Origin of the sequence: Larkinella arboricola (assembly GCF_003259745.1) — a bacterium.
Lineage (GTDB): Bacteria > Bacteroidota > Bacteroidia > Cytophagales > Spirosomataceae > Larkinella > Larkinella arboricola.
The window spans coordinates 1,499,459-1,557,129 of record NZ_QLMC01000001.1 but is presented as its reverse complement, the minus strand read 5'-3'; the positions used below and the strand labels follow the sequence as shown (position 1 = coordinate 1,557,129).

Below are 57,671 nucleotides of genomic sequence, written 5' to 3'. Positions count from 1 at the left end.
GGATACACCGCGGTAAACGTTCCGGTAAAAACCGTTGGTGTAATCGACGCCATCCGGACCTTTGCCCTGCCCCAGCCAGACCTGCTTCGTATTCGGAGTACCGTCGGCCAGTACGCCCTCGAACACTTTCGTATCATTGCGGTTTTCGGTGTATTTGGCAATACCAAAGGCGGCAAAGAAGTTGTCCATCTGGTTGTACCGATCCTGACCCACGCGGGCATCGAACAGGGCCGAAAGCGTAAAATCACCGTAGCGCACGGTATTGTTCAGACCGCCAATCCAGTCGGGTTGTGAATTGCCCAGCAGCTTCTGGGCCGTACTGATCACCGGGAAACCGTTGGCCCCGATCACGATGGGCCGGTCGCGGTCCAGAATAGCCGGATTTTCGTCGTCGGGATTCTCATAATACCGTTTGTACGCCCGACCGTAGAGGTTTCCGTAGGCATAACCCGGCACCAGTTTCATGGTAACCGATGAGCTGGAGTAACCAAACTGCGAGGCATAGTTAATTTCCGTCAGTCCTTCGCGCAGGCTCAGGATTTTGTTGCGGTTGGCCGAGAAATTCAGGTTCACATCCCAATTGAGTTTACCGCTCCGGATGGGCGTGGCCCGCAAGACCAGTTCAATTCCCTTGTTACGCATCGACCCTGAGTTGATGGCGGCTTTTACATACCCCGTCGAGGACGTTACGTCCACCTGAATAATCTGGTCTTTGCTAACCGAGTGGTAGTACGTAAAATCCAGTCCCAGCCGGTTGTTCAGGAAGCTCATTTCCAGACCGCCTTCGAACGTATCGGTAAACTCCGGACGCAGGTTTGGATCGCCCAGCAGCGCACCCCGGGTAAAACCGGTTGAACCCGAGGGCAGGTTCGTATAGGCCGAGTAGCCCGTGATGGTTGAATACGGAGCGGCATCTTTCCCGATCTGCGCGTAGGAAGCCCGCAGTTTCCCCATCGAGATAAACGACGGCATTTTCAGTTGCTGCGAGAAGACGTACCCTAAACTCACCGACGGGTAAAAGAACGAGTTGTTGGGGGCCATCAGCGAGGAAGTAATGTCGTTCCGTCCTGTCAGTGTCAGAAACAGAAAGTCTTTGTAATCCAGCGTCAGTTCACCAAAAACCCCCATGAGCCGGTAATCCTCTCCCGATTGCGAGGGGATAATGGTTCTGGCATTCCGCAGGTCAAAATAATTATAAACCGTCAGCTCATTTCCTTCCGCACCAAAGCTCCGGATCTGGCGGTCGTACAGATCGTGTCCGACACGAAGCGTAGCGTTCAGGTTCTCGCCAAACTTGGTGTTGGCGCTGGCCGCAAACGTCGAGGTGATGGCCCGGAAATTGGTATGATACTGGTAAATAAAACCCAGTCCGTTGTCTTCAAAAACCCGTTCGTTTGCAATGCCAGTTGGGCCGGGTGCTGTCCGTTTCCGATCGTCCGAATAGGTATCCAGACCCACGCGGTAGTTGAACGTCAGCCATTTCAACGGCGTATAGGTAAAGTTTAGTCCGCCGACCAGCCGGTTCACGTTGTCGCGCAGTTTGTTGGTCATGGCCCCGTAAAGTGGGTTATCGTTACCGTAGGATTTGTAAGACCCGTCCGGATTGAGGTAATCCCGAACGTCGTAGCGCGGTGACCAGTAGCTCAGACCCTCGTTGTAACGGTCGGCGTTGTAGCGATCCCCGCCCGAATTGATAAAGTTCAGGTTGGCGTTGGTCGAAAATTTCTCGCTGAACTTAACATTGGTGTTCAAACGTACCGACAGTTTGTTGAAATTCGTAAACGGAATCACCCCTTCGTGCCGCAGATGCCCGATGGACGACAGGAAGTTAACCTTATCCGTTCCGCCCGAAAAAGACAGGTTATTCTGGTATTGCTTTCCGGTTTGGTACGCGTCTTTAAAGTGGTTGTAGAGTTTCTGCGGGTGCGTCGGATCAATTTTGATGGCCTCCTCTACCGTTGGCCCCCAGGAAGGAAAAAAGTCCTGCGGGTTATAAACCCCCGAATACCCGATGGTATACTTATCCTGAACCTCCGGAAACTTGTTTACATTCTCGACGCCGAACGAGCTGGTAAAATTCCCGCGTAAGGCACCGGTTTTGCCCGATTTGGTCGTAATAACCACAACCCCGTTGGCGCCCCGCAACCCGTATAAAGCCGTAGCGGCCCCACCCTTCAGGATGTTAATGGTTTCGATGTCATCTGGATTGATGTCGGCGGCCCGGTTCGACATACCGCGGAGTTCGGCCCCGGAATTGGACGTTCCCGTGGACGTGCTGTTGTCAAACAACACCCCATCGACCACAAACAGCGGCTGATTATCGCGGGTCGCATCAATGGAGTTAATCCCCCGAATCAGAATCCGCGCCCCCTGACCCGGTGCCCCGCCCGTACTGGTAATGGTCACCCCGGCCACTTTCCCCTGCAACGCATTGACGAGGTTCGGTTGCCGGTTTTGCACCAGTTCTTCCGAATTGACATTCTGCGCGGCATACCCCAGGGCTTTTTTGTCGCGGCTAATGCCCAATGCCGTCACGACCACTTCATTCAGCATTTTGTTGTCCTGCTTCATGGTCACATTAATGCTCCGCCGGTTTTCGACCCGAATTTCCTGTGTCTCAAAACCGATGTAGCTGAACACCATGACGGCCGTTTCGCCATTTACCCGGATGCTATACCGCCCGTCGGCATCCGTCAGTGTTCCGATGGTAGTTCCTTTCACCGAGACGTTAACCCCCGGCAGGGCAGAATCTTCGCCCTCTGAAGTAATCCGGCCACTGACTTCAATCTGCTGCGCCATCACCAGTGACGAACAAAGAAGCAAAGCCACTGCAACATAAAAACGTACTAGTTCCTTCATATTCTCCCAGCTCAGTAGGTTTTAAAATGGATGAAAACAATTCCGTGGCAAGTTTAGCATTTATCCAAAATTTTGCAATTTTTGCCAATCAACAAATATTATTCGGCTATTCGCGGTACTCTGCATGGATTTTTCTAAACAAAAGAAAGGAACTACGGCCATTTGGGCCGGTGAAACCGATTCCTTCTACCAGGGTGCCACCACCGCCCCCATCGTCAATAGCGTCGCCTTTTCCTACCACGATCTGGATGAATGGTATGACGTTGCCACCGGAAAATCGAGTGGGCACATCTACAGCCGGAATACCAACCCGACGGTACACGTCCTGGAAGAAAAAATACGCATTCTGGAAAGTGCCGAAGCGGCTACTTCGTTTGCAACGGGTATGGGCGCCATCAGCAACACCCTGTTTTCGCTCCTCGGACCCGGCAAACGCGTGGTATCGATCAAGGACACGTACGGCGGCACCAGTCGGCTTTTTCTCGACTTCCTGCCCGCCTACCAGATCAGTGTAACGCTCTGCGAAACCGGCAACCACGAAGCGATGGAAGCCGAAATTGCCAAAGGCTGCGACCTGGTTTATCTGGAAACGCCCACCAATCCGACCCTGAAAGTGGTCGATCTGAAACGGTTAGCCGAAGCCGCCAAAAAAGCCGGTGCGATTGTGGTGGTCGATAATACGTTTGCCACGCCCATCAACCAGAATCCGCTAAAGCTGGGTGCTGATCTGGTGCTGCACAGCGCAACAAAATTCCTCTGCGGCCACTCCGACGCAATGGGCGGAGTGTTATGCGGCAAAAAAGAACTGGTCGAAAAAGTATTCCGATTCCGCGAAATCAACGGCGCGAGTTTGCAGGCCGAACCCGCCTACCTGATTGCCCGGGGCATGAAAACGCTGGAACTCCGGATTGAACGCCAAAACGCGTCAGCCCTGAAAATTGCCCGGCATCTGAAGGCGCACCCCAGCGTTGCGGATGTATTTTATCCCGGTCTCGAAAGCCATCCCGGCCACGAAATTGCCGCAGCGCAGATGAGCGGTTTTGGGGGTGTATTAAGCTTCTCGCTGAAAGGCAGTTACGACACCGTGAAAACGTTTCTGACCAGCCTGAAATTCGTTCATCTGGCCGCCAGCCTGGGGTCGGTCAGCACGCTGGCCGGACCACCGCGTACCACAAGCCACGTGGAGCTTACGGAAGCCCAGCGCGCTCAGCTCGGGATTCCAGAAAGCCTGATCCGGTATTCGGTCGGTATTGAAAATGTGGAAGACCTGATGGCCGATCTGGACCAGGCGCTGGCAGCGGTTGAAGCGGCTCATCCGGTTGAGAAAACCGTATAACATTCTTGTAACCCCACCACTGGTAACCATGAAAAAACCTGTACACCTTGCCGTCAACCTGCTGGTTCTCTGGACAGTACTCTTATTCAGTACGACTGCTTTTAGCCAGTCAAAAAAAAGTAAAAGCCAACCCGTCCAGACTCCGACGCAGCCGGTTTTAAACATCGCTGAACAGCGGCTGAATCAGGAACTGGAGCGCATTGCCAAACTCGCCAAAGGTAAAGTCGGCCTTTGCGCGGTTCACCTTGAATCTGGCCAGCGAATCAGCCTGAATGTGCAGGAGAAGTTTCCGATGGCCAGCACCGTGAAAGTCGCCATTGCCGTTGAACTGTTTAATAAAATTGAAAAAGGTGAACTCTCGCTGCGAACAATGGTTGAGCTGAAACCGTCGGACCTGCACCCGGGCAGCGGCACGCTCGAAACCTTGTTTGCCAAACCGGGCGTTCATCTTTCGGTGGAAAACCTGCTCGAACTGATGATGGTTATCAGCGACAACTCGGCCACAGACATCTTGCTGAATCTGGTGGGTGGCGTCGAACCGGTTCGGGCACGGCTGAAAACCCTGGGCATTGAAGGCATGTCGGTCGACCGCACGATTGTCCAGTTGATCGCGGATTTACAGGGCGTTACCTTGCCACCCGTCGAGCAGTGGACCGTCGGATTTTATGATAAACTGAGCGAAACGACAACTCCGGAATCCCGCCGGGCTGCGGCTCTGAAACTCGAACAGGACCCCCGCGACACCTCAACACCCGAAGCCATGGTGAATTTGCTGACCCAGATTTATCAGGCGAAAGCCCTCAAACCCGAAAACCGCGATTTGCTGCTGGCCGTGATGGAACGCTGTCGGGGCGGTTTGGCGCGCATTAAGGGTTTCCTGCCGCCCGAAACCGTAGTCGCTCACAAAACGGGCTCACTGAATTCCAGCGCTACCGACGACGTGGGCATCATTACGCTACCGGGCGACGCGGGGCACATCGCCATTGCGGTTTTTATCACATCTTCAGCCCAGCCGCTGGCCGAGCGGGAGCAAACCATTGCCCACCTGAGCCGCACGGTATACGACTATTTTCTTTTTCAGCCACCGGTAATGGCTCCCGCAGGGCGTTGAGTTCGCGCTAGTCCCCGGACTGTATCCGATATACCGGGGTACACCCACCTAACCTACTGACTTAAAATCGATGAAGCACCTACTTCTCACTTTTCTTTGTCTGAGCATCTTGCCCTCGTTCGCGCAGAAAAAACTGACGGCCAGACAACTACAGGAATTTGACGCATACGTGGAGAAAGTTCGGAAAGAATGGGAAGTACCCGGCCTGGCCATTACAGTGGTTAAGGATAATCAGGTAATTTTCAAGAAAGGCTACGGTGTGCGGGAATTGGGGACAACAAATGCCGTCGATACGCAGACGCAGTTTGCCTGTGCCTCCACGACCAAAGCCATGACCGCTGCATTGATGGGGATGCTGGTCGATGAAGGCAGGCTGTCGTGGGATGATCCGGTGTATAAGTACCTGCCCGAACTGCAACTTTACGACCCGGCGGCCACCCGCGACATTCGCGTTCGTGACCTGCTCACCCACAACACGGGCGTTGGCGGCACGGATTTCTTTACCGGCGCCATGACCATTCCGGCCAATGAAATGTTTCGGCGGATGGTATACGTCAAACCGAGTTATCCGATCCGGGGCGGCTTTGTTTACCAGAACATCATGTACTCGGCGGCTGGCCGGATCATCGAACGGCTTTATGGCAAACCGTGGTCGACAATGATGCAGGAACGGATTTTCAATCCGCTGGGCATGACCCAGACCGCCCCCAAACGCGGCCTCAGCAAAAGCACCAACATGACCAAACCGCACGTGGCCATCAACGACACCATCCGGGTGATCGACTACGGCGCGGACAGCGAAATCGGGTCGGCAGGCGCAGTCTGGTCGTGCGTCGATGACATGAGTAAGTGGGTGATTTGTATGCTCGACAGCGGCAAATACAACGGCGGGCGTTTGCTGAAACCGGCTACCTGGGCGGAAATTTTCAAACCGCAGACGATGGTTCCCCTCGACGAATACGCCACCATGCAAATCCTGAAACCCAACTGGCTCACCTACGGTCTGGGCTGGTATCAGCACGATTACCGGGGACACAAAATCAATTTCCACACGGGTAGTCTGACGGGGCTGACGGCCATTACGGGGCAGTTGCCCGACGAAAAACTGGGCGTGTATGTTTTCTGTAATTACAACTACGCCGAAGTGCGGCACGCGCTGCTCTACAAAACGTTCGATTTCTTTGCCCTGGGTGGCAACCGCGACTGGAACACCGAGATCAAAACGCTGTATGCCGGAATCCGGGAAGCCGGAAAAAAGGCCACGCAGGAATTCCAGAAAAACCGTGTTGCGGACACGTCTCCCACTCTCCCGCTGAAGGACTATACCGGGAAGTACACTAGTCCGCTGTACGGAAAAGCCGAGGTTACGGTTACGGACAACCGGCTGATTTTCAACATCAACGACAACGCGATGAATGCAACGCTAGGCCACTGGCATTATGACACCTTTTACGGCCCGTTCAAAAAAGCCTGGGCCGGGAAGGCGCTGGCCCGGTTCATCCTTGACTCTTCAGGTAAGGTCGATACGCTCGTTTTCAGCGGTATGAATTTCAAAAAAGAATAAACCTTCCCGGTTTTCCAGCGTTACGAATAGAGTACCAATTCTCAACGAAATCATGGAAAATCAGCAAAAATTGAAGGGAAAGAAAGTGGCGATTCTGCTGACCGACGGCTTTGAGCAAGTCGAAATGACGGAACCCCGCAAGGCTCTCCAGGAAGCCGGCGCGGAAACGCACGTAATTGCACCCAAAGAAGGAACCGTACGCGCCTGGGATATGACCGACTGGGGCCAATCGTTTCCGGTTGATGTGATTCTGGATGACGCCGACGCCTATAGTTACGACGCCCTGCTGCTGCCCGGTGGTGTGCTCAACCCCGATAAGCTGCGAATGGAAAAGAAAGCCGTCGAGTTTGTCAGGCATTTCTTTGAAGAACATAAACCCGTTGCCGCCATTTGCCATGCCCCGATCATGTTGATTGAAGCCGGTGTGGTACAGGGCCGTACGCTGACCTCCTATCCGTCCATTCAAACCGACCTCCGGAATGCCGGAGCCAATTGGGTTGATCAGGAAGTGGTGACGGATCAGGGTCTGGTGACCAGCCGGAAACCGGACGACATTCCGGCGTTCAACCGCAAGATGATTGAAGAAATTCGGGAAGGGGTTCATCAGGGACAACACGCGTAACGTCCACACAAGATTCTAAGAAAGCCCGGCCCGGTTACTCCGACCGGGCTTTTTTTTACGGCTCTGATTCGGTTTCTTTCGAGCATGAACAGTCAGTTAATCGATGCCGACAAACAACTGGTGACGGTATTCAGCCATTATTACAGCGTGCAGCTAACGCGGGAAGAACAGCCGGTAACGCTGCACCTGATGCCCAACTACGAAATGCTGCTGGCGTTCAATTTCGGGCCGGGCATTCCGATTTCGCTGGGTGATGCGGATTACATCATCGGCCAGACCGCCGTGCTGGGTCCGCTGCAAAAACGGATGACGTACGAGCTTCCGGCGGGCGCGGATTTGATCGTCGTCAACTTCACGCTCGACGGTTTTTACCGGTTGCTGGGCGTTTCGATGCAGCAACTCAGGGCCGGTGACCTGCACGACCCGGACGTACTGCTCAACAACACCTGCTTTCGTGACCTGTGGGAACGCCTGGCCCACACGCCCCAACTGACCGACCGAATCGACTTGCTCAACGACTATATACTGACCTTCATAGCGCCTTTTGATGCCGTTTCCGAATCGCTGATGGAGAGTCTTCCCTATTTCCGGGACGCAGCCGTCGATCCGGTCAAGGCGCTGGCCCAAACGCAACAGGTTTCGCCCCGCAGTATTCAACTTCGGTTTCAGACCCACCTGGGTTATTCAGCCAAGGAGCTGACCCGGTTTATCCGGTTTCGAAAGGTCCTGGGTTTTCTGACGCAGCATTATCCACCGACGCCGGACTGGCTCGATCTGGTGTTGCGGTTTGGCTACCACGATCACAGCCACCTGATTAAAGATTTCAACTATTACCTGGGCATGACACCCCGCCGGTTTCTCAAGCAACTGGTCCAGGGAAGCATCTGCATCAGCCAAGCCGGGAGGTTTTATTGATCCAGATAATGAGTGAGTCGGTCAGGCCGTGGTGGTCCTGTTTATAGAATGTTAGTTTTAGGCTCACATGACAATTCCGCAATTTATTATCTTTCCGGTTTAATAATCCAATAATTGAATATTACCCTCTACAAATCAACCACTTACTCATTGCCGTTTAACAACGATGAAACAAACGCTACAACCTTTTTGTCTAGTAATTCTTTTTTTGCTGATTAATTTCTCCTGCATGCAGGATCACCTTCCAGCCACGCCATCCTTCCGGCCTATCGACGCTTTAATCGGCAGCCAGGGTGATCGCACAAATTCTGTTTATACTTTTCTGGGGTATCAGGAAGGTCCTCTGGACCCGCTTGCTCTTTCTGCAATCACCCCCTCTACTCAGTTTGGAATGACGGTCCGTAATCCGTCTCCAACGCAAAACTCCTGGGTTCTGGATGGTGGTCTGATTGGAGCAGGTTATTTCGTTTCCGTTATGGTAGACGACCCCTTATATAACTCCATCACTGACTGGAAAGCATTTAACAGGGTCAGTGGTCATACGACCCGGTTTGGTGGAAATGGCTCCGGTCTTACCCAGCCTGATGAAATTAAATTTGTGAAGTATATTTTAGGCGCAAAATCATTCCGGCTGGATCAGGTTGGCGATACAACCTACCTGCGAATCCAGGCCGTGGCCGACGGAGAGACAACCCCGGTGGTTATGGTTTTCAAATTAGCGTAATCCGCTAAGTACAACAAGACCCAAAGCCGGTGGTGACCTAACGGCTTTGGGTCTTTCTTTCTTCTAGTGTCTTCGTCTAAATTCTTATTCGCCCCGCAAGCTATGGACCGGGTTGATCAGGGCGGCTTTGATGGACTGGAAACTGATTGTCAGCAGGGCCACGGCAATGGCCAGAACACCCGCCAGGGCAAACATCCACCAGCTAACGGCAATTTTATACTCAAACGCCTGCAGCCATTTGTCCATCGCGTACCAGGCAACGGGCGACGCCAGCACAAGGGCAATCAGCACCAGCTTGACAAACTCTTTGGACAGCAGCCCGACAATGCTGCCCACCGAAGCGCCCAGCACCTTACGAACCCCGATCTCCTTGGTGCGTTGTTCAGCCGTAAAGGTAGCCAGACCGAGCAAACCCAGACAGGCGACAAAGATGGTCAGGCCGGAGAAAATACGGAGAATCTGGCCAATCCGCTGTTCCGACTCGTACGTTTTCATAAACCGCTCATCCAGAAAGGAATATGAAAACGGCTGATCGGCTCCGAAATCGGACCACCGCTTTTTAATGGAAGCCAGCAGGCCGGAAACCTCCCGGGTTTTTACTTTCACGATCATCGTGCCCGGGGCCTTTGCCAATACCATCACCAGGGGCGTAATCCGCTCGTGCAGCGACCGGAAATGAAAATCTTTCACAACGCCGACCACCTGATAAGTCGCCTTGGTCCCTTCCCTGTCAGGCCGTGTAATGGTACGACCGATTGCATTTGCCTTCCAGCCAAACGCTTTAGCGGCTGCCTCGTTGAGGATCACCCCGGTTGAATCGGTTCCGAACGATTTGGAGAAATTCCGCCCGGCCACCACTTCCATCCCCAGTGTCGGAATGTAGTTGTAATCGACATCGTAGCGCAGCGTCTTCACCAGTTGGGTCGAATGGTTGTCGGGGTAAACAAAAAAGTTGTTGTTGTTGCTCGGCCCGGCGGGTAAATAACCGGAATGGCTGACGTTCACCACGCGCGGGTCCTGCAAAAGCAAATCCCGGAAAATCTCTTCTTTCGGGCCCAGCGCCCAGGTGTTCGACAACACCAGCACCTGATCTTTGTCGTACCCCAGCTTTTTATTCTGAATATAATCCAGTTGCCGGTAAACCACCGTCGTTCCGACCATCAGCAGAATGGCAATAAAAAATTGGAAAACCACCAGACCACTGCGCAGGCTAATGGTACTTTTACCGAAAGTAAATCGCCCTTTCAGGACCGCAACGGGTTTGAACGACGCCAGAAAAAAGGCCGGATAACTCCCCGCCAATACACCTACAAAAACACCAAACAGCAGCAGACCCGGCAACAGCCAGGGCGCATCGACAAAGCTAAATGTCAGTGTTTTGCCGGATAAGCTGTTGAAAAGCGGTAAGGCGGCATAAACCAGTGCCAGGGCCACGCCCAACGCGATAGCCGTCAGCAGCAGCGACTCAATCAGAAATTGAAAGGTCAGTTCCAGCCGCAGTGAACCCATTACTTTCCGGATGCCCACCTCTTTGGCCCGCTTGGAAGCCCCGGCCGTTGAAAGATTCATAAAGTTGATGCTGGCAATCAGCAACACAAACAGGGCCACGGCACTGAACAGATAAACGTATTGGATATTACCGGCTGGCTCCAGGTCGTACGGCGAATCCGAGTGAAGGTGAATAGCCGTCAGCGGTTGCAGAAACAGCCCGATGTCGTTGCCCTTCTGGCGGAACTGCGCGTATTTCATCCCAAAAGCCGTCTCGATCTGCGGCCCCATGTACTTCTCGACCACCTGCGGCAGCTTCGCTTCCAGTTGCCTGTAATCGTAGCCTTTCGGCAACACCAGGTACGTAAAAAATTCGGACGTCATCCAGGAGGGTGATTTGGACTCGGCCAAACTCGCCATTGAGGTAAACACATCGAAATGGAAATGCGAATTTGCGGGAATCTCGTCCATCACGCCCGTAACGGTCAAGGGGACATTGCTGCCTTTCACCTGAACGGTTTTCCCCAGCGCATTGTCACGCCCGAACATCTTCAGGGCGGTTGGTTTGGTCAGCACAACGGTATTGGGCCGGCTCAACGCGGTTTTTGGGTTACCCTGCAACAGCGGAAAGCTAAAGACCTGAAAGAAATTGGAATCGGCAAACGCCATGCTTTCTTCGTTAAACAGGTTGTCGCCGATCAGAAACTGGGGCATACCGCCATGACGCAACCGCGTGGCTTCCTGCACTTCGGGGTAATCGGCCTGGAGCGTCCGGGCCACGGGCGGCATCACGTGCGCTTCGTTCATTTTTCCGCCCTGCACCGTTCCCCGAAAAACAACACGAACAATGCGGTCCGATTTTGCGTGAAAGCGGTCGAAACTCAGTTCATCCAGCACAAACAAGCTGATCAGCAGGCAGGTTGCCAGACCGATGGCCAGACCGACGATGTTGATGGCCGAAAACACACGGTTTCGCACCAGATTCCGCCAGGCTATTTTAACGTAATTACGAATCATATTAGGAATGGAGCTGGGGTCAGAACAACAGCTAATCTGGTCGGTCAAATCTGGTGCCAGTTCGAAGAATAACGCATTGCTGAGCCAGAGAGCGGCTTTTTTGTTTCGTCTGCCCCAGAAACTGTCCCTTTACGGACAATGGAACGTCCCCAATCGGACAAGAATTTCCGACGAAAATTAACCCCCAATCGTCGACATGGATTCGGTCACCGGGCCGCGTTGGTGTTCGGCTTCAAAGCCATTTTTGGGCCGGTGAGCAAAAGCTTTCAGAAAAGCAGCCGTTAATTCAGCATCATCTGCACCGGAACGAAGCAACGCCCGCACATCGAGCACGCCGTTGTCGTACAGACAGGTTTTGAGCGTTCCCTGCGCGGTCAGACGAATGCGGTTGCAGGTGCCGCAGAAGGTCCGCGTAAAAGCCGCAATGATGCCGATGGTTCCCTGATAACCCGGAACCTGATAGGTCGTTGACGTAGAAAAAGGCGAATCGGGCTGGCGTTTCAGGTCCGGATACAGCGTTTGTAATTCCTGCAAAATCCGCCGATGATTCCAGTTCAACACCGGATAATGACTCCCTTCACCGTTGAACGGCATTTCTTCGATAAACCGGACATCGACGGGATGATGGCGGGTGAGTTCGGCCAGCAGCGGAATGTCTTCGGTATTTTTGCCTTCCATTACGACGGCATTCAGCTTCACCGGCACATCGTGCGCCAGCAAGGCATCCAGCGTTCCGCGAACGGCGGGTAATTCATCACGCCGGGTAATCAGCCGGAACCGTTCGCGGTCGAGGGTGTCGATGCTCAGGTTGACCGAGCCAATGCCCATCCGGACGAGTTCCGGAATGAGCGGTTGAGTCAGCACACCGTTGGTCGTAATGTGCAGTTCGTCAACCCCTTCAGTGGCTTTCAGCCGCCAGAGAAAGTCCATCAGGCCATTGCGCACAAACGGTTCTCCGCCCGTAATCCGGATTTTCGACACGCCCAGCCGCGCCAGCACGCGCACCAGCCGCTCCATCTCCTCGTACGTCAGCAACTGGTGTTTGGGCAGGTACCTGATCCCCTCCTCCGGCATGCAGTAAAAACACCGCAGGTTGCAGCGGTCGGTCACGGCCAGACGGAGGTAGGTAATGGGGCGGTTGTGGTTATCGAAAATCATTACAGGCAAATTACAAAAAAGAAGGCAAAAAAAATTCCTCTCTTGCTGTAACCTTCCCAACTTCCGAAAGTTTCCGCAACCCGATTCGACAAACCCCGTAAACGGACCGGATTAAACCACCCGAAACCGGTCGGGCGGCCGCAAGCCCTACACCGTCGGCGATCAGAAACAGGAACGGCAACCATTACATCCGGAAAGCAGAATAAGCCGCCGTTTATAACCATTCCGAACCCGCGCTAGTTGTCTTGAAAACCATTGGCGACCGCCCAAACCGGTGGTTGCTTCTTTTTTAAGCATGGATAAAGTATATACGGCGAAAGCCACCGCAACCGGAGGCCGCAGCGGCCACGTTAAATCACACGATGGAGCCCTGGACGCCGACGTCCGCGTACCGAAAGAAATGGGCGGCCCCAGCGGCACCTACCTCAACCCCGAAACCCTGTTTGCAGCGGGTTACGCGGCCTGTTTCGACAGTGCCCTGAGCCTGATTATCCGCACGCAGAAAGTTGAAGCGGGCACCACCAGCGTAACGGCCCAGGTCAGCATTGGTAAAAACGACGCGGGCGGATTCGGTCTGGCGGTGGCGCTGGACGTGCAGATTCCCGGTGTGGAACGGTCCAAAGCGGAGGAACTGGTGCAGAAAGCGCACGAGGTTTGCCCCTACTCCAACGCCACCCGTGGCAACATTGAGGTTACGTTGAACATCATCGACTGACCCATCCGTCTGGTTATGAAAAAAGCCGCCAGTGAAATGCTGACGGCTTTTTAACTTCTATACGGTTTAATTTCTTACCGACGGGAAGCAAGTTCCACCGCCGGAGAAAGCAACATGACCTCCTGCTGACGGTGTTCAATGACTTCCTCAGAAGGAGCCAGCGCACCATCCACTAAGCCACCGACAACGGCCACCGCGATGGCAATGACCAGGGCGGGCCAGAAGCCGGCAATCGTGAAACTGCCCATCATCTTGTCGATGAGTTTCAGCAGGATAGCCGTGACCACAATCCGAACGATTCCGGTCAGCAGGAAGAAGGTTACCAGATTGAGCGGGAATCGGATAAGCCAGCCCACCAGAAAGTTAAGGACCGCCAGAATAACCGCAATTAATAAAGCCGTGCCGAAACTTTTAACGTCAACCTGGGGCATCAAATACGCCAGACCGAAGATGACGGCGGCATCCAGTAGTAAGTGCAAAATGAGGTTCATAAACAAGAGCGAATGGTGGAATAATACCCTCTAAACACTTTCGCTGGCCGCTTGTTCAAGCCTTAAACGTTTTCTGCTCTGATATGAAAAAGCCGTTCTGGTCAGTTCCTGCCCTGTTTCTGTTCGTTAATTCCTTTTGCAGTATGGTTTTGGGCCAGCAAACGGCTCCGGTTACGGAACCCTCCAAAGGGGTGTATCAATACCGGAAAGCCTCTTACGACGGGATTGGCAAAACGTACATGGGACGGGAAATCTCGCAGGTCATGGGGCATCTGGGAGCCGCCTGGCTCAACCGCCCGGAGCGCGAACAGGAAGAACGCACCGACCTGCTGCTGGAAGCCATCAACCTGAAACCGACGGACGTGGTGGCCGATGTAGGCGCGGGAACCGGGTATTTTACCTTTCTGATGGCCCCGAAAGTTCCGAAGGGCAAAGTCCTGGCGGTGGATATTGAGCCAGAAATGATTAACGACCTGAATCAAACCAGAAAGAAAACCGGCCTAACAAACGTCCAAGCCGTTCTGGGCACCATTACCGATCCGAAACTGCCCGCCAACGGTGTTGATCTGGCCATCCTGATTGACGCCTACCACGAGTTTTCGCACCCGCGCGAAATGATGACCAACATTGTTCGGGCGCTCAGACCGGGCGGGCGGGTGGTGCTGGTTGAATACCGGGCCGAGGACCCGAACGTGCCCATCAAACCGCACCATAAAATGAGCATTGCCCAGGCGACGAAGGAAATGAAAGCCGTCGGGTTGTCGCTGAAAAGTGTGTATAATAAACTTCCCCAGCAGCACGTCATGATTTTCCAGAAGTAGAAATTACCGAATCAAATGATCGTATCTCTCTTCTTCCAGGTCTAGCTGCGCTTCTATTTTCCGGACCACGTCCTCATCAAAATCCTCCTGTCTCCGCAACCGTTCCAGCTCCTGCCGTTTGGCCGCGCTCAGGCCCACCCGCGCTTCGTGGTAACGCGCCATAGTGGGTCCGTCCCGGTCGGCAGCAATGACCTGGTTCAGTTTCAGTTCACTTTCCAGACGGTTTTTCAGACTCGTCAGCAACACGTTATCGTCCACCTGTCCGTCAAACCGTCGGCGAAGTTCCCGCAGGGCGACTTCCTGCAACTGGCGGTGGATGATTGCTTCCTGCTGTTCTTCGGGCATCCGTGGAAAGAGTTCTTTAGGGTGTAACCACCGAATCACCATAGGCAGGGTAAGCCCCTGAAACACCAGCGTCACCAGAATGACCACAAACGTGATGAACAGAATCAGCGACCGGTGCGGAAAGAGTTCGCCACCGGGCAGATTGAGCGGTATCGATAAGGCAGCCGCCAGCGAAACCACGCCCCGCATACCCGCCCAGCCCACCACCAGCGGCCCCCGCCACCCGGCATTCCGGACAGCGACGGTAATGAACCGACCGGCGATCCGGGTCCAGCCGGCTGCCATCAGCGCAAATACCATCCGGACCACAATAAGCACCCCCGAAATGATCAGACCGTAAAAAATGGCGTCGGGCACGGAGTAGCCATCCAGTTCCTGCACCACAACGGACAGTTCCAGGCCGATCAGCACAAACACCAGCCCGTTGATGATAAAAATAACCGTTGCCCACATCGACAGCCCCTGTACCCGTTCGGTATGATTGAGGATGCGATGGCTGTGATTGGACAGAAACAACCCTCCGGCCATCACGGCAATGACGCCCGAATAATGAAAATGTTCCGCCGTCATGTACATGATGTACGGGCCAAGAAACGTCAGCAGAATGGTGATGCGCGGTTGCATCGGAATCCAGCGGTGAATGGCGTAGAAAATACCGGCCACTGCCAGCCCAATCAGCCCGCCCATGATAGTAACCAGCACAAAATCAACCGCTACCTCCTGCCAGACAAATACGCCCGACGTGATGGTTGACAGGGCAAACCGGAACACAATCAGGCTCGACGCGTCATTAATCAGGCTTTCTCCCTCCAGAATATTGAGGGTACTTTTGGGTGCGTCCACATCTTTAAGCACCGAACTGGCCGCTACCGCATCCGGGGGCGACACAATACCGCCCAGCAAAAAGCCCACCGCCAGCGTAAAACCGGGGATGAACGCGACCGAAGCGTAGGCGACGGCGGTGGCCGTCAGAATCACCAGCCCAAACGCCATCACCAGCACGATGCGTCGCCAGCGCCAGAGTTCACGCCAGGACATAAACCAGGCGGCTTCGTAGAGCAACGGCGGCAGAAAAACCAGAAAAATAAGTTCAGGCTCGATGCTGATAGGCGGCACGCCCGGAATCAGGCTGACCAGCAGACCGCCAAGGACCAGAAAAATAGGCGTCGGAATGCGCAGCCGTTGGGCCAGCGTAGCCAGCAACGCCATTCCCAGCAGCAGGGTCAGCCCCAGCAAAACTATCTCACGCATGCGTAGTCGGGTACAGGTTGAAAAAAAATACGGTATTGAAAACAATTTGCCCCCGGGCGCGTTTTATCTTCAGTAAGTCGCTGATAACCGGGGCTACTGTGAAAGGTAGCCGATTTGTAAAAATAACCGTTTATTGAGCGATAAAAAAAGCCAGGTGACTCGCGTCGTCTGGCTTTCTTTTTTTGGGTTTATCCCTCAATTATTTCCCGGACCCGGTCCCGGCGGTCGACCCCCACCGGGGAAGCGGCCTCCTCCACCCTGGCGCCAGTTCTGTCCATCGGGCCGGTCGTTGCCGCGCGAAGGAGATGCCGACGCTTTAAACTGACGCAGGTTGTAGGTAAACGTCAGCATAAAATACCGTTGCAGCACCTGCGCCCGGCTATTTTCGACGTACGTATCGGTCTGCGTGACGTTCAGGCTGTTGTTCTGTTTCAGAATATCAAAAACCGACACCTTCAATTCGCCCCGCCGGTCTTTCAGGAATTTCTTGCCCAAGGCGGCATTCCAGAGGGTATATTGCTGATTGATACTGCCGTTAAAACCGGTGTATTTCTGATTGGAAATGTCGGATTGCAACACCAGCCCCGGCCCAAAAATCCAGTTCAGACGCCCGCTCAGGGCCTGAAAATAATACCGGTTGTTGTTCTCGGGCTGAAGCGAATATTTTACATCGTTGAAATTACCCGAATACGAGAACGAGAAATCCAGATTCTGGCTGATGTTGCTGCTCAGATTCACGCCCTGCGACCAGGTGGTGGTGTTGGCATTGTTAATCAGCCCATTGATCAGACTCGGCGAACTGCTGTAATTGTTACCGGCATTGATGCTAATGTTACTCTTAATAAACTTAAGGGGGGTGCTATAAGTCACGAACGAACGCAGGCTCCACAAACCGCTCAGGTTGACCGGACGCGTCAACTGTACGCCCTGCCCCAACGTCGTGCCATCGGGCAACGTCGCCGTTCCGTTGCTGATCAGCGTCGAATTTCCGATGTAATTGTTGGTGGAACTGACGTTAACAAACACAAACAAGCTACGGCCTTTTACCGGTTTGGTTAGCTGGTAGCGGGCCGAAACGTTGTGGCTGTACGACTGCTTCAGGTCCGGATTACCCAGCGTCAGGAACAACGGATTCGAGTTATCGAGAACGTTCTGAAGCTGCGTTACGCCCGGCGCCTGGGTGTTGGTGCGGTAAAACATCCGAATCCGGCTGTCGGTCGAGAGTTTGATGTCGAGCATGGCCGACGGCAGCAGGTTGTTGAAATGCGCCCGCACGTCGTTGTCCAGCGGAAAGAGCTGATCGCTGATGAGATCGGCCCGCTGAAAGTTCATGTTCACGTTCAGGCCCATTTTCGGCGACCGGTAATTGTAACCAACCCCGGCCTGGTTCGTCAGGTAATCGTTCTGAAAGGTGTTCGACAGCAGCGAATCCAATTGATCGTAACGCTGCGTGAGGGGGTTATACCGGTTGGTCCGCTTGTTGGCGTCGCTGTAGCGGTAGGTCGTTGTGTAGTTAATCTGTAATTGACTCAGTTTGCTTAACGGTTCCGTAAAAGCCGCATTGAGCGAATACTGGTAACTTGGCGTATTGTTCGTCGTTAATTGGTCGAGACGCAAATCCGGCTTGGTTCCCGTAAAATATTCGTTTAACGACAACTGGTCGCGTTCGCTGTTCTGCGTACCGATCTGGGTTCCGAAGTTCAGCGAAAGCGACCGACCGCGTTTGGCAAACCGGTGCCGGAACAGGATGTTGTTGCTGAAATTAAACGCCCGCACCCGGTTCATGTAATCGGTATTGGTCCGGTTTAGCAACAGGCTGTCGGGCGGCAAAATGGGATTGAAGTTGTTCCCCAGCGACGGATTGTCGGAGGTACTATCGGCGGCCAGATAGGTAACGCCCTGCACCCGGCTCGACGAGTTGTTGTTCTGCCAGCGCAGCCGGGGCGTAATCAGCAGCGAGTTGTTGGAATTGATCGTGTATTCGAGCCGAAAATCCAGCCGGTGGTTGAAATTCTCACTTCGCGAAATGCTGTTTTCAAAGTAATTCTGGCTGGCATTCTCGGCCAGCGTATACCGCCGGAATACCGTCTGGGCGTTGTTGTTGGTGCTGTTGTTGAAAAAATAGCTGCCCCGGAACGTGAGGTGTTTGCCCCAGTCGTCGGAGAAGTTCAGACCAATGGAGTTGGTTTTGTTGATCCCGCTCTGCTGTCCCACCAGGAAGTTGTCAGCCCCTCCGCCACCGCCAAAATTGCCACCACCGCCCCCTCCGCGGCCACCACCTCCTCCTCCACGGCCACCGCCACCGCGTCCTCCTCCACCGAAACCACCACCTCCCCCACCGCTGGCAACGCCGGTCAGATCCTGGGCGGAGAAGTTTTGCTGATTGATGTTGTTGCTCAGCCCGACGATAGAAAGCCGCCGGGCGCCGTTAAACAGGTTGACATTACCACCCGCCGAGTAGGTATCGTTGGTTCCGTAACCACCGAAAACGCGGCCAAAAACACCGTTCTGGCGGTCGCCCCGCGTCACGATATTGATGGTTTTGGAGGTGTTGCCGTCGTTAAAACCGGTAAACTGGGCCTGATCGCTCATGCGGTCGAATATCTCAATTTTATCGACTACTTCGGCGGGCAGGTTCCGGAGGGCAATATTGGGGTCGTCACCGAAGAAGATTTTTCCGTCGACCAGCACCTGCTGCACATCCTCACCCTGGGCTTTTACGGTCCCGTTTTCGACGGTGATGCCCGGCATTTTCTTGATCAGGTCCTCCGTTGTGGCATCGCGCGTTACCTTAAACGCTTCGGCATTCAACTGAAGTGTGTCACCTTTCTGCTGCGCGGGCGGAATCTGGCCCTTAATCACAACCTCCTTCAGTGTTTTGGCATCCTCGACCAGCGTGATGGCACCCAGATCCTGCACATCCTGCGTAAGGGTTATCACCTTGTCGTAATCCTGAAAACCCAGGTAGGTGGCTTTCACGCGGTATGCCTGCGGGCTGAGATTCAGAAACGTAAAGGCTCCACTCGTATCCGTCACCATGTATTGCTTCTGCGTCGTATCCTGCTGCGAGGTCAGGATAACCGGCACACCGACCAGCACGTTCTGGTTGGAATCGACAAATTTACCGGTCAACTGGCTGGTTTGGGCAAACAGGCTCGTGGCCGAAACCAGCCATACACTAAAAAGCAGAGACACCCGAGACCGATACCGGCGCGCGTGTGCAAAGAAAAATCGAAGTAACAATCCTGCATTCATTTGTTCAATGGATGAAAATGGGCGGATTCTATTGACACCGTCCGCCAGTGAAACGGTCTGGGCTGCACTGGCGGATCGGCGAACGGGCGAGATGGTTGATGAAGCGTCATCCTAACACGAGGATTACACCCAATACGGTTTACCGGGCTTATTTGTTTGAATTGTTACCCCCCGGTCCTCCCCGGCGGCCCCGCATGGCCCGTTCTTCTTTGAAGGTACCTTTGGAATCGAAAACGACAATCCTGCGCGTGGTGTCTGCGGCAACAACCAGCATGTAGTTATCTTCCTTATCCTTCATAATCCGGCGAACCGTCAGGCCGGGATATTTATCCTTCACGTAAGTCATCACTGGTGCGGGCAGGGCGCTTTCTTCCACCTGCGTCATTCCCTGCATCCGTCCCCGACCACCGCCCGGTCCATTCTGGGCGTTGCTTTCAAAAACCGTCAATCCCGCCAGCATCAGGGCTACACACATTACTTTTTTCATGGAGTTCACTTGTTTAGTTGTTTTCTTTAGATGTCAATTCGGCGGAAACCCTGCGGCTGCCGACGAAAAAAAGTGATTATTTTTCGGAACGGTCCCGCTGGCTCGAATCAGGCCGGTGTCGGCCCGGCCAGCCGGTTCGGCCAAATGAGCCAAAACCGGGTCGTTCGGCCAGCACCTGTTTGAGTTTGTTCCGTTGCTCGGGCGTACACAGGGCGCTCACCTGCTGAAAATGCCGTAAGGTCAGCACGTCCAGCCGGGCGTTTTTTTCTTCGAGTTGGCGGGCCCGCAGCATCAGTTGCCCATCGGTCTGCGTCGAATCGTCAACCAGCGCAAAAAAACGTCGGCGTTCCTGCCGCAGTGAATCCAGCAGGGGCCGGATGGTTTGGAAATGCTTCTGGCGCATCGCCCGGTAGACCGTCCGCTGTTCGTCCGACAGCCCCAGGGTTTTGGATAGGTAGGTTCGCCCATCTCCGCGCCCCTCCCGGTGGCGCCCGGGTCCAAACCACATCCAGGCCATGAGTCCGGCGTTCAGCAGAATCAGGGCGACAATGATCCCAACCAGCAGTCGGTAGCGTTTTTGATCATTCATCGACAAAAGCGTTTTGGTGGTTCAACTGATAATCCTGCACAAAAGCCTCGTAGGTACCGGGGTCGGTTTCCGGCACGGCAGGACGGTTTTGCCAAAGCGCCACGGCAACGTTCATGGCAATCAGCAAGCCGAGCGTCCCGAGGGCGTAGGCCGGTTTTTGCAGCCACCACGGCAACACGGCCGCGGCTTCCGACTGCTCGATTCGGGCTTTTAACCGGGCCTCCAAACGGGTATAAAAGTAAGGCCGGGGCTGAGCGCGGTCGAGTTTTTTCAATTTCCTAAACCGGTCTTCCCACGGTTGATCTTCGCTGTTTCGGTTCATGGTGTCACGGGTTCTTTCTTTCCTGATAAAATGGCGTCAATTGCTTGCGTAAATTCTGTTTGGCCCGGTGCAGCAGCGACTCCACCGCCGACACCGTTCCCTGCATGACCTCCGCAATTTCGCGGTGGCTCTGGTCTTCGATATAATGTAAAACGAAGGCTACTTTCTGCGCATCAGCCAGCCGGTTGATGGCCCTGAACAGGGTACTCATTTCCTCCTGCTGTTCCAGCGCAACGCCCGGATGATGAAAATCGGGCGGATCGTGCAGCACTTCGTTGTTTATCCCAAACAGGCTCGTCAGCCGCGAAAACCGTTTCTGCGCCTTCCGCTTCCGCAGGTGCGCCAGAGCTTTCGTGGTCGTAATGCGGTAGAGCCAGGTGGTCAATCGGGCTTCTTCCCGAAACTGCCCGATGGTCTGGTAGACCTCCACAAACACCTCCTGCGCCATATCCTCAGCTTCTTCGGGATGCTGCACAATGGCCAGGGCGGTATTGTAGACCTTGTCCTGATGCATCTCGACAAGCATCCGGAAAGCCGATTCCCGGCCTGCTCTCAGCTCAGCGATTAGTTCGGACTCCTGCAATCGGGCGGTATCGTTAAAGGTGAACACATGAGATTAGGTGCGAAAGTTGAAAAAAACCTGCGGGTCGAATCCAGATTTTTTGATAAAAACAGAAAAACACCACGCCGGTTTGACGTGGTGTCTGGAGAAAAATGGTTATCTATGATGCAACTTACTCCGCAAACCGCATCGCCATGTACAAACTGCTGGAATTTATGATTGCGGTGATCATTATTGCCGCTGGCTGGTTTGCCACCGTTTTGTTCTTCGAAAAAATAGGGCTGTTCGTTTTCTTAACCCCCATTCCTTATACCGTGGGTTTCGGAATCATGAAGCTGGCGCGGTATCGATCCTGACGCGATTCCCGGAAAACATACCGCTACTTCACCACCGGAAAAGCCACCACCCGGACCTTCGTGCAGCCGTACGGCACGAGCGTAATCGTTTCTACCTTCTCATCTACCTTACCCACGAAATGACCGTTGCGATCCGTGACGGGCTGGGGCGCCACATCGTTGACGATTTTCCAGCCGGGAATTTTCTTCGCCGATGCCCGGATTTCGATGGGTGCATTTTGCAGATTCCAGATAAACGAATCCGTAACGGGTTTGACGGTTTTTACGTCCAGATTGGCCGCCGGATCTTTCACGATCTTATCCACCAAACCGTAGTTCCAGTCGCCTTTCGGAAACACGTTGAAGTAGTCGCCCTCGTCTTTTTCGGTTTCCTTTTCCCAGGTTTCTTCCAGTTTCAGGGCGTACACCAGCGGACCGCGTTCCACCGCCCGCGAATTTCGGCCCCAGTTGGAGGTACTGACGGCCATCGGAAAGTTCAGCGTCACTTTATCGCCGTTTTTCCAGGTCCGGTTCAAGACAATTACCTTACCGCCTTCGGGCGTCTGCACGGTTTCGCCGTTGACGGCCACCGTCGCTTTCCGGCACCACGACGGGATGCGCAGGTGCAGCGGGAACTGCACGCTGGAAGCCGTCGCCAATTCCAGTTGAATGCCCTCTTCAAACGGATAACGGGTCGTTTCCCGAATCGTTACGTCGGTGTTCTTCGCGCCTACTTTCGCCGTTACGTTGTTCGGACTGTAGGCCAGAGCCGCCAGGCCCTTGTCGGGAGTCGCGTACCACAGGTGTGCGGCAAATTTCGTCCAGCCCTGGTGCATGTTGGCGAGGCAGCAGGTGTAGCCGCTCCGCATCCCAAACACGTTGTTCATTTCCCGACCAAACGGCAGCGAAAAGTTGAATACACCCCGCTTGACGTGTACCTGATTGGCAATCTGGAAATACTGCTTGGCGTTGTAATCGTCGGTCGTCTGCGTCGGTAACGCGTTGAACGTCATGCGTTCCAGCGCGTCCATGTAGTGCGGATCGCCGGTAATGCCGATGATTTTTTCCAGCGAATACATCGACTCCACAATGGCGCACAGCTCCACGCCCTGGGTCGGGTCGTTACCGTGCAGATCTTCGTCGCCGGAGAAAATACCCATCGGCAAACCGTGTAGCGTCATCAGGTCGTTGAAACCGGTTTTGAGCGATTTGAGGTAGTTCGGATCGCCCGTTCGCTGGTAATTAATGGCCGGAGCTTTCAGCGCCATGCCGACGTTGACGGCGTGACGGCGCATCCAGTGTTCTTCGTTTTGCTGGGCGGCTGCGCCAATCACCCAGTCACGGTTACCCAGCCAGTCGCTCCACGGAAAGCTCTGTGACTCAATCAACGATGCCAGTTCGAGCAGCGATTTGTCGCCCGTCATGCCGTACAGCCACTGCGCCATCATCACGTTATCGGTTCCGCGCGAGGTGGCCCACTCGGTCCACTTGCCCACCGGACAGCTTTTCAGCGCCTGTAACTGATAACGAAAATACTTGGTCATAAACGGAATCACGCGCGGGTCATTCGTGGCCGAATAATACTGCTGAATCACCTTCAACATCACCATCTTGGGCCACCAGTCGTCGCCCGACGCGCAGTTGGCCACATCGACCTTGACATTCTTCTCCCGCTCGTCTTTGGTCATCGCGCCGAAATAACCCGATGGTCGCTGGTTATCAATCACCCAGTCGATGTATTTTTTGACCTTCTGCTGCAACGGCTTGTCATCCAGCAGATACGCCAGCGGCACCGCGCCGTCGAGCCAGTACGGGGTTTCTTCCCAAGCATCGCCCTTACCGCCCAGCCAACCGTTGTCGTTGCCGATTTTGGGGTGAACCTCGTCCAGATGGCCGGTGGTGCCGTCACGCATAATCTGCAACTGGTTTCGCAGCCAGCCGGTGGGTTTAATGGCCGAAAGCGGCAATTCCCGGTATTTTTCGGGAACGGGCTTGGGCGATTGGGCCGCTACGGAAACCGATAAAACGGCACTAATCAGGGTTAAGGAAAAGATGTTTTTCATGAATGCCTATTCCAAAAATCTGCTGATAAGCCACGGTATTGCCGTGGAATTTTCGAAAAAATGGTGTGGATAATCCTTCTTTATTTTCTGACCACCGGAAACTGGGAAATGCGCAGGCTGGTGCAACCGTACGGAATCAGTGTAATTTCTTCTTCGGGGCCGGTTTCCAGGTTGTAGGTGATGCTGTACGGAATGGGACCGGTCATTTCGTTGTATAAGCCCCAGGACGGAATCCGCTTAGCCCGCGTTTTAATCTGGACCGGTGCATTTTCTGGATTCCACGGATAGAGCGAAACCGGGCCTTTCTTTTCCACTTTGTAATTTTCCTCCAGTTTGTTGTCCGGAACCTGAATCAGCCCGTAGTTCCAGGGTGTGGTCGGGCGAACTTCCACGTACGAAGCGCCGTATTCAATCGGGTCTTTGTCGTTTTTCACCAGCTTGCTTTCCTCCCCGATTTTCAGGCCGTAGACAATCGGCCCGCGCTCCACCGACATGGAGTTTTCAAACCAGATGTCTTTCCGGATGTGCATCGGCAGGTCCAGTTCCACCACATCGCCCGTTTTCCACTCCCGGTCGATTTTCACGATTTGGTTGCCGTCCACTTCCCGCCAAACCTTCCCGTTGATTTTAACCGACGCTTTTCTGCACCATTGCGGCACGCGCAGGTGGAACGGGAAGGATACGGTTTTGGCCGTAGTCAGCGTGAATTTGACGGTTTCCTCAAAAGGGTAGTTGGTTTCTTCCTTAAAGGACACTTCGGTACTGTTGCCGACCGTCGCTTTTACTTCGCTGGGTGCGTAGAGCAGGGCCGCTATTCCCTTATCGGGGGTTACATACCATAAGTTCTGTGTGAATTTGGGCCAGCCCTGGTGCATATTCGAGGTGCAGCACGGGTAACCCGAAAGTAACCCAAAGCACAAGTCCGTCCCCCCGTGGTTGACGTCGAAGTTGCGCGTCAGGCGGGTTGTCATCACCTGATTGGCCTGCTGGAAATACTGGCGGTTCATGAAATCGTCGGAAACCTGAGCGGGAAGCGCATTGAACGCAATCTTTTCAATATGATCGGCAAAGCCTACTTTTCCGGTAATTTCGAGCATACTTTCCAGCGAAAACATCATTTCCACCGCCGAGCATAGCTCCGAACCCTGCGTGGGATTGTTGCCGTGCAGGGCCTCGTCACCGCCGTATAACCCGTGCGCCATGCCGTTGAATTTCCGGATGTCGGCAAAGCCTTTGTCCACGGCGTCGAGGTACTTTTGCTCGGGGTGATGCTGGTAGTAAATAATCGGGGCCTTGATGCCCTGCGCCAGATTGACACAGTGAATGCTTCCGGCCCGCGACAGCATATCGGTATTAAGGAAACCGTCTGTATAGTCAAACGTCTGTTTATGAATCAGATCGCCCAGATCAAGCAGAAACTTGTCACCGGTAATGTTGTAGAGCCAGTAAACCACCATCAGGTTATCACCGCCCCGGTAGCGCGCCCAGAACGTCCAGTGGTCGAGCGGTTTCTGGGGCAATTCCTTCAACTGATACCGGAAGTAATTGGTCATCAGGTTGATTACCCTTTTGTCGCCGGTGGCCGAATAATACTGTTTCAGGATTTTCAGCATCACCATTTTGGGCCACCAGTCGCGGCTGTTGTTACGCTGCACACCCCGCTCCGGGCCGTAGTCTTTCGATGGTCCAAAATAACCGTCGGGCTGCTGGCTCTTAATCGCCCATTCGACCCACGGTTTGGCTTTTGCAATCAACTCCTTGTCGTCCAGAATGTAGGCCAGCGGCAACAGACCGTCGATCCAGTACGGCCCCCGCTCCCACTGATCGCCGTCGCCCCCCAGCCAGCCGTTGCGCTCATTCATCACCAGCGGATACAACTGGTCCAGCTTGCCGGTGGCACCGGTTTTCTGCCGAACCAGCATTTCCCGGAGCCAGCCCTGCGGTTTGATGGCGCCCAGCGGCAATTCCTGATAAGCGTTCGGACGCAGCGGTGCGCGGGCCGCCTGATAGCTGGCGGTCGGCGTTTGTTTGGGTTGGCCCACCGCCGTAACAGCCAGACTCAGAAGGAGAATGGAAATGTTTACTTTCATGTGTCGTGGATTAATGCCATTTTCAAGATCACTCAAATTGATAGGGTCAGGCGTTGCAAATGGGCCGCTGATGCTTTTTCTATTCCGTTGACGAAAACCCGAAAACCGATTCCTTTGCCGTATTTCTTTCCTGTCTTATCGTACAGAACCGTCAGCATTTTGCCGTGGTATGGCACCCGGTCCAGACAAAAATAGTCCCAGGTATCTTCCGGCAGCAGCGGATTGATGACGAGTTCGTTGGTGTGGCTGGGCCGAATACCGATCAGACCCGAAATCACGTGGTCGCAAAACGCCGAGTGGTTATAATCCTTCCCGCGCTCCCGACCGCCTTTTTTCGCCGACCAGCTTCCGTTTTCCATCGTGGAAAGCCGCGTCCGGGAAATCCAGTCGCCGGTATACGGATTCAGGTTTTCGTCAATCCACGGCACGCGCCTGCCATCTTCCCGGATGCGTTCCTGCGAGCGGCTGTAAGCAAGCAGGAGGTTCCAGAAATCGCGTTTGCCCAGCACCTTCTGGTTGTAATCATTCAGCAGGTTAGCCAGTGCCGTGAGCGTAATGGTGGTCGAAAAAGGCCAGCTTGGACCGTTCCACTGGCATTCGTGGCCTTCGTACAGCAACTGAAAACCGGGGTGCCGCTGTTCGGCTGTGGTCGGACCGTACGGAGCCCAAAAACCCTGTTGGTCGGTCAACTGCGCCCAGGCGACGGCGTGCTTTTCCTCCGGAATCGAAAAGTACCAGGGCGTAAACCCGTGGAGTTCGCGAACATCGGCCCGGACCAGCGAACCCGCTCCGCGCGGAATCACCTTGAAAAACTTTGCCTTGTCATCCCACAACCGGGTCAGAATCTGCCGCCGGATGGTGGCGGCTTTCCAGGTGTATTCGTTCGCAACGGTTTTGTTACCCGCCATCTGTGCGATGGTCGCCAATGCCCTGGCGTTTCCAAACATATAGCTGTTGATCGTGGCCCGATACCCTTCATTTTTTTGCCCCAGCAACCCGGCTATCGAGATTTCCATGCCGTCGCGGTTATCGGTTTGCCAGAACATACCGGTCGAATCCAGCCGTATTTTTTCCCACTCCTGAAAATCCGTGATCAGATCGGGCAGCAGGTCTGTCAGAAAAGCCGTATCGGAATGTACCTTGCCAAACGCACTGATGGCATCGGCGGCCCAGGAACTGTACGCCCGCGGACTGCCCCCGCCCCGGAACCAGAATCGGGCGTAGTCTTTGAGATATTTGTTGTCGCGCAGCCAGCGTCCTTCGTAAAAATGATGGCCCGCCGGGCAGTTGATGGAATTGTATTTTCCGGCCCAGCCCACATCCGGCAGAAATTCCGTGACGATGTAACCGGCGGGCGTCTGCTTGAGGTGTTTCCGGAACGTCCACCAGCGGAAATAATACGTTTGCTCCAGCTGCTTGTCCGGACATTCGAATAAGGGAATCTGCTGCGAAAGAAACGCCCACGCCTTGCTGTTCGGAATCAGTTGTTTGTAAAGTTCTTCGTCGTTTTCGTTGAACGCCGTCACATACGGTTTGAAAGTTTCGGTTTGCAACACAAAATCCTGCGCCAGAGCCGGGCCAGCCCCCCAGCCAAACCAGAAAACAGCACACCAGCGGAAAAAAGCTTTTTTCATTTTCGAATCGACTTGAAATCGCGTTTGACCCTTTTACTGCCCCAATGAGCTTTTGCCCAGGTCTTTGGAGGTGGCCACGGCAATCACGCGCCCTTTATCGCCCACCGCATTGTAGAAATGATAGACCACGCCGTTCCACCTGATCACCCAGGGCTTGTGGGCATAGGTTTTGTCGTACGGTTCCGAGGGCGCAATCAGGTCGTCGCCCTGCCAGTCGGTCCAGTTCACCAGATCATACGAACACGCAAACCGTTCGAATGCACCGGGTTTCCAGAACGCACCGAAGTAAAACATGACGTAAACATCACCGATTTTTGTAATCTGCGCATCGCCACAAATACCGGTTTTGCGGGTAATCAGCGGCTGCTGCCCGTAGCGTTTCCAATGCGTCATATCACTGGAAACCGCCATCGCGATGTTTTCAAATCCCTTGCCGTCGGCATCCGGCTTTTCACCTTTGGCGTTGTAATACATCACAAACGGATAACCGGTTTTCTTTTCTTTGTCGCGGATCACCAGGCTTTTGTAGATGGTTTTGTTGTCGTACCAGCGCGCGTCTTTGTCCACCGCAGACAGCACGGGTTGCGGCAATCGGCTAACTTCTTTCGGCTGGGTCAGGTCCTGGGTCGAGGCCATGCCGATGCCCAGCCGCCCGGCTTCGTAGCCTTTTTCCGAACCGCCCAGATACGACATCCAGTACCGGTTCTCAAATTTCTCCACTTCGTAGGAGCCGCCCCATTCCGTATCGACCAGCGCAACGTAGCCCGCCTTTTGCGTGGCGTCCCAGGTATTTTCGGTAAACGACATAAGTCGGCCCTGCGTGGTCCAGTGCAGCAGATCGGCACTTTGGGCCAGCCAGGTTTCGTAGCCTTTGCCGTCGAAAATAATGTAGGTCATGTACCAGGTCTGACCTTTTCGAAAGATCGTCGGGCTGTCAACCATGCGTCCTTTGTCGGGCTGGGGCAGCACAATACCGTATTTGTAAGGCGTTTTGATCTGCTCGTACACTTCCCGCATTTTCTGGTCCGAAACCGTTCGGGCGGACGGGACCGATTGCGCGAAAACCGTTGCAATGGTGAACAGGAAGGCGTAGCTGGTAGTAAGAAATTTCATCGTTTCGGGGTAACGTCACCAATAAATCGAGAAACCGTTGTCCTGACTAGCGCCCGGTTTTAGCCGGGAGCCAGTCAGGATTCGTTCGTGCTTAAAATTACTGATAGGCCGGATTCTGTACCAGCCTGGGGTTTGAATTGATGGCAATCTGCGGCAGCGGGAACACAGCGCGGTGCTCTCCCGTTGGTTTGTGCGACAGCCAGCTTTTGGTTGTATAGACGCCAAAACGGATCATGTCCCGGCGCCGGAATCCCTCCCAGGCAAACTCCCAGCCAAGTTCGTCGAGCAGCCGGCCAAATTTAACGGGTGCCGTGTTACCCGGATCTACCAACTTGTAGTTTTCAACGTAGCTATATTTATAACTACTGTTTTTCTCCAGATCGGCTCCGGTCACCGTAGCCCTGGCCGGATTGGCCGTAAACGCCCGTGCCCGAACCTGCGACACCAGCGGGGCCGCTTCGTTGCTTTTGCCGGTCCGGACCAGACATTCGGCTTTCATCAGCAGGACCTGCGCATACCGAAAAAACGGAAAATCGTTACCCAGACTGGCGAGAGCGCCGTTTTTTACCTCAAATTTATTCATCCGGTACCCTTCCGCTTCGCCCGTGTACAAGCCGTCGGGCAGGTCTTTGGTCAGCACCACATTTTTACCGGCCTGGTCGTACGAACCTTTCAGGGGCGTCACGCCGTCGGCGGCAAATTGCGGGCCGATCATCCAGCTAGCCGCCAGCCGTTCGTCAGCCGGGTCGTAGGTGTCGATAAACTGCGGGACGCCCTTGGCCGAACCCGCGCCCCAGGGCGTGTCGAGCATATTGAATTTGTTTTTGAGCGAAGCGTGCCAGGAAAACATCTCGACGTTGAAGCCGCCCGCCAGATTTTCGTCAAACGGAATGGCAAACACGATTTCCGGCGAGTTCTGATTATCGGTTCTGAACGGCGCTTTCAGCGAGCTTTCCAGGCTGTATTTTCCGGACGCAATCACATCGTTGCACTCTTTCAGGCACTCCTGCCAGTTGGCTTCACCCGCGTAGACTTCGGCATTCAGGTAGACGTTGGCCAGCAGCGTTTTGGCCGCCCACTTGTTGAACCGCCCGTAGGTCTGCGTACTGCGTTCTTCGCTCAGGGCCGGAATGGCTTCCGTCAGTTCCTTAACAATAAACTGGTATATCTCTTTCCGGGGTGTTTTGGCCTGGAGTTCTTCGGAACGGTCGGTCAGCAAAGGAGCATCGCCGAAATTATCGCAGATCATCCAGTAGAAAAACGCCCGGATGGCCCGCGTCTCCGCGATCAGAGCCTCTTTGGTAACGCCAGCCGGGGGCGGCACTTTGCCGGTGTTAAGCTGGTCAATAACCCGGTTGGTGTTGATGACGCCGGTATAAAACGTGTTCCACATGTTGTTGATCTGCGGATTTTCGGAGTTCCAGGTGTGCAGGTGCATCCGCTTGTAAATACCGCCATCGTCCCAGCCCGATGCGTTGGCGGGCATCACAATCCCGTCGGCGGTTGATTCCTGCGCCATGTAATAATGGGTGTGCGAAATCAGGGAACGCATGTTGGCGTAGGCAACGCCGATGGCTTTATTGGCATCCGTGAAGGTGTACGAGTCCTCGGTAACTTCCGAATAAATCTTCTCCGTCAGATCATTGTTGCAGGACGACAGCGTAAAACCGACCAGACAGAGCGTTGATACGTATAATTTGATGGATTTCATAGTGGCAGGGATTAGGAACGGTTCATCAGAAAGTCAGGGTAACGCCCCCGGTGTAGCTGGTCGTGGCCGGATAACGGTTTTTATCGTCAATGCCTGGTGCCAACCCCTGGCCTGGTCTTGGGTCGCCAATGCTCACCTCCGGATCAATGCCTTTGTAGCCCGTAATCGTGTACAGGTTGGCCGTCGACAGGTACACCCGTCCGCGTTTCACGTACTTGTTTTTCAGCTTCAGGTTGTAGCCCAGCGTCACGTTGTCGATTTTCCAGTAATTGCCGTTTTCGATGTAATAGCTCACGTAATTCAGTGACTGGTCGTCGGCCAGTGGGCGTTTGCCGTAAATCGGATCGTAGGCATTCGTCCGCAGATTGCCGCGCGTCAGCATCACTGGGGCGCTCCAGAACATCTCGGTCATGTTCAGAATCTGGAAACCGAAGGCCCCACGCATGGTCACGTTCAGATCGAAATTTTTGTACGAAACCGTGTTGTTCCAGTTCAGATACCGTTTGGGCAACCCGTTGCCGATAACCTGCTTATCGTCCGCCTGTTGCTGGGCAATGGGCTTGGGCTTACCGTCTTTGCCTTCAATAATCCAGTGGCCGGTTTCGTCGATATCGACGGTTTTGAAGCCCCAGAAATTACCGATGGGCTGGCCCACCTGCACGCGGTGCGTGGTCTGCTGAATGGGTTCGCCGGTGTTGCCGGTATCGAAATAACCGCTGGCCAGGGCAAACTTGTCGTTGGAAAGCGACAGAATTTTGTTGGCGTTGGTCGAGAAGTTGGCCGAAGTTACCCACTCAAAATCCGCCGTCCGAACCGGCACCACATTGAGTTGAATTTCAACGCCTTTGTTCTGCATCGAAGCCGCGTTGGCCGTAATGGTGTTGTACAGATACGGGGGCGTCGGCACCGGGAAGTTGGCAATCAGGTCACGGGTCGTGCGTTTGTAGTAGTCGATGGAACCCGAAATGCGGTCGTTCAGGAAGCCGTAGTCCAGCCCGATGTTGATCTCTTCTTTCCGCTCCCAGCGCAGATCGGGGTTGGCGTTGTTCGAGTAGTTGATGGCCTGCACCCACTGCCCGTTGACGAGGGTGTACGTGTTAAAATTAATCTTGTTCAGCGAGATGTACGAGCTGCCCGGTTCGGTGCCAGTTACGCCAAAACCGGCCCGTAGTTTAAGCGCCGACAACGCCCGGACGCCTTGCATGAAGTCTTCTTTCTGGATGTTCCAGCCCGCCGAAACCGCCGGAAAACTCCCGTATTTGTGATTGGCCCCAAACCGCGACGAGCCTTCGTGCCGGATACTGGCCATCAGCAAATACTTGTTGTTCAGGCTGTAATTAACCCGGAAGAAATAACCGAGCAGTTTATTTTCCGACTGCGACGAGGTTTCGGGCGCCTGCCCCCGTTTCAGGGCTAGACCCGCGCCAATGTTGTTGTAGGAAAAATTGTCGGTCGGGAAATCCCAGTTCTGCATCCAGTAATCTTCAATGTTGTATTTCCGCCAGGTATACCCGCCCAATACCGTGAAATTATGATTCCCGATGGTTTTGTCGTAGTTGGCCGTCATCTCAAACAGGTCCTCCTGCGAGCGGGTGGTGCCGCGCGACGCAAACCCGTTGCGGCCACTCCGAACGGTGGAATAGTGGTTTTTCGTCTCGTAATACCCACGCGTGCTGTTGTACATATCCCGCGAAAACAGCGCCTTGATTTCCAGATTATTGATCGGTGTCAGCGAAACCGTTCCGTACGTCCGGAAGTTGTTGTTGCGGTTTTCGCCCCGGGTTTCTTCGAGCAGCGCAACGGGGTTCATGTAGTCGGTTTTGTCAGGCCGTTCGGTCCATTTGCCGTTTGAATCCCTGAAGGGCTCGGTGGGGTTAAACGTCAGGGCGTTGCGATAAACGAGTCCCGAATAAGACTGACCATCCACGGCGAAGTGCTTCTGCTGGTAGCCACTCACGTTGGCGTTGAATTTCAGAATGCCGTTGAACATGGTGTGGTTGACCTCCAGCCGGGGATATAAAACCGTGTTGTCCGACTTCTTCATCACCCCGTTCAGGTCCCGGTATTCCATGCTCACGATGTAATTCGTCGACCGCGAACCGCCCCGCAAGCTAATGTTGTGGACCTGTGAGAAGGGGTTTTGGGTTACGGCTTTCAGCCAGTCGGTATTCGCGCCGTAGTCGGTAGCACCCGGTTTGCCCTGCGCCACCAGTTGACGGTATTGATCGGCGTTCATGAAATCAAGCTGGCGGGTTTGCCGCTGGGTCGTGAAATACGAATTGATTTCCAGCGTCGGCGGGGTTTCCCCTCTTACTTTCCGGGTCGTGATCAGAATAACGCCGTTGGTGCCGCGCGTTCCGTAAATGGCAGCCGCCGAACCGTCTTTCAGCACATCAATCGACTCAATATCTTCCGGGGCTACGGTATTCAGGGCACCCGGTACGCCGTCGATCAGAATCAGGGGCGATGAACTGGCGTTGATGGTGGCGTTGCCCCGGAGCGTAATCTGGGAGGTGGATGTGGGGTTGCCATCCGGCGTAATAACGCTCAAACCGGCCACCTTTCCGCGAATCAGCTGGGCGGCATCCTGCACCGGCCCCTTCACAAAATCCTCGGCTTTCACGCTGGCAATGGCCGTGGTAATCTGCTCGCGTTTCTGGGTCCCGTAGCCCACCACCACGACTTCGGCCAGGGCTTTGTTTTCCGGCACCAGACTCACCCCAATCGTAGACTGACTCCCCACCACAATTTCCTGCGCCACGTAGCCAACGAAGGAAAAAATCAGGGTGGTTGACGCGTCCGGAACGCTCAGGCTGTAGCGGCCATTGGCGTCGGTGGTCGTGCCCCGCGTGGTGCCTTTAATCAACACCGTCACGCCCGGCATCCCGTCGCCTTTCTCGTCTTTCACGGTTCCCGTCACGGTCTGATCGACGGCTTTTTCAACCGATGCCACCGCCACGGTATTGACCAGCGGCAAAGCCGACGATTCGGGCAATTTCTTCCGCAGTAAAATGCGCGAACCCACCACTTCGTAGGAAACGTCGAGCGGGCTCAGCAGATCGTCCAGCACTTTCGAGAGTTTGCCGTTCGACACGTTGACCGAGGTTTTCTGTTCGGCCTGAATGCTTTTGGTGCTGTACACAAACTTTACATTGGCCTGGTTTTCAATGCGCTTCAGCACTTTCCAGACTTCCACCGACTCCATTTTCAGGGAGATTTCGCGGTTAAGCAGTTCCTGGGCGTGGGTGGTGCGACCAAAGGATAACCCATAAAAAACCGCAAAGAGCATAAGCTGTACGACCGTGGTTCGAGTCGCTTTAAACAGCATCTTTTTCAGGTAAATACGTCTTGTCATAAGGGTAAGGGATCAGGAATAATTCAAAAATCAGCACAGCCTTCGCCGTGAATAAAGAGCGTAGTGCCCCGCCGTTCGTAGGTCGCGTTGACCGACTTACAGATCAGATCGAGTTGGGTATAAAGCGGCAGATCGTTTAAGTCGCCGTTGAAAACGCAGTGGTTCATGGTTTGATTCTCCACGATGAAATCAATGCCGTAGGCGTCGCCCAGCGTCGAAAACACGTCGGAAATGGTCCGGTTCGTAAAGACAAAGTGGGTGTGGGTCGGGGGTGGATTAACAAGGCGGGGCGTTTCCACCAGGCTCGGGGTCAGCGTCTGGGAAATCTTGTCGAAGGTGATTTTGTGGTTGGGAACCAGAATAACGCCGTTGCGGTTGCCGGGCGATTTACCCGCCGTTTCGTACACCGAAACCCGTCCGCGCAACACCGCCACTTCAATGGCCTTCGATTCGTCGTAGGATTTGATGGTAAAACTCGTGCCCAGCACCTGCGTAACCAGCTCGCCGGTTTTTACAATGAAAGGCCGCGTCGGGTCTTTTTTTACATCGAAAAACGCTTCGCCCCACAAACTCAACTGCCGGGTTTTCTCGCCAAACTGCTCGGGATAACTGATGCGGGAGTTGGGTTTGAGAACCACCCAACTCCCGTCTTTCAGCGTGATTTTCTGCGCTTTACCAGACGTGTTACTTACCTCGACGGTGCCGGGCGAAGCCGCAGGTTTCTTTGCTTCGATCAGGGCGATCAGTGCCGGTTGCTGGCCGAACCACAGCCCGGCCAGCGTCAGCAGCACCGCTGCGGCTGCGCTCAGACCCACCCAGCCGTAGCGCACGCTGAACGGCCGCCGACCCAGCGTGTGGCCCTGAACGCGCTTCCAGATCTGTTTGCCAATCGCTTTTTTCTCCTCCACGCTAAAGCTCAGGGTACTTTGCTCCAGTTGCTTTTCCGACCACTCGTGCATCCACTCTTCCTCTTCCGGACTGCACTGCCCCGTCAGGTATTTTTCTATCAATTTATCGAAATCGTACTGGTTCATCTGGACCCAAATCAATTATCAGAATGGTAAGCTTTCAGTTGCTCCTGCAACACTTTGAGGGACTTGGTAATGTGGTATTCGACGGCTTTCTCCGAAAGGTTGAGTTGCCGGGCAATGTCCTTCACGGGCTGGTTTTCAAACCGGCTTAGCGTGAATACCTCGCAGGTTTTTTCCGGAAGTTTCTTCATCACTTCCTCGATGGCTTTGGATAAATCCGAGAAGTTGACGGTTTCGTCGGTGGTTTCCGACTGCCGCAGTTCGTGCAGAATGAGGTATTCCTGGTACCGCCGACGCGTAATTTTTGACTTGATGTAGTTGGTTGACAGGTGCTTGATGGACACCACCAGGTAGGAACTCAGGTGTCGGATGATGGCCTGCTGCCGTTTATTCCAGAGACTTTCAAAGAGGTCGTGTACCAGTTCTTCGGCGTCTTCCCGGCTGCCGGTTTCGTGGTAAGCCACGCAGAAGAGTTTATACCAATACCGGTTATATATTTCTCCGAAAGCCCAGGCGTTGCTTTCTTTGAGCGCATATACTAACTCTTCATCGGTGATCCCTGCCTTCATTGAGATGGGTTGTCGGATTTTTCTGTATAGTCAAGTTCGGCCTGTAAACCCCTAAATAATTTTTAAAATTCTTTTAAAAATCCTAAAATACGCCTTTTAATTCGATTATTTCTATTCTTTCGTTTCATAAAAAACGGACACGGCGGGCAACCGGTTATGCCGTTTGCCCGCCGTGTCCGGCTTACTTTTGCAGAAAAATTGATGAAGCAGACTCCTGTTGATTACCGCTCTTTATACTCCAGGATCATGCAGTTCGTGCACGCCCAGGGGCTGGTTTCACCGTAGAAATCCAACGTTGCCGAACCGTCGGCCGAATACGTCCCATTTTTATTTTTCACCATCACCACCGTGCCGGTTGGCTTATGCACCGCCGTAATTTTGTAGCGGCCAATGGGCACATCCGGAATCCGGCCGTAAAATTCGGTACGCGGCTCCCCCGACTTCAGTTTCAGTGTCTGCCCCGCCGAACCGTCGATGAGTGGCCCCACCGGCGTAAAAGTAAACTCGATGTTCTCGACATCGTACAGTTCGCTCATAATATCTTTATCGAGCGTCACATCTCCCCCGTAAAACAGCCCCGACTGTTCGGGGTCCTCGCCGGTAAGCTGCCATTGGAAATTCCGGACGGCTCCCGCATCGCCCGCAAAAGCCTCCGTATGATCCGGTTTCAGGTCGAGCGTGTACTTTTTGCCGTTGTACGTTCGTTTGATCTGCGCCAATGCCCGGTAACTACCCGTGGGCATTTTAACCCGGTAATTGCCATTGGCGTCACTGCTGGTTTCCACATAACTGTTATAAAACAGGAGGTTATCCGCCAAAATGGTAGCCCCCGGCAAGGCTTTCCCCTGCGCATCGGTTACCCGGCCCGACAGGTAACCGGCGGTTTGTTTCCCCGCCTGCGGCTCATCGGAACCGGATTTGGAACAGCCTGCACACACCACTAACCCAGCGAAAATAAAACTCAGAGCCGTCGTCGTTCTGGAAATAGGTAATAAGTTGTTCATTGGTAACTTGTTGCTTTTTTTGAATCGCAGCGCCCTACACATAGCCCAGCCTGTCATAACCTCGGCCTTTGACTCGTCTTTATGGTTAAATTTGTTGTTACTGTTACAGCAGGAGTAGTAGAAACGGTTATATCATCCAGCTAACCGGAATCAATGGATTTGTGACCCGATACACAGGCGACGGATGCGGACAGCGAAAACACCATTTTCTGGACTGCCCGGCCCGGATGGATGAGTTAATTCTGCTATACCGGATGGTCTGCCCGGTTTTTGCGTTGGCGATGAGTTTGTGTGCGCAGGTCATAAGGTGGACTTCAAAAGCATGAATAGTGTTGTTTACTGCCTTCAAAGCTACCCTTGTCGCTTCTGAAGCGAAACCGCCTTTATGCAAAGCACCACCGGTATTATTTAATCCGCACCGGGGTCTATTTAAAAAATCAAACGGTTTGAAACGGGTTTATCGCTCCTCCAACTGCCCATTCAACCGGAATCAAACGCGCTATTCCGCGCTTCAACCGGATTTTGGGTCGGTTCAAAGAAAACCCCTCGGTTGCCAGGGCCGGGCGCTGTATTTTTAAAAACGCCATCCGGAATGGCCTTGCACGATGAACAGATTTCAACTAAACGTACCTGACCAGACATCGGGGCTACCCTACTCGACCAAACGAATCTGGCACTACATTGCCGGGTTCTGGATCGTTCAGGCCGGTATTACCCTTGTTGAATTTACGCTCCGAATCGGAATCAGCCCCTACCCCATGTTGTGGGCGGGTTGGGTGCAGTGGGTGCTGCACTGGCTCCTCTGGATGCTCCTCACGCCTTTTCTCATCTATATGGCCCAGCGGTTTCCGATGGATATCCGGGCTATTCGGTGGGGTCTGGTCAGAACAATTCTGATTCACCTGCTGGCCTTTTCGGTGCTGACCTTCCTGCTGCGGTCGGCCGAATACCTGCTCATCAAACCGCTTTATTACTGGGAAACGGGCAAAGACCTTTCCTGGAACAATATTCCGAAGTGGTTTGTCGAAGAATACAGTTGGGGAACAACCCTCTATTTACTGGTTCTGGTGCTGTACAACATCTTCCTGTACGATAACCGCTACCAGCGACTCGAAAAGCAGCACCTGGCCACCGAACTGACCAACTCCCAGCTAAAAGCCCAACTGACCGACGCCCAGCTTCAGGCGCTCAAAATGCAGTTGAATCCGCATTTTCTGTTTAATACCCACCACGCCATTGTGAGCCTGATGCTGCAACACGACAACCGCCGGGCCATCGACATGGTGACCGCCCTGAGCGATTTGCTGCGGGGGGTGCTGGCGCATCAGGACGACAATTTTCTCCGCCTGCGGGAAGAACTCAAACTAACACAGCAATACCTGGCTATTCAGCAAATCCGGTTTCAGGACCGCCTACAGATTGAATACGATATTGATCCACGGGCCGAAGACAGCCCGGTGCCCCAGTTGATTTTGCAGCCCCTGGTCGAAAATGCCGTTACGCATGGGATTGCCGACCTGACCGACGGCGCCCGCATCCGGATTGCCGCCCGGCGGGTTGATGACTGCCTGCTGCTCGAGGTGTTTGACAACGGTGTTGGTAATCAGCCCAGAAAGAAACGAGTCGGCGGCAACGGCCTGGGGTTGAGCAACACGCGCTCCCGGCTGCATCAGGCGTATGGCGAACGGGCCCGGTTAACCTTTGTGCAGCCACCCGGCAACGGCACCACCGTCGCATTAACCCTTCCATGCCTTTCTGATTCAGTAACAACAACGAAAAACAATGAACCCGTACCGCTCACTCATTATTGACGATGAACTGCTGGCCCGACAGGTCATCCGCACCCTGCTGCAAACCGTTCCGGACTTTATGGTGGTCGATGAAGCCGCCAACGGTACGGAAGCGGTTTTAAAGGTTCTCCAGCAAAAACCCGATCTGATTTTTCTGGATATTCAGATGCCCGAACTCGACGGTTTTGAGGTGATGAAGGAAATCTGGGCGCACCACCAGCCCATGGTGGTATTTACGACCGCTTACGACCAGTATGCGCTACGGGCCTTTGAGGTCAATGCGGTTGATTATCTACTGAAACCGTTTAACGAAATCCGGTTTTACCAGGCCCTCAACCGGGCGAAAGAACGGCTTGCCCAGCGCGCCCAGCCCCAGGTCGATGCGCTGATGGGGCAGTTGCTGCACGACGAAGCCGCCCGCCCGGACGGGGCTTACCTACGCCGGATTCTGGTGAAGGAAACCGGTAAAATGAGTCTGGTCAATACCGATGACATTCTCTATTTTGACGCCGATGGCAACTACATTACGCTGCATACCGAGGAGAAAAACCACCTGATTTACGAAAGCCTGACCAATCTGGAAACCCGGCTCGACCCTTCTACCTTCGTCAGGATTCACCGGTCACATATCGTCAATCTGGATTACATCGCCGAAATCGAGAACCATTTCAACGGCGAGTATAAGGTCCGGCTCCGCACGGGGCAGCAATTGAAATGGAGCCGGAGCTACCGCGATAACCTTAAAGCGTTTTATACGCGGGTGACGTAGCTTTTTACAAAAAATAAGCCCCCGGTTTTATCCGGGGGCTGGCGATTAATTCCCCTGCCCGAAAGCCGGGCTGTTTTTGTCAAACCAGAGCCGCTGGGTGCTCAGGATTTGCGGAGTCCGGTCGTTGGGCGTAAAACCCTGCTCCTGCTGCGCTTTCAGCCAATTGTCGTTGTTGGTTCCCAGGGGCGGTTCATCCACCCAGAACCGGCGCGGAATCAGCTCGTTGAACGGATCGCGGGGGTAATACGTCGAGTTGTTTTTAGGATAACCGGTGCGCCGGACAAACGTAAATGCTTCCGTTGGCTGCCGCATGAAACTCAGGTACTGCTGAATGTAAATCCGTTCCAGGTTGTTTGTCCCGTCGAGTTTCACCCTGGGCTGGGCCAGGTAAGCCGCAATTTCCTGATCGGCTGCGCTGGTCAGGCCGGTGGTCGATTGGGCGGCTATGGCAATGGCGTTCATGGTTTTCATGGACGAGGTAATGCCCTTGTTATACCAGAATTCCGCCGTTCCCTTCGTGTTGACGCCGATTCCGTAGCCTTTAGTAATCAGTTCGGCAATGTAGAAACAGGTTTCGGCGCTCGTTACCATGTAATCGTGGAACGTACCGGTAGCGCCATTCCGGCGGGGTGCAAAGAAGGGCCGGTTGATGGCCGACATCAGAATGTACTTGTTGGTGCCGGCATTGAACGGGTTTTTGTAGTACTGCGCCACGGCCTGGTTGGTGGTCCAGTCGGCGGGGCCACCCTGATACCGAATCAGCGGATCGTTGGGTTTGATAAACGAGGGCAGCGTGAGGTTATACTTTTTGATGGTATCCAGCGCACTGGCCGTCAGATCGTTGGGCGTGAAGTAAATTTTCAGCCGTGGGTCGTTGGTGGATTTCAGAAACGTGATGATCGAATTAGTAGCATAACGCGTACTGCGGTAATCGACCGCGCCCCCAACGTGATCGTTATCCGGGTCGATGTAGGCAAACTGGTCGGCGTCTTCCACAATCGGCCCCACGGCATCCTCCATGACTTCCTTGAAAATCTGCCCGGTTTTGGTTTTATCCTGTCCTTCGTACCGCAGCGCAATCCGGAGTTTCAGCGTGTTGGCCAGTTTGGCCCACTTCGTCCAGTCACCGTGGTAGAAAATATCCGCATTTCCGTAGTTTTCCTGATTTTCCAGATTGGCCGAGAGCGTCGCAATGGATTCGGTCAGTTCCGTCAGCCAGGTGTCAAACAGGGTTTTCTGCGAATCGTACACTGGCCGGAAGTTTTCTTCCACCCGCCCCTGAATGGCCTGCGTATAGGGGATGGAACCGTTCAGGTCGGTTACCTGCAAACCCTGATAAACCGCCACCACATACGTAGCCGCCCGCATTTTCTGAAACCGTTCCTTATCGGTTTTGGCGTCGATCTGCTTCCGGATTTCGATCAGATTCGGGAGAATGTTTGCATAATACGCCGAATACCGGGAGTTGATGTTGGTCGAAAGTTCGTAGGGGTCGGTGGTCAGGTGCTGCGAAAACCGCAGAGTCTGCTCCAGGCTTTCCCACACCCATTCCGTGCCCTTGTACGACACCAGATTGTCCAGCGAATACGTAAACAGGTATTTCGGGTCCGGTACGGTTACAATACTCGGATCGGTATTGATATCACCAAAGTTTTCTTTGCAGGAAGTGGTCAGCAGCAGGCCGGAAGCCGCAACCACCGCCCAACTCCATTTAATTATGTTTCTCATTGGGAGGTCATTAAGACGTTTAACAAGTGGTTTGACGATTAGAAGGAACCCCGCAGCGTAACGCCGAGCGTGCGCGTCATGGGCGGGATGAAGCCGATTTCCTTCTGCACGGCGGTGCTGTTGGAATAGTTGGACGCCGGGTTGAAATTCAGCGGCAGCGAATTATACAAATACAGCAAGTCGCGCCCGACGAGGCTGACAGACAGACCATTGAGCTTCACTTTCTGCACAATATGCTGCGGAATCTGGAACGTCAGCGAAACCTGCCGCAGCGAAACCCAGGAGTTTTCTTCAATCCAGTAGTCGCCCACTGCCGTCGAGAACGAACCGTAGCGGTAGTTAAACTGCGGCCGGTGCGTCGGTTCCACCAGCCCTTTCTCGTAGGCTTCCCGGTAGGTCATTCCGCCCACATCCGCCGAGGAGCCATCGGCCTGCGTAATGGTCTGACCGGGGGCAAAAACGCCGTCGGGAATAATGCCGTCGTCGTAGGTTTTGTTGTCGTACTTGCTGGTCCAGACAATACCGCCGTGTTCGGCGTCGCGGCCCTGCAACGAGCTGGTAAACACGCCGGTATGGGTGCCGTAGCGCAGGGACGTAATGATCATATCTCCGCCGATTTTGGCATCCAGCAACACGTTGAGAGAAAGTTTCTTATAGGTAAAGGTGTTATCCCAACCACCCCGGAACTTGGCGTTGATGTCGCCCACATCCTTCCACTCGTTGCTGCGCGCCGGGAAAGCGGCCCGGGCATCTCCCCGCCAGGTCAGAATGGGCAGGCCGTTGCGGGGATCGTTGGCGTCGGCGCCCTGAAAGCGGCTGGCAGCAATCTTGGTCCGAACCACGCCGTAGGTGCCGCCCACCTTCGCGTACGGTATCAGGTCGTTGCTCCCGCCCGATTCGTCGGCCAGTGCATAATATTCCCGATCACCGTAGAGTTCAATGATTTTGTTACGATTGTGAGAGAACGACACCAGCGTGTTCCAGTTAAAATCACCGATCTTGATCGGGTTGGCATCGAGGGCAATTTCAATACCGGTATTCTGGATGTTTCCGGCGTTAATCAGGATGCTGCTGACGCCGGTTTCGATGGCCGACGAGATGGGCAGCGGCTGATTCCGGGAGTTGTCGCGGTAGACCGACACGTCGATGCCGAGCCGGTTGTTGAACACTTTCAACTCCAGCCCGATTTCTTTGGCAATCTTGCGCAACGGCTTGATATTCTGCTGCAAGGTTGTGGCCGAACTGTAGGTAGACATGGGTTGCTCACCAAAACCGCCGGTGTTGGAGTACCCCCGAAACGCAAAGCCGGGATTGAGTACGAACGGGTCGATATCGCCCCCCAGCACGGCCAGATTCCCCCGCAGCTTCCCGTAGCTGATCCAGGACGGCAGCGAGGAATGGAACGCCTGCGAGAACACCCACGACAGGCTGACCGACGGATAACTGTAGGAGTTATTGCCGCTGCCATCTTTGTAGGTCAGGGCCGACGACCAGTCGTTGCGGAACGTGGCCTGCAAAAAGAGCTGGTCTTTGTAGCCAAAATCGGCGCTGGCGTACAGCGAACGGTAGGCCCGGCGGGTCCGGATACCACCCCTAGAAATCTGGGGCAGAATCGAGTTTGCAAGGAAGAAGTTGCCGGGATAGGTCAGGCCGCCGTTGGTTTCCGAGTAGTTGTACGACAGGTTGTAATTCTGCGCTTCCCCACCAACGTAGCCGTTAAAATCGAGGTCTTTGGTAATCGGCTTGTTGAAAATAGCCATCCATTTCATAAACGTGGCCTGCCGGGTTGAATGCCCCAGACCGTACTTGCCGCCCGTGAAGTTGACGCCCTGCCCAAGTTCCTTGTTTTCGTTTTTGGTATACAGGTTGTTAAAATTGCCTTCAATCTGAAGTTTCAGCCAGTCCGTTACGGTTCCCGTCAGCGCCACCCGCCCGCGAACCATCTGCTCGGTTTGCAGGTAATCATTCTCAAAAATGTTAAACCAGTAATCGGCACCGGGTACTTTGTTGGGTTCATTCGGGTCGTTGGGGTTGCGCAGACCGCCGTTGTAACCAATGTAATTTTCCCGCTTCATCCAGTACTTGGTGTCGTAATTCCGCGGAAAAGTCCAGATGTAATTGTTCAGGCCGAGGCTGGGCGGGTTGCTGCCGGTGCTGGTGGTGTAATCGGCTGTTACATCCGCCACCAGAAATTTGTTCAGGTTCTGGGTAACCCGCAGGTTAAAAGCATTTTTTTCCAGTTCGTTTTTATAGTTAATACCCCGGCTTTTCACCCGGTTGTACGAAAACCGGAACGTCGAGCGTTCTCCCCCGCCATCGATGGCTACGTTCGACAGGCTGCCGAGCCCGGTCTGAAACGCATCGAGGTAGTTGTTCGGATACGCCTGGTAGGTCGTCATTTTGCCGTCGTAATCCACCACCTGCTGCCCGGCGAACCGCGGTCCCCAGTTTTCAAGCTCCCGGCCAATCTGCCGGTCGATATACGGTTTGCCATCACTGTTGGTCGGAAACACCTTGGTGGTCCAGCTTTCGTCAGGTTTATAGTTCGGCTCCCGCGTGTCGGTGAAAAAAGCGCCTACGGTTCCTCCGCCGTATTCGTTCTGAAAATCCGGCCCCCGGTACGGTTGCTGCATGTTGAAGGTTTGCGAAACGCTGACGCCGATGCCCTTGCGCGCCGTGCCTTTTTTAGTGGTCACCAGAATAACGCCGTTGATGGCGCGGGTACCGTACAGAGCCGCAGCGGCTGACCCTTTCAACACCGAAACGCTCTCAAAATCTTCCATATTCAGGTTTTTGAGCGCATTCCCGAAATCCCGCCCGCTTTCGTCGTAAATGTCGTTGTCCAGAATCACACCATCGACCACGAAGATGGGCTGGTTATTAGTTGATAAGGTGGAGTTTCCCCGGATCAGAATCTTGGTATTCCCCATCAAACCGCCCGCGCCCTGGTCAATCTGTACGCCGGGAATCCGACCCTGTAGGGCACTGATAGGACTTATTTCGTTCGTCGTGGCCATTTTGGTTCCGGAAATTTCGGACACGGAGTAGCCCAACTGCTTTTTTTCCCGCTTTACGCCGAGGGCCGTCACGACCACTTCGTTCAGTTGCTGGTTGTCTTCCTGAAGCGTCACGTCGATGATGCTGCGGTTGTTGACCGGTATTTCCTGTTTGGCAAAGCCGATGAACGAGAAGACCAGCGTTCCGTTGGCGGGCGCGTTAATCGTGTACTCCCCGGTGGCGTTGGTGGTTGTTCCATTGTTGGTGCCTTTGACGACAATGGAAATCCCGACCAGATCAGATTTTTCGGTCGCGGACTGGACTTTCCCACTGACTTTGATGGTTTGGGCCAGACCTGGGGAGATAGCACTCAAAAAGGCGCATAGCACCGCCAGGCCCACCCCAATGTGGTGGAATCGGAAAGGTTTTTTCATAAAAGGGTTTAGTAAATGTTTAGTTAAATAGCGCTAAAAAAAGGTTCGGTAACTGCACTGTGACATAGGGGGTAATGTATAAATACTTTTTCAAAAATTTTAAAATTCAGCCTGCTATATTTTCTTTTTACAACCTGACAGTCAGCCGCTTTCCTATTTCGTTCAGCGCATAAAAAAAGACCAGCCTTTCGACCAGTCTTTCTGCTACAATCCTTCCTATGGCTTACTCCATATGAAAGACCCGCTCCAACGGCTTTGCCACCGGCGAGTTGTCGGAGTTCGTCTCCATCAAATCCGCCATGTATTCCCACCATTTTTTCATGATGGGCAGGCTCGGCAACTGGTCGGCGGTATGGTTGTCTTCCCGCTTCTGCACGGCAAAGAGGGTGCCGCTGGCCCGGTCGAGAAAGATCGAATAATCCCGAATACCGGCTTCGGTGAGGGTCTGCGATAACTCCGGCCAGATTTCGTCGTGACGGCGCTGGTACTCGGCCTCCACGCCGGGTTTGAGCTGCATTGTAAAAGCAATTTCCTGCATCGTAATTTGGTTTAAAAAAGCCGTAAAACCCGGTTTATTTCCCGGAAACAACCGGCGTCAGGGTCACCGGCCCGATCAGGCCCGACTCGCGCGGCTTCCATTTTTCGGCGGTGAAATTTCCGTCCGCACCCCGGTTTTCGCGTAGCCGGGCCGACATATTGATGTTGTAGAACTTCTTCCAGTTGATGCGTTCCCGGTCCATTTCCGCAATGCGGTTAGCCATGCTGTTGGACACAAAAACCGTCAACTCGTTGGTGGCTTTCAGTTGATCTTTGGGAATAAAAAGCTGGTAAGTCGGCCCAATCAGGGTTCCGATTTCCTTGCCGTTCAGCCGGATGCGGGCGCTTTCGGCCACTTTGCCCAGGCTTAGCATCCAGCCCGCGCCGTTGCCTTCCGGTTTCGGAAAAGAGAGGGTGTAAGAGGCCGTTCCCGAAAAGCTTTTCACATAATCGCCGTCCAGATCAGTCCACGAACCCAGGTTGTCGGTTTCCTTTTTAGACGGTAGCTGCGGTCCGCCCGACAGAAAATTAATCGTCCACGTACCTTTGATGGGTTGCGCCGCCCCCGCCGGTTTCCAGTAGGCATACGCCGGGCCGCTGACGACGGTATTCGACGTTTCCAGAATACAGGACTCGCCGGGGGCCAGTTGCAGGTAGACCTCGCCCCCACCCTCGGCCGACGTTCGGAAATTTGCCATGCCCAGCTTTTCGGTCATGGGGTTGTAGAGCGCCACCGATTTAGCCGCCGTACTCAGCGGAAACCAGCCATCCACGGCTTTTTCGCCCCAGTTGGCAATGAAGTAATACTTCCCGGTAGCGTGGCTCCGGCGCACCAGTTGCAGACCGCTATCTACCATTCTCTCGCGCTTGACGCCAGCAGCCGCCAGCAGCGCATCGGCATTTCTAGCCACCAGAAAAGCGCCCTTGCCCACCGTGGCCCGCCGAACACCTTTGCTTTCGGTAAATTTGAGCTGAGCCACCAGCTTCTTAAACGCATCCCGCCGGGTTGCCAGATTTCCGAAACCGGGTACGTCTTCGGGCAGGTTGTTGATAAACACGACGGTAGCGCCGTTCTGGGCCAGTTTGATCAGTTGCTGGAAGGTTCCTCCCGGCATATACCGGGCTTCGGGTACCAGCACCGTCTGGTAGGCTACGCCACCGGTTTGCAGCTTTCCGTTGGTGGCCGTGACGTTCAGCAGTTGTTTATCCGAGATGAAGTCAAACCCGTAGCCTTTTTTCCAGAGCGTTTCGGCATGTTCTTCCACCGGCAAGCCTTTAAAACCGTGGTCGATGCCGTCGTAATGTTGCAGCAGCACCTTGCCGGGCCGCGTAAATGAATCATAAATCGGCAAATACACCAGCACGTCGTTGTTCGGCTTACCCGCCTGCAAAAACGACTGACATCGAGCCACGTACTGATTCAACTTCCCGAAATCGTTCCAGAAGGTATTGTTCGGATTGAAATGCACGGCGGCATAAAACAGCCAGCCGGGCCAGGCGGCAGCCTGCGGAGAATAGTTGGTGCCGTGGTAAAACGTGTGGTTCACCCCGCCGAGCAGAAACCGGTCCATGTCTTTTTTGATGTCGCTCAGCTTTGACAGAAAATGCTCGTTGTCCCAGGTTGCCGATTCGGAGGAGGTGAGCTTTTTGCCGGTCACGTTGGCCGCCGACGACGCAAATTTAATCCGCAGGATTTCCGTACCCTCAATCTCCGGAATGTCGGTGATGGCGTACAAATCCAGGATGTTCGCGGGCGAACCGTGCGCCTGATTTCGGATGATCTTGCCCTTCGTTTTAGCCCAAGCGCTCCAGGTTTTGGTGTAATTTTCCAGCAACAGTTCCGAAATGGTGGATCGGTAATCGGTCAGGACACGTCCATTCTTATCCTCCGAATCTTTCCCAAATAAAGCCGCCAGGTGGTTGCGCAGGTCGTAGCCGTGGCGTTTCTTAAACTCCTCGAACAAGGCCGGGGTCCAGTTGCTTTCACCCTGCGCGTCGTCTACTTCGTACGAATCGTTGAAAAACGCCCGCAGTGTTTTCAGATCATGCCCCTTAAACGCGTCGTCGAATTTCCGGAGGTAGTTTTGCGTGGCGGTTTTGGAAAAGTGGTCGATCACGTCGCCCTCGCCCCCCGGCCCCGCCCGCTCGACCATCTTGCCGTGCCAGCCCTGAAAAACCGCGTACAAGGTCCATCGGCCTTCCGGTGCGGTCCAGTTCAGCGCGCCCTTGCTGTCTACTTTCGCCGTCAGATCAACGGTTTGCCCTTTATCGGAATAGGCCATCAGGGTTTGCAGCGGCAACGGCTTTTCAAACCGGACCTGATCGAAGGCGTGTCGTTGCAAATTCGGATTTCGGGCAATTGGATCCACCAGTTTTTTGATGTCAATTTTCTCGCCCACCGTCCGGACCAGCGGCTGCTGGATGTACGTAACCGGCTCGGTTAGCTTCTCTCCGCTTTTCAGGCTGTAGGTTTTGTAGGCGACATACTTGCAGGCATCCGCCGGGCTTACCCACGGTCCGCCGAACGGCCAGCCCGACGCCTGTGCCAGATCAACCCCCATACCGAGCCGGTTGGCTTCTTTCAGCATATGGTCGAGCATCGTCATCCACTTGGGCGACAGAAAGTTGATAAAGTTTCGCTCCTCGCCTTTTACCCCGTAAATGGGCGTCACCTCGACCCCGCCGAGCCCGGCTTTGCGGTATTGCTCCAGCAGGTTGGTCAGGTCTTTTTGGTTGACGGCACTACCCATCCACCACCAGCGCGTCCAGGGCTTGGTCTGCTGTGTGATCGTCGGCCAGCGGGGCTGTGCAAGCAGCGAATTGCTGATCAGGAAAAGAAAGAGGAGTATTTTTTTCTTCATGAGTTTTTAGGAAAGGTCATTACACAGAGGTAATCAGAGGACATCAGAGGTAATCGGAGCCTCTCTGATAAACTCTGATTACCTCTTTGTAATAACTTATTACCAAGTTAGTTTAAACAACGCCACCGCCTGACGCGGCAAAACCGTACTCAACTTCACCTCCCCGTTAGCCGCCACATCCGTCCGGACCGGGTAACCGTATTGCGCCAGTTGCCCGGCTTGTTCCAGTTCTTTGATCTGTTCGGCAGTCGGCTGCTGGGGCGAACCCATTTTTTGCCAGACCGCGTAGGAATTGCTGTGTTCGTCGTCAATCCGGTATTGCGTCACCAAGACCTGCTTCGTTGGCAGCCCTTTGATGATTAGATCGACCGGCGAAACCGGGGCCGGAACGTTGTCGTCGTGGTAGTTCCAGACCATCACGGTGGCGGTATTGGAAGCCGTATCCCGGGCCGCCAGTGCATTTACATCCGGAGCCGCCCGGCGCACGCTGGAATCGCGAACCGCTGCGGTATGATAGGCCATGTTGCCCGTCACCTCTACGCGTTTCCCGCGCATCATGCCGTACATCCGAAACACGTTCAGCACGGGTTTATCAACGCCGTTGGTTGCCAGATCCCGAAAACCGTAAAACCAGGGCTGATCTTCAAACTCGAACGACCACGACACCGCCCCTTTCAGGTTCACTTGGTGCAGATCGGCCAGTTCGTACTTGCGGGCAAACGCAGCCGCCGTGTAACTCGAATACAGCGTGCCGTTGCGGTAAGCATTTTCGGGGTTGGTTTTCATGCCACAGGCCGCGCAGCCTTCGGGGTCCGACTCACCAATAATAATCGGTAACTTACTGAATTCTGGATACGAAGCCACGATCTGAAATCCGCTGGAAATATCCCGTAGTTGCGTCCCCAGGTTCATCCGAACGTGGCCGTCGACCAGCCGGGGGCTACCCTTGGCGTGAAAAGCGACAAAGTCGAGCGGGGTACCCGTTTTACCGGTGACGTAGTTTTTTCCTTTTTGGCAATGATCCAGAAACGCTTTCAGGAAGGTGGCGCCCCGTTTGCCCTGCGGCCCCGTGACGTGCGGACCACCCACTTTGGCCGTTGGTAAAGCCCGCCGGACGGCATCCACCGAGTAATCGTACAGTTTGTTGTATTCGTCCACCGTGCCGCCCCAGTACGGGCTATCCGGCTCGTTCCAAAGCTCCCAGTACCAGCTTTCCACCTCCTTTTTGCCGTAGCGTTTCACGGAATGTTTGACCCACTGGTAGATCAGTTCGGCCCATTTTTCGTAGTCTTTGGGTGGATACCGCCATCCGGTGTAAATTTTGTCGTAGGGCTGACCGGGTTGCCAGTCGTGCCGGTATGGCTGCGGTTTGGACGACAGCGCTTCGGGCATGAAACCGATCTGCGCCAGCGGCTTCATTTTTCGCTCGACGTACGTATCGAAAATTTTGTCAATAATCGTCCAGTCGTACACCGGTTTACCTTTGGCATTTTCCGTATAGACGTTGGTAGAGCCCCATTTGAGGGCCGGTTTTCCGTCGCCCGATACCAGCAGGCTGTGCGCCCGCACGTACACCGGCACCGGACTCAGCGCGGCCAGTTCAGACAGCAGTTTCTTGCCGTCTTTCATGTACGTATAATTCGGCTCGTCGTAGCCAAACCACGCCCAGATCGGGTCCATACGGCCTTTTTCCTTGTTCAGATCCACGCGAATGGAAACCGGGGGCAACGGGGGCGGAATGGCCCGGAGGGCTTCTTTATAATCAACATATTGTTCCAGATCCCGCATCGCAATCACCGTGTAGTGGTTGTCGTGCAGGTACTTCATGTAATCTTCGAAAATGGCCGGGGGCGTGGTCACCCAATCGTGCGCATAATCGGGCACACCGTGCATCGTAATGACGACAATCTTGCCGTTTTTAGCCTCCTGAAACGCGTTGAAAATCCGCTCTTTGTCGTGGTTATTTGGTTCGGTGGTGCTGTAGCTCGGAATCAGGTACGGATGATCGGTTTTGGGGTCGTAGGGTCGCGCCCCGCCCACCCGGGCAAACTGGTATTTCTTTCTTTCCAATACCGCAAACGCATCCGGATTCGTGCCGTAGCCGGGGTACGCAAAGGTGGTCAGCGGGCGGTTGATGCCGTAGGTTTTACAGCGGGCTTCGAGCGAATCCAGTTCGGCGGTAAACTGCTCCGGCGTCAGGCGGGCGACGTTTTTGTGGGTCAATGTGTGATTAGCAACTTCAAAACCCATCCGGTCCAGTTCCCGGATTTGCTCCCAACTCATGTATTTGGTCTTGTCGGCGAAATCGGGCGGAAATTCGCAGATGTAAAAGCTGGCTCCAAAACCGTATTTCTTCAGCGTGGGCGCTACGACTGTCGCCTGCGTCACGCTGGCATCATCGAACGTCAGCACCACGAGTTTGTCGGGGATCGGTTTCCTGACAATCTGCGCATCAACCGCAGCCAAAAGACTGGTTATCAAACCAAAAACAAGACCGATAAACCGTTTCATACCCAAGTATCAGGAGCAAAACTGAACCATTCTTACAGACAATTGCCCGTTGATGCAAGCAACAACGGGCAATTGGGAATAGATAAATCAGGCTACTTTCACCGGCTCTTTCGGACTAGAAAGCTCAATGGCTCTGTATTTCGGAACCAGCAAATGCATAATTCCCCAGGCCAGCAAATAACCAAAACCGCAGATGATAAACATGATGTAGTACCCGGTTTCGATATGCCCCAGCCCCTTGTAATGGTCGAACAGCTTGCCCGCCAGCGACGAAATAGCCATACCGCCCAGCGCGCCGGCCATACCACCGATCCCCGTAACGGACCCCACGGCTTTCTTCGGAAACATATCCGAAACCGTGGTAAAGATGTTGGCACTCCACGCCTGGTGCGCCGAGGTGGCCAGACCGATGCTCAAAATGGCCAGCCAAAGGCCCATGCTACCGAGATATTGCGCGAAAACAACCGGAACCGCGCAGATGGCGTAAATCAGCATGGAGGTTTTCCGGGCTTTAAAAACCGGCATTCCGTTTTTGATGAAATTCAGGGGTAACCAGCCGCCAAAAATACTGCCCACGCTCGCAATCGTATAGACGATGGCAATCGGTGCAGCCGCTTCCATGCCACCTAAACCGTATTCCGCTTTCAGGAAGGCCGGCAACCAGAACAGATAAAACCACCAGATGGGGTCGGTCAGCATTTTACCAAGCACAAAGGCCCAGGTCTGCCGAAACGTCAGCAGCTTGAACCAGGAAACTTTTTCGTCGTTTTCCTCCGCGGCCTGCTCGTCCTGGTCGCTGTTAATATAGGCAAGTTCTTCCTGGCTTACTTTTTTGTGCCGGGCGGGTGTATCGTAGACCGTAAGCCATAGCACCAGCCAGATCAGACCGGTGGCACCCGTCAGGATGAAGGCCCACTGCCAACCCCAGAATTCGGCAATGAACGGAACCGTCAGGGGAGCCAGAATAGCTCCTACGTTGGTCCCGGAGTTGAAAATACCGGTTGCCAGCGCACGTTCTCTTTTGGGAAACCATTCGGCAATGGTTTTGATGGCCGATGGAAAGTTACCGGCTTCGCTCAAACCCAGAGCCGCCCGGGCAATGCCAAAGCCGAAGGTAGTTTTGGCAAAAGCCGTCAGGACACCCACGATGCTCCAGGCCGTCAGCGAAATGGTGTACCCCATTTTAGTGCCGAGTTTATCAACCAACCGACCAACGCCCAACATACCTACGGCATAGGCCAATTGAAAAACCACCACCAGATTGGCGTAGTCTGTTTCTGTCCAGTTAAACTCTTTTTCCAGATCGCCTTTCAGCAGACTGATCACAACCCGGTCCAGGTAATTGATCGTGGTGGCAAAAAACACCAGACCGCAAATCGTCCAGCGGTATCTTCCAATGGCTTTATTCATAATGCGAAGAAGTAAAATTCTGCTATAGAAAGCAGGGGCCATCGGTTATCTACCTTTGTCTCGTGAGTTGTTTCGCGGAGTTGAGTCGAGTTAAATGGAGTTAAACAGAGAAAACCCGCTAAGCTCGGCTCTCCCCGGCTTAACTCCGCGCAACAACTTTTAAACTCACACCGTCTTCCGGTACCGCCACGACGCCAGCACCAGGAGCCCGACGGCCATCCCCGCCAGCGTAAAAAATTGCCCGCTGACATCTGCAAAAGTGCTGCCTTTCAGCATGACGTTCCGGCCTACTTCAATGATGTATTTCAACGGATTAACGGCGTTAAGCCACTGTGCCCAGTCCGGCATGTTTTCGGTGGCAGCAAACAAACCGCTGAGCAGAATGAACAGCACCAGCAGGAAAAATGCCACAAACAACGCCTGTTGCTGGTTTTCGGCCATCGTTGAAATCAGTAGGCCCAGACCTACGCAGAGAATGAGAAATAACAGGGCAAAAAGATACATCAGGACGATACTGCCCTCCATTGGAATTTGAAATAAAAACCGTCCCAACAGCAAGCCAACCGTGAACAAGACTACCCCGATCAGCACAAATGGAATGGATTTGCCCAGGATAAATTCATGCTTGCGAATGGGCGTTACGTTTAACTGCTCCATCGTTCCAATTTCTTTCTCCCGCACTAAGTTCAAGGCCGAAACCAGCCCGCCCACCAGCAGGAGCAATTCAAACAAAACGCCCGGCACCATGAACGTTTTGTATTCGAGCCGGGGGTTGTACCAGTACTGGTTTTGGACGTCCAGCTTCTGAACCGCCCCCGGCGTTACGGTCCGGGTTTCGGCTAGAATATCGGCGTTAAAATCCCGGATAATGACCGTCGCGTAGCCGTTGGCAATACCAGCTTTGGAACCGTCGATAGCGTTGAGCAACAACTGCACAGCGGCACGGCCTTCTTTTTCGAGATCACGCTCAAAATGGGGCGGAATCACCAGCACCAGGTCGGCGTTGCCCGCCAACAGCGTTTGCCGGGCCTGTTTATCATTTGGTAAATAACCAGTCATGTTAAAATTGGTCAGGTAGCGAAATTTGCCCACCAGCCGCTGCGAGTAGGTCGTGTGATCGCCATCAACCACAGCAATGTTCAGGTTCTTCACCTCGTAATTGGCCGCGTACGACAGCAGGATTAACTGCATGATCGGAGCCACGAGCATGATCCGCAGCAGCACGGGGTTTCGGCGGAGTTGCCGGATCTCCTTTTCCACCATATAGCGAATCCGGTTCATGACAATCGGGGTTTTAGATTCCGTAAACTCAATACGGTAAAGAACAGCGACATCCCGACCAGCACCAGCGTGGGTTGCCAGAGATACCGCAACCCCGCGCCTTTGATCATGATGCCTTTCACAATGGCAATGAAGTATTTGGCCGGAATAATATTGGAAACGATCTGGAGCGGTTTTGGCATGCTCTCAATCGGAAAAATGAAACCTGACAGGAAGATGGTCGGCAGCAGCATCGCCATCAGCGACGCAAACATGGCCACCAGCTGGGTTTCTACCACCGACGAAATGAAGATACCGATGGACAAGGCCAGAAAAATAAACAGCAGCGTTTCGGCCAGCAGCAACGCCAGACTACCGTTCAGCGGCACATTCAGCGCGAAAACGCCGAGCGCAATGATGATGCAACCGTTTAGAAACGACAGCAGCAGGTACGGCACGACTTTACCCAGCAAAATCTGCCCTTGACTCAGGGGCGACACCATTAGCACTTCCAGCGTGCCGGTTTCGCGTTCGCGGGCAATGGTCACGGAAGTCATCAGGGCCGATACCAGCAACAGTACCATCGCCATCACGCCCGGCACAAAAACGAACGCGCCCTTGAGTTCGGGGTTGAACACCATGCGGCTGCGGACGTCGATGACCATCGGCGGCTGGCTGGTCGGGTTGAGGTCGGTGGTATAATCGCGGATGATGGCCGACGCGTAGTTAGTCAGGCTAATGGCGGTATTCTGCTCGGTGGCATCGGCCAGAAGCTGGATTTGGGCGTTACGTCCGTGTTCGAAGTCGGCCGTAAAACCAGCCGGAAACACCACCGCCAGTTTGATCAGCCCCCGGCGAAACGCCCGTTCAATGTCGGTGTTCGAACGCAGGTTTTCCCGCAACTGAAAATAGCCGGACGCCAGCAGTTTGGCCGTAATCTGCTGCGAATGCTGACTTTTATCGTTGTCGAGAATGGCAATCCGGGCGTTTTTGATCTCGTTGGTGAGGGCAAAACCGAAGAGCAACACCTGCACCAGCGGCAAACCGAACAGAATCAGCAACATCCGCCGGTCGCGCAGGATGTGGAAAAATTCTTTTTTGACAAAAGCGATGAAGCGGTTCATGATTTATTTGGTTGAAGTGCCCCGGGCCAGAATCTGAAAAACGGCGTCCATCGAATCCACGCCATAAGCGGTTTTCAGACCCGCCGGGGTGTCCAGCGCCTTCATTCTGCCGTCGACCATGATCGAAACGCGGTTGCAGTATTCGGCTTCGTCCATGTAGTGCGTGGTGACAAAAACCGTCGTGCCTTGGTGGGCAGCTTCGTAAATCAGGTCCCAGAACTGCCGACGCGTGATCGGATCGACGCCCCCGGTTGGCTCGTCCAGAAAAACAATTTTGGGTTCGTGCAGCAGGGCCACCGAAAACGCCAGCTTTTGCTTCCAGCCCAGCGGCAGCGCAGCTACCAGCGAATTAGCCACAGATTCAATGCCCAGTTTCGCCAGAATCTGATCGGTTTTGGCCGGAATCTCCGCCCGGCGAAGGCCGTAAATACCGCCGTAAAACCGGATGTTTTCCCGAACCGTCAAATCTTCATACAGCGAAAACCGCTGGCTCATGTAGCCGATGTTCTGCTTGATTTTTTCCGATTGCCGATAGACGTCAAATCCCGCGACGCTGGCCTGACCCGACGACGGTTTCAGCAACCCGCAAAGCATCCGCATAGCCGTGGTTTTTCCGGCTCCATTCGCACCCAGAAAGCCGAAGATCTCCCCCTGTTCTACATCGAACGTAATGGCGTTGGTGGCCACGAAATCGCCAAACTTTTTGGTTAACTGGTTAGTGATGACTGCTTTTCCCATAATCGTCAGGCCGTTGGCTCCGGCTGGTTCATCAACGCCATAAAGGTATCTTCGATGCCGGGTTGAATGGGTTGGATTTCGATATTCCGGTGATTTTTATCGAGCAAATACTGCCCGATTTGGAGGTCGGTTACCCCGCCAGAACGAACGGTTAGGTGCAAAAACTCACCGAAGGAATAGCAGGATTCGGTGAACGGTGCCTGCCGCAAATCCTGAATCAGTCGGTACGTATCAGCTGCCCGAACAGCGAACAACGGTTTTCGGAACCGGTTGGTGATGACCGATGGCTGATCGACCGCCAGCACTCTTCCGGTTTGCATGAACGCAATCCGGTCGCAACGGTCCGCTTCGTCCATGTACGGAGTCGAAACCAGCGTCGTTAGTCCGCGTTCGTTCAGTTTGCGGAGCATGTCCCAGAACTCCTTGCGGGAAACCGCATCAACGCCGGTAGTCGGCTCGTCCAGAAACAGGACTTCGGGCTTGTGGATCAGCGCACAACACAAGGCCAGTTTCTGTTTCATCCCGCCCGAAAGCTGCCCGGCCCGCCGGTTTTTGAACGGTTCCAGTTGCGAATAAATTTCCTGAATCAGGTGGTAATTCTGCCGGATGGTGGTTCCGAAAACCGTAGCAAAAAACGCCAGATTTTCCTGCACGCTGAGGTCCGGGTAGAGCGAAAACCGTCCGGGCATGTAGCCTACCCGTTGCCGTAGATCCTTGTAATCCCTGACCACATCGCGCCCCACGACCGTCGCCCGGCCTGCATCTGGCAGCAACAGCGTCACCAGAATTTTGAAGAGTGTGGTTTTTCCGGCCCCGTCCGGCCCGATCAGCCCAAACAACTCGCCCACCCGGATCGACAGCGACACATCTGCCACCGCCAAAGCCTCGCCGTACGATTTCGAGACATTTTCAATGATAATCGCATCCATGTTTCGCAGGATTTACAACCGAATTTCTCCCGGCATTCCTATTTTCAAACCGCCATCATTTTTCACCCTGACCTTCAAGCCGTAGACCAGATTAACCCGCTCGTCTTTCGTCTGAATGACCTTGGGTGTAAACTCGGCTTTGCTCGAAATCCAGGTTACCGTTCCGGCATATTCCTTAAACTGATCGTTAGGCGCATCCACCAGCACCTTCACCCGTTGCCCCGGCCTGACCCGCACCAGTTGATCCCCGCTGATGTAAGCCCGGAGCGTAATCTGGTCAAGATCGGCCACTTTGTACAACGGTTTCCCGTAGCTAACCACCTCACCGGGTTCGGCAAACTTGACGGTGACGGTTCCGGTCGCGGGGTTGACGATGGTCGCTTTTTTGATCTGGTCGTCAATCTGACGGATTTGTTCTTCCAACGGTGCTTCTTCCGAAAGTGTCCCGCTGCGCTGCGTCGTCAGGGCCGATTGCTGGGCCGCCCGTTGCTGACGAATCAGGGCCATCTGGCGTTCGGTCACATCGATCTGGGCCACAATGTCGTCGAGTTGCTTGGTGGGCGCGGCCCCGGCGGCAATCAGGTTTTCTGTCCGTTTTTTTTCGCGGTGCAGCGTCTGTAGTTGTTGTTCCTGCACCGCAAGCTGCTGTTCATAGGGCGATAGTTGCGCCTGGATGTTTGGGGAGCGACTGGAAACGGCCCGCTGGCTGGCCAGCAACTGGGATTTTCGCAACTGAAGTTGCAATGGATCAATCTGCCCCACGGTTTGTCCAGCTTTCAGCGTCTGGCCTTCTTCGATAGATAGCTTCTGCAAAGCGCCGGTAGCCTCGGCCGATACGATTGTTTCCACGGCTTCAAAATTACCGTATGCGTCCGATTGCGGTTCGCTTTCGCAGGCCATCAGGCTGATCAGAAAGGCACTGATAATCACTATGATTTTCATGGTCATGGCTATTTGATGAGATTAATTCCCGGTCAGCGTCCGGTATTGAACCTTTGCCAACAGCAGTTGTAATTCGTGGGTTTTCTGATTCAGCAGCGCCTGGCTTTCGGCGTTGAGTTCGGTGGTATAATCGCGGGCGGACAGGGTTCCGTTATCAAGTTGCACACTGGCGGTTTGCCGGACTTTGGAGCGCAGGGCACTAATTTCCCGGTCTTTTTCCAACAGGGCGCTAATGCGGTCGATTTCCGTTTGCTGCTGTCGAAGTTGAAGTGCCAGATTTCGGTCAAATACTTTCTGTTGAACCGTGATCTGCTCCCGGCTGAGGGCCAAAACCGTGCGGTCGTTGCGAAGCGTGTAAGCCGCCGACAGATCCCAGCTCAACCGAAGGCCACCGATAAAAAAGCCCCGGAAGTCATTGTTCAGGAAGTTAAGCGCCGGTCGGCCCGCCCCACCCTGGGCAAAAGCCCTCAGCCGAGGTTGTAGCCGATTAGCGGTTAGCCGAAGTTGTTCATCCAACAAGGTCCGCTGGGCATCAAACAACTTTTGTTCAGGACGGTTGAGTGGCAAATTAGCAACAACAGTTTTTCCTTCTTCGATGATGAGCCGGGTGCTGTCAGTAATGACCAGTCCCGTCAGAATCCCGAGTTGGTCGCGCAGCCCCCGGCGATTGCTTCCCAATTGGCCCAATTGCTGCTCGGTAGTCAACACCTCGGTGCGTAACACATCCACGCCTATAGTCGCCACGGTTCCGTAACGTACCCCAGCTTCGGCTTTAGCAACACGGTTTTGCAACTCCTCCAGCCGGATGCGGGTCAGCCGGGTGTTTTCGTCGGTTAGCAGAATGTTCAGAAAATAAGCGTTGATCTGCTCTTTCAACCGGTTTTGCTCAACCGCAATCTGCTGTAAGCTCACCGCCGTACTGGCCTGCTGCACTTGCTTCTGAAAAACCGTCTGCTGACCATCGTACAGGGTATAGCTTAGGTCCGCCGTCAGCTTGTACTGGTCTTTGCTCAATTGCGGAATCGGCACGCCCGGCAGTTCGATGGGCAGTTTCGTTACTTCCGATTGCCAGCTTGCCTGACCATTAATACCTAGCTGTGGCAG

Annotated in this window: 43 protein-coding genes and 1 pseudogene (2 of these 44 running past the window's edge); 12 read left to right on the top strand and 32 right to left on the bottom strand. The window is 54.1% G+C overall.

What is annotated here, in order from left to right; genetic code table 11:
• On the bottom strand, positions 1–2,859 hold the 5' portion of the coding sequence (locus tag LX87_RS06135) for a SusC/RagA family TonB-linked outer membrane protein (protein WP_111627248.1). 264 nt of this gene lie to the left of the window's left edge; the window shows 2,859 of its 3,123 coding nt (coding positions 1–2,859); it begins with the start codon at positions 2,857–2,859; its stop codon lies off the left edge, out of view.
• Between the two features lie 124 nt (positions 2,860–2,983).
• On the opposite strand from LX87_RS06135, the gene LX87_RS06130 reads away from it, so the two are divergent.
• The 6 genes from LX87_RS06130 to LX87_RS06105 all read left to right on the top strand — a co-directional run bounded on the left by LX87_RS06130 (position 2,984) and on the right by LX87_RS06105 (position 9,131).
• Complete coding sequence (locus LX87_RS06130) at positions 2,984–4,195, top strand: cystathionine gamma-synthase family protein (RefSeq protein ID WP_111627247.1); 1,212 nt, start codon at positions 2,984–2,986, stop codon at positions 4,193–4,195.
• Between the two features lie 28 nt (positions 4,196–4,223).
• Positions 4,224–5,306, top strand: a complete 1,083-nt coding sequence (bla, locus tag LX87_RS06125; protein WP_111627246.1) for a class A beta-lactamase — start codon at positions 4,224–4,226, stop codon at positions 5,304–5,306.
• 70 nt (positions 5,307–5,376) lie between these two features.
• On the top strand, positions 5,377–6,870 hold the full coding sequence (locus tag LX87_RS06120) for a serine hydrolase (RefSeq protein WP_111627245.1): 1,494 nt from the start codon (positions 5,377–5,379) through the stop codon (positions 6,868–6,870).
• A gap of 52 nt (positions 6,871–6,922) precedes the next feature.
• Positions 6,923–7,492: a type 1 glutamine amidotransferase domain-containing protein gene (locus LX87_RS06115; protein ID WP_111627244.1), complete on the top strand. Its 570-nt coding sequence runs from the start codon at positions 6,923–6,925 to the stop codon at positions 7,490–7,492.
• An 84-nt stretch (positions 7,493–7,576) separates the two neighbouring features.
• Positions 7,577–8,407, top strand: coding sequence for a helix-turn-helix domain-containing protein (locus LX87_RS06110; protein WP_111627243.1), 831 nt, complete (start codon positions 7,577–7,579; stop codon positions 8,405–8,407).
• A gap of 229 nt (positions 8,408–8,636) precedes the next feature.
• Positions 8,637–9,131 (top strand): hypothetical protein, encoded by a 495-nt coding sequence (locus LX87_RS06105; protein WP_146624434.1) that lies wholly within the window; start codon positions 8,637–8,639, stop codon positions 9,129–9,131.
• 84 nt (positions 9,132–9,215) lie between these two features.
• Here the strand turns inward: LX87_RS06105 and LX87_RS06100 are convergent, their stop codons facing one another.
• Complete coding sequence (locus LX87_RS06100; protein ID WP_111627241.1) at positions 9,216–11,636, bottom strand: ABC transporter permease; 2,421 nt, start codon at positions 11,634–11,636, stop codon at positions 9,216–9,218.
• Between the two features lie 177 nt (positions 11,637–11,813).
• Positions 11,814–12,794 carry a GTP 3',8-cyclase MoaA gene (gene moaA / locus LX87_RS06095; protein ID WP_111627240.1) on the bottom strand — a complete coding sequence of 327 codons (981 nt, stop codon included), beginning with the start codon at positions 12,792–12,794 and terminating at the stop codon, positions 11,814–11,816.
• 295 nt (positions 12,795–13,089) lie between these two features.
• Here moaA and LX87_RS06090 point away from each other — a divergent pair, with 295 nt between their 5' ends.
• Positions 13,090–13,509 carry an organic hydroperoxide resistance protein gene (locus LX87_RS06090; protein WP_111627239.1) on the top strand — a complete coding sequence of 140 codons (420 nt, stop codon included), beginning with the start codon at positions 13,090–13,092 and terminating at the stop codon, positions 13,507–13,509.
• A 74-nt stretch (positions 13,510–13,583) separates the two neighbouring features.
• Here the strand turns inward: LX87_RS06090 and LX87_RS06085 are convergent, their stop codons facing one another.
• Positions 13,584–14,000, bottom strand: a complete 417-nt coding sequence (locus LX87_RS06085) for a phage holin family protein (protein ID WP_111627510.1) — start codon at positions 13,998–14,000, stop codon at positions 13,584–13,586.
• A gap of 83 nt (positions 14,001–14,083) precedes the next feature.
• Here LX87_RS06085 and LX87_RS06080 point away from each other — a divergent pair, with 83 nt between their 5' ends.
• Entirely contained in the window at positions 14,084–14,821 is a 738-nt protein-coding gene (locus tag LX87_RS06080; protein WP_111627238.1) for a class I SAM-dependent methyltransferase, read from the top strand.
• 3 nt (positions 14,822–14,824) lie between these two features.
• Here the strand turns inward: LX87_RS06080 and LX87_RS06075 are convergent, their stop codons facing one another.
• The 6 genes from LX87_RS06075 to LX87_RS06050 all read right to left on the bottom strand — a co-directional run bounded on the left by LX87_RS06075 (position 14,825) and on the right by LX87_RS06050 (position 21,680).
• The gene (locus LX87_RS06075) at positions 14,825–16,417 is read right to left on the bottom strand and encodes a Na+/H+ antiporter (RefSeq protein ID WP_111627237.1); all 1,593 of its coding nucleotides are present in this window, start codon (positions 16,415–16,417) and stop codon (positions 14,825–14,827) included.
• A 195-nt stretch (positions 16,418–16,612) separates the two neighbouring features.
• A complete protein-coding gene (locus LX87_RS06070; RefSeq protein ID WP_111627236.1) occupies positions 16,613–19,672 on the bottom strand; it encodes a TonB-dependent receptor in 3,060 nt (1,019 codons plus the stop codon).
• Positions 19,673–19,820: 148 nt separating this feature from the next.
• Entirely contained in the window at positions 19,821–20,159 is a 339-nt protein-coding gene (locus LX87_RS06065) for a hypothetical protein (RefSeq protein WP_111627235.1), read from the bottom strand.
• Positions 20,160–20,235: 76 nt separating this feature from the next.
• A complete protein-coding gene (locus tag LX87_RS06060) occupies positions 20,236–20,748 on the bottom strand; it encodes a Spy/CpxP family protein refolding chaperone (protein ID WP_111627234.1) in 513 nt (170 codons plus the stop codon).
• The gene (locus tag LX87_RS06055) at positions 20,741–21,070 is read right to left on the bottom strand and encodes a hypothetical protein (protein ID WP_111627233.1); all 330 of its coding nucleotides are present in this window, start codon (positions 21,068–21,070) and stop codon (positions 20,741–20,743) included. Before LX87_RS06055 ends, LX87_RS06060 begins: the two co-directional genes overlap by 8 nt.
• 4 nt (positions 21,071–21,074) lie before the next feature.
• Complete coding sequence (locus LX87_RS06050) at positions 21,075–21,680, bottom strand: RNA polymerase sigma factor (protein WP_229310556.1); 606 nt, start codon at positions 21,678–21,680, stop codon at positions 21,075–21,077.
• A gap of 146 nt (positions 21,681–21,826) precedes the next feature.
• Between LX87_RS06050 and LX87_RS28750 the strand changes: the two genes are divergently transcribed.
• Positions 21,827–21,988 (top strand): hypothetical protein, encoded by a 162-nt coding sequence (locus tag LX87_RS28750; RefSeq protein WP_170139312.1) that lies wholly within the window; start codon positions 21,827–21,829, stop codon positions 21,986–21,988.
• 23 nt (positions 21,989–22,011) lie between these two features.
• Here LX87_RS28750 and LX87_RS06045 read toward each other — a convergent pair whose 3' ends face one another.
• From LX87_RS06045 to LX87_RS06005, 9 genes are all read right to left on the bottom strand, one after another.
• Complete coding sequence (locus LX87_RS06045) at positions 22,012–24,030, bottom strand: beta-L-arabinofuranosidase domain-containing protein (protein WP_111627232.1); 2,019 nt, start codon at positions 24,028–24,030, stop codon at positions 22,012–22,014.
• Between the two features lie 80 nt (positions 24,031–24,110).
• Positions 24,111–26,120 (bottom strand): beta-L-arabinofuranosidase domain-containing protein, encoded by a 2,010-nt coding sequence (locus LX87_RS06040; protein ID WP_111627231.1) that lies wholly within the window; start codon positions 26,118–26,120, stop codon positions 24,111–24,113.
• A 32-nt stretch (positions 26,121–26,152) separates the two neighbouring features.
• Entirely contained in the window at positions 26,153–27,754 is a 1,602-nt protein-coding gene (locus LX87_RS06035) for an MGH1-like glycoside hydrolase domain-containing protein (RefSeq protein ID WP_111627230.1), read from the bottom strand.
• Between the two features lie 33 nt (positions 27,755–27,787).
• A complete protein-coding gene (locus tag LX87_RS06030) occupies positions 27,788–28,867 on the bottom strand; it encodes a glycoside hydrolase family protein (RefSeq protein WP_111627229.1) in 1,080 nt (359 codons plus the stop codon).
• 97 nt (positions 28,868–28,964) lie between these two features.
• Entirely contained in the window at positions 28,965–30,578 is a 1,614-nt protein-coding gene (locus LX87_RS06025; protein WP_111627228.1) for a RagB/SusD family nutrient uptake outer membrane protein, read from the bottom strand.
• A 25-nt stretch (positions 30,579–30,603) separates the two neighbouring features.
• Positions 30,604–33,933, bottom strand: coding sequence for a TonB-dependent receptor (locus LX87_RS06020; protein WP_229310555.1), 3,330 nt, complete (start codon positions 33,931–33,933; stop codon positions 30,604–30,606).
• A gap of 23 nt (positions 33,934–33,956) precedes the next feature.
• Positions 33,957–34,967, bottom strand: coding sequence for a FecR family protein (locus LX87_RS06015; RefSeq protein WP_111627226.1), 1,011 nt, complete (start codon positions 34,965–34,967; stop codon positions 33,957–33,959).
• Between the two features lie 11 nt (positions 34,968–34,978).
• On the bottom strand, positions 34,979–35,533 hold the full coding sequence (locus tag LX87_RS06010) for an RNA polymerase sigma factor (RefSeq protein ID WP_111627225.1): 555 nt from the start codon (positions 35,531–35,533) through the stop codon (positions 34,979–34,981).
• A 221-nt stretch (positions 35,534–35,754) separates the two neighbouring features.
• The gene (locus LX87_RS06005) at positions 35,755–36,537 is read right to left on the bottom strand and encodes a carboxypeptidase-like regulatory domain-containing protein (RefSeq protein WP_170139311.1); all 783 of its coding nucleotides are present in this window, start codon (positions 36,535–36,537) and stop codon (positions 35,755–35,757) included.
• Between the two features lie 161 nt (positions 36,538–36,698).
• On the opposite strand from LX87_RS06005, the gene LX87_RS28745 reads away from it, so the two are divergent.
• The 3 genes from LX87_RS28745 to LX87_RS05990 all read left to right on the top strand — a co-directional run bounded on the left by LX87_RS28745 (position 36,699) and on the right by LX87_RS05990 (position 39,096).
• Positions 36,699–36,863, top strand: a complete 165-nt coding sequence (locus LX87_RS28745) for a hypothetical protein (protein ID WP_170139310.1) — start codon at positions 36,699–36,701, stop codon at positions 36,861–36,863.
• 279 nt (positions 36,864–37,142) lie between these two features.
• On the top strand, positions 37,143–38,348 hold the full coding sequence (locus tag LX87_RS05995; protein ID WP_111627222.1) for a sensor histidine kinase: 1,206 nt from the start codon (positions 37,143–37,145) through the stop codon (positions 38,346–38,348).
• Positions 38,320–39,096, top strand: a complete 777-nt coding sequence (locus LX87_RS05990; RefSeq protein ID WP_111627221.1) for a LytR/AlgR family response regulator transcription factor — start codon at positions 38,320–38,322, stop codon at positions 39,094–39,096. Before LX87_RS05995 ends, LX87_RS05990 begins: the two co-directional genes overlap by 29 nt.
• Positions 39,097–39,141: 45 nt before the next feature.
• On the opposite strand, the gene LX87_RS05985 is transcribed toward LX87_RS05990, so the two are convergent.
• From LX87_RS05985 to LX87_RS05930, 13 genes and pseudogenes are all read right to left on the bottom strand, one after another.
• Entirely contained in the window at positions 39,142–40,824 is a 1,683-nt protein-coding gene (locus LX87_RS05985) for a SusD/RagB family nutrient-binding outer membrane lipoprotein (RefSeq protein WP_111627220.1), read from the bottom strand.
• A gap of 38 nt (positions 40,825–40,862) precedes the next feature.
• The gene (locus LX87_RS05980) at positions 40,863–44,255 is read right to left on the bottom strand and encodes a SusC/RagA family TonB-linked outer membrane protein (RefSeq protein WP_111627219.1); all 3,393 of its coding nucleotides are present in this window, start codon (positions 44,253–44,255) and stop codon (positions 40,863–40,865) included.
• A gap of 223 nt (positions 44,256–44,478) precedes the next feature.
• Positions 44,479–44,793 carry an L-rhamnose mutarotase gene (gene rhaM / locus LX87_RS05975; protein WP_111627508.1) on the bottom strand — a complete coding sequence of 105 codons (315 nt, stop codon included), beginning with the start codon at positions 44,791–44,793 and terminating at the stop codon, positions 44,479–44,481.
• A 34-nt stretch (positions 44,794–44,827) separates the two neighbouring features.
• A complete protein-coding gene (locus tag LX87_RS05970) occupies positions 44,828–47,653 on the bottom strand; it encodes a glycosyl hydrolase (RefSeq protein WP_111627218.1) in 2,826 nt (941 codons plus the stop codon).
• A gap of 99 nt (positions 47,654–47,752) precedes the next feature.
• Complete coding sequence (locus tag LX87_RS05965) at positions 47,753–49,441, bottom strand: GH39 family glycosyl hydrolase (protein WP_170139320.1); 1,689 nt, start codon at positions 49,439–49,441, stop codon at positions 47,753–47,755.
• Positions 49,442–49,711: 270 nt separating this feature from the next.
• A pseudogene (locus LX87_RS29075) lies at positions 49,712–50,164 on the bottom strand (polysaccharide deacetylase family protein); the annotation flags it as partial.
• An 87-nt stretch (positions 50,165–50,251) separates the two neighbouring features.
• Positions 50,252–51,574, bottom strand: coding sequence for an MFS transporter (locus LX87_RS05960; protein WP_111627216.1), 1,323 nt, complete (start codon positions 51,572–51,574; stop codon positions 50,252–50,254).
• A gap of 165 nt (positions 51,575–51,739) precedes the next feature.
• Positions 51,740–52,855, bottom strand: a complete 1,116-nt coding sequence (locus tag LX87_RS05955) for an ABC transporter permease (RefSeq protein ID WP_111627215.1) — start codon at positions 52,853–52,855, stop codon at positions 51,740–51,742.
• Positions 52,852–53,958: an ABC transporter permease gene (locus tag LX87_RS05950; protein ID WP_111627214.1), complete on the bottom strand. Its 1,107-nt coding sequence runs from the start codon at positions 53,956–53,958 to the stop codon at positions 52,852–52,854. Before LX87_RS05950 ends, LX87_RS05955 begins: the two co-directional genes overlap by 4 nt.
• Before the next feature lie 3 nt (positions 53,959–53,961).
• Positions 53,962–54,696, bottom strand: a complete 735-nt coding sequence (locus tag LX87_RS05945; protein ID WP_111627213.1) for an ABC transporter ATP-binding protein — start codon at positions 54,694–54,696, stop codon at positions 53,962–53,964.
• 5 nt (positions 54,697–54,701) lie between these two features.
• Entirely contained in the window at positions 54,702–55,625 is a 924-nt protein-coding gene (locus tag LX87_RS05940; protein ID WP_111627212.1) for an ABC transporter ATP-binding protein, read from the bottom strand.
• 12 nt (positions 55,626–55,637) lie between these two features.
• A complete protein-coding gene (locus tag LX87_RS05935; RefSeq protein WP_111627507.1) occupies positions 55,638–56,567 on the bottom strand; it encodes an HlyD family secretion protein in 930 nt (309 codons plus the stop codon).
• A gap of 21 nt (positions 56,568–56,588) precedes the next feature.
• Positions 56,589–57,671: the 3' portion of a TolC family protein gene (locus LX87_RS05930; RefSeq protein ID WP_111627211.1), read on the bottom strand. 183 nt of this gene lie beyond the right edge of the window; only the last 1,083 of its 1,266 coding nucleotides appear in the window; its start codon lies off the right edge, out of view; it ends in the stop codon at positions 56,589–56,591.

Bases quoted from the DNA above. Each gene is read 5' to 3' on its own strand.
- LX87_RS06130 (WP_111627247.1), top strand. From the start codon at position 2,984: ATGGATTTTTCTAAACAAAAGAAAGGAACTACGGCCATTTGGGCCGGT.
- bla (WP_111627246.1), top strand. From the start codon at position 4,224: ATGAAAAAACCTGTACACCTTGCCGTCAACCTGCTGGTTCTCTGGACA.
- LX87_RS06120 (WP_111627245.1), top strand. From the start codon at position 5,377: ATGAAGCACCTACTTCTCACTTTTCTTTGTCTGAGCATCTTGCCCTCG.
- LX87_RS06115 (WP_111627244.1), top strand. From the start codon at position 6,923: ATGGAAAATCAGCAAAAATTGAAGGGAAAGAAAGTGGCGATTCTGCTG.
- LX87_RS06110 (WP_111627243.1), top strand. From the start codon at position 7,577: ATGAACAGTCAGTTAATCGATGCCGACAAACAACTGGTGACGGTATTC.
- LX87_RS06105 (WP_146624434.1), top strand. From the start codon at position 8,637: ATGCAGGATCACCTTCCAGCCACGCCATCCTTCCGGCCTATCGACGCT.
- LX87_RS06100 (WP_111627241.1), bottom strand. From the start codon at position 11,636: ATGATTCGTAATTACGTTAAAATAGCCTGGCGGAATCTGGTGCGAAAC.
- moaA (WP_111627240.1), bottom strand. From the start codon at position 12,794: ATGATTTTCGATAACCACAACCGCCCCATTACCTACCTCCGTCTGGCC.
- LX87_RS06090 (WP_111627239.1), top strand. From the start codon at position 13,090: ATGGATAAAGTATATACGGCGAAAGCCACCGCAACCGGAGGCCGCAGC.
- LX87_RS06085 (WP_111627510.1), bottom strand. From the start codon at position 14,000: ATGAACCTCATTTTGCACTTACTACTGGATGCCGCCGTCATCTTCGGT.
- LX87_RS06080 (WP_111627238.1), top strand. From the start codon at position 14,084: ATGAAAAAGCCGTTCTGGTCAGTTCCTGCCCTGTTTCTGTTCGTTAAT.
- LX87_RS06075 (WP_111627237.1), bottom strand. From the start codon at position 16,417: ATGCGTGAGATAGTTTTGCTGGGGCTGACCCTGCTGCTGGGAATGGCG.
- LX87_RS06070 (WP_111627236.1), bottom strand. From the start codon at position 19,672: ATGAATGCAGGATTGTTACTTCGATTTTTCTTTGCACACGCGCGCCGG.
- LX87_RS06065 (WP_111627235.1), bottom strand. From the start codon at position 20,159: ATGAAAAAAGTAATGTGTGTAGCCCTGATGCTGGCGGGATTGACGGTT.
- LX87_RS06060 (WP_111627234.1), bottom strand. From the start codon at position 20,748: ATGAATGATCAAAAACGCTACCGACTGCTGGTTGGGATCATTGTCGCC.
- LX87_RS06055 (WP_111627233.1), bottom strand. From the start codon at position 21,070: ATGAACCGAAACAGCGAAGATCAACCGTGGGAAGACCGGTTTAGGAAA.
- LX87_RS28750 (WP_170139312.1), top strand. From the start codon at position 21,827: ATGTACAAACTGCTGGAATTTATGATTGCGGTGATCATTATTGCCGCT.
- LX87_RS06045 (WP_111627232.1), bottom strand. From the start codon at position 24,030: ATGAAAAACATCTTTTCCTTAACCCTGATTAGTGCCGTTTTATCGGTT.
- LX87_RS06040 (WP_111627231.1), bottom strand. From the start codon at position 26,120: ATGAAAGTAAACATTTCCATTCTCCTTCTGAGTCTGGCTGTTACGGCG.
- LX87_RS06035 (WP_111627230.1), bottom strand. From the start codon at position 27,754: ATGAAAAAAGCTTTTTTCCGCTGGTGTGCTGTTTTCTGGTTTGGCTGG.
- LX87_RS06030 (WP_111627229.1), bottom strand. From the start codon at position 28,867: ATGAAATTTCTTACTACCAGCTACGCCTTCCTGTTCACCATTGCAACG.
- LX87_RS06025 (WP_111627228.1), bottom strand. From the start codon at position 30,578: ATGAAATCCATCAAATTATACGTATCAACGCTCTGTCTGGTCGGTTTT.
- LX87_RS06020 (WP_229310555.1), bottom strand. From the start codon at position 33,933: ATGACAAGACGTATTTACCTGAAAAAGATGCTGTTTAAAGCGACTCGA.
- LX87_RS06015 (WP_111627226.1), bottom strand. From the start codon at position 34,967: ATGAACCAGTACGATTTCGATAAATTGATAGAAAAATACCTGACGGGG.
- LX87_RS06010 (WP_111627225.1), bottom strand. From the start codon at position 35,533: ATGAAGGCAGGGATCACCGATGAAGAGTTAGTATATGCGCTCAAAGAA.
- LX87_RS06005 (WP_170139311.1), bottom strand. From the start codon at position 36,537: ATGAACAACTTATTACCTATTTCCAGAACGACGACGGCTCTGAGTTTT.
- LX87_RS05995 (WP_111627222.1), top strand. From the start codon at position 37,143: ATGAACAGATTTCAACTAAACGTACCTGACCAGACATCGGGGCTACCC.
- LX87_RS05990 (WP_111627221.1), top strand. From the start codon at position 38,320: ATGAACCCGTACCGCTCACTCATTATTGACGATGAACTGCTGGCCCGA.
- LX87_RS05985 (WP_111627220.1), bottom strand. From the start codon at position 40,824: ATGAGAAACATAATTAAATGGAGTTGGGCGGTGGTTGCGGCTTCCGGC.
- LX87_RS05980 (WP_111627219.1), bottom strand. From the start codon at position 44,255: ATGAAAAAACCTTTCCGATTCCACCACATTGGGGTGGGCCTGGCGGTG.
- rhaM (WP_111627508.1), bottom strand. From the start codon at position 44,793: ATGCAGGAAATTGCTTTTACAATGCAGCTCAAACCCGGCGTGGAGGCC.
- LX87_RS05970 (WP_111627218.1), bottom strand. From the start codon at position 47,653: ATGAAGAAAAAAATACTCCTCTTTCTTTTCCTGATCAGCAATTCGCTG.
- LX87_RS05965 (WP_170139320.1), bottom strand. From the start codon at position 49,441: ATGCGGGATCTGGAACAATATGTTGATTATAAAGAAGCCCTCCGGGCC.
- LX87_RS05960 (WP_111627216.1), bottom strand. From the start codon at position 51,574: ATGAATAAAGCCATTGGAAGATACCGCTGGACGATTTGCGGTCTGGTG.
- LX87_RS05955 (WP_111627215.1), bottom strand. From the start codon at position 52,855: ATGAACCGGATTCGCTATATGGTGGAAAAGGAGATCCGGCAACTCCGC.
- LX87_RS05950 (WP_111627214.1), bottom strand. From the start codon at position 53,958: ATGAACCGCTTCATCGCTTTTGTCAAAAAAGAATTTTTCCACATCCTG.
- LX87_RS05945 (WP_111627213.1), bottom strand. From the start codon at position 54,696: ATGGGAAAAGCAGTCATCACTAACCAGTTAACCAAAAAGTTTGGCGAT.
- LX87_RS05940 (WP_111627212.1), bottom strand. From the start codon at position 55,625: ATGGATGCGATTATCATTGAAAATGTCTCGAAATCGTACGGCGAGGCT.
- LX87_RS05935 (WP_111627507.1), bottom strand. From the start codon at position 56,567: ATGAAAATCATAGTGATTATCAGTGCCTTTCTGATCAGCCTGATGGCC.